Origin of the sequence: Nostoc sp. (assembly GCF_036919575.1) — a bacterium.
Taxonomy (GTDB): Bacteria; Cyanobacteriota; Cyanobacteriia; order Cyanobacteriales; family Nostocaceae; genus Nostoc.
On sequence record NZ_JBALBY010000011.1, the window covers coordinates 1 to 57671 of the forward strand.

A 57671-nucleotide genomic window follows, 5' to 3' on the forward strand; every position below is an offset into this window, starting at 1 on the left:
AGGCGTAAGCGTCATCGAGAGATTGACGCTTACACCCAACAAATATGGGCTTTATCGTCTTAAGTTGACACCAATGAGCATTGCTGTGCCCCTACCATGTATTGCATCCAAACGAGAACTGCTATAGTATCAGCTTGGCTTAATCAAATCAACGATCGCCTTCACTAAGACATCTGGATCTACTGGTTTGGAAATATGCATTTGAAATCCTGCTGCTAGTGCTTGCTGTTGATTCATTTCCCCTGCATAGGCTGTCAGAGCGATCGCAGGTACTAATCCTCCTTGTTGGGGCGATCGCGATCGCAGTTCACGCATCAGCATATAACCGTCTGTCTTTGGCATTCCAATATCGCTAATTAAAACATCTGGTATCGACTCAGACAGCGCTTGTAATGCTTCCTGTGCTGATGCTACGGTGGTCACTTCTACGCCGTAGTCTTGCAAAATAAAGCTAATTAAGTCGCGGATATCGGGTTCATCATCCACCACCAAAACTCGCATGTCCGAAAGCAGCGAGGATTCCGGCTGACAATCTAAAGACTCCTTCTCTTCATACCGCATATCTTCACTTCTGACCAAAAGCGGTAGTTCAACAGTGAAGGTTGCACCCAATCCTTCTCCAGGACTTTCGGCTTGAACATTTCCCCCATGCATCTCTACAAGCTTACGCGCGATCGCTAATCCTAAACCTAATCCACCAAATGTTCGCGTAGTTGTGCTATCAGCTTGGCGAAAGTAATCGAACAAATAAGGCAAAAACTCTGGCCCAATTCCCTTACCTGTATCTCTAACCTGAATTTGAGCCTGCTTATCAGCTTCCCCTAATCGAATTTCTACCCGTCCCCCTGTTGGTGTAAATTTTACTGCATTGGAAAGTAGATTCCACACAACTTGTTGAAGCCGATTTGGATCGCCCATCACTTGTCCCAAAGTGGGATCAAATATGGTCTGAATTTGAATTGACTTAGCTTGTGCTGCTAGTTGTACTGTCTCTAGTGCTGCTTCAACTACCATTACCAAGTTCACTGGACAGATATTCAAGTTTAATTTTCCTTGGAGGATGCGAGACACATCTAACAAATCTTCAATTAGCTGGGTTTGTAACTTGGCGTTGCGTTCAACGGTTTCCAAGGCATGGTTAGTGGTTTTTTCATCAAACTTGCGAGTCCGCAACATTTTTGACCACCCCAGGATGGAGTTGAGTGGGGTTCGCAGTTCATGGGAGAGAACCGCCAGAAATTCATCTTTGATTTTGTTGGCGATTTCTGCTTGTTGGCGTGCTGTCCGTTCTCGTTGGAGTAAATTAGCGCATTCTTTTTCAGCTGATTTGCGATCGGTAATATCCAATACAAAAGCAACACCTTTCTCTTGGGAGTCATTCAGCAAGGCTTTCCCCAAAACAATTGGTACTCGTTTTCCGTTGCGGTGGATGTATTCTTTCTCGTAAATTCTGGAAACTCCAGTGGTTTGCACCTCCAAAAGGGCGCGATCGTCTAAATGCTTATATTCAACAGGAGTAAGTTCTCTCCAATTAAATCTATCTAAAGTGGCAAATTCATCACGAGTGTAGCCAGCTAGTTGCAGAAAGGCATCATTAGCATCAATAATAAAGCCATCCACATTCCAAAAAGCGACCCCGATCAAGTTAGATTCAAATAAACGCCGAAATCGCGCTTCACTTTCACGTAATATCTTTTCTGCCCGTTTGTGTTCGGTAATATCGCGGGAAACAGTAATTACGCCTTCAATAGTTTGGTCAATATTCCGTAATGGTGTGAGGATGTATTCATAATAATGCAGCCCATCGGCGCTAATATATTTACATTCATCCTTGATTGGCTGCCCAGTTTTCATCACAGCTTGTCGTTGATTATCTACCTGTTCTACAAGCTCTGCGGGTAAATCTACTTCTTGCAAAGTTTTTCCGATAATATCCTGGGGTTTTAAGCCTAGTAAAGTAGCTCCATCACGGCTGACATACTGATAGCAACCTATGCGATTAAAGATATAAATGTGATCGACTGATGCGGTGAGGATGGCATTTAAAATATTTGCCTGTTCTTGGACTTGGGTTGTTAGTTCACGAGTACTTTCTACTGCCTGCTTGCACACAGTAGTTTCCATACAAACTCCGATCATTCGCACCGCTTGTCCCTGAGCGTCATAGATAAATTTTCCCTTGGCAGAAATCCAATGTACACTTTGGTCTGATCGAACTATCCGAAATTCATCGTTGTAGTCAGTCTTTTGTCCTAAAGCCTGGGTGATCCCTTGCATTACAGATAGCCTGTCTTCAGGATGAACGCACTTCTGAAACGCCTCATAGGGGCCGTCAAAACTACCTGGAAGCACACCAAAAAGCACTTCATAATTTTCAGACCAGATGACTTTATTGGTAAGAATATTCCAATCCCACAAGCCCATCTGGGAAACCTCTAGAGCTAGCCTGAGCCGTTCTTCACTCTCGCTCAGGGAGGCTTCTAGCTGCTGTCGCTGTGCAATTTCTTGTTGGAGTTGCTGTAAAGTGACTGCTGCCTCTGTTGGCAGATTGAAGGCTGTAGATGTCCCCTGTTCAAGATGCCATTGAATGTCATGCTCGACAACTTGAATGTGGGGATTTTGTGCTGCTATTGCCAGTTTGGTTTTTAGTTCTGTTAATTGTTCTTCAAGCGCTGCTTGCCTTTGTTGATAAGATTTTTCTGATTGCTCTAACTCAGCTACACGCTGCCGCATAACTGCTAATTCATCAGTGAGATCATAGTTAATTTTATCAACATTTTGCATCTTGCACACCGCTCATAACTCAACAATACCGATTTGAAGAATAGCCATCCCCTAGTATTACGAGTATGAATTTTTCAGAGCCAAAATGCAATCCATCAAAAGGCACATAAATAATTCGTAATTCGTAATTCGTAATTCGTAATTCAAATTCAAAATCCAGTTCTAAGAACTGTAGCGGTGGGTACAAATTGCTAAGTAGGTGAAGAGAATTTATCTCTTTAGACGCATGAAAGCTGCACCAATCAAAAATCCGGCAATCTGTCCCCAGAAGACAACACCCGATTGATTTACGCCAATGGGGGGAATATTTAAACTGCCGATACCATAAAATAACTGTTGCACAAACCACCAAAATATATAGAAAAAGGCTGGGAGTTCGATGGGGATATACAAGATTATTAGCGGTAAAATTGTGTCAATTTTAGCTTTAGGAAACTTGATCACATATGCTCCTAAAACAGCTGCGATCGCGCCATTGCCCCCAATCAATGGTACTGTCAAACTTGGTTCAGCCAGAATTTGGACTAAAGAAGCGATCGCGCCAGCAGCCAGATAAAATCCGAGATAGCGTCGATGTCCCAGAATATTTTCTACAGTCTTCCCAAAAACCCACAAGAATAGCAGATTTCCCAAGATTTGACTAAAACTGCCGTGTATAAATATTCCAAAGAGTAGTGAAAATGCCCGCCAAATTACAACTATCCAAGCAGCAGAGTTGTTGAAGAAGAGTGCATTTGTAATTGCCCCACTAATCTGGGCTGGAATCAGACCCCAACTATTGACAAAATAGCCCAATTCACCACTAAATTCTAGTTGAAGTTCCCATAAAAATACAGCAAGGTTAATGCCAATCAGCCAGTAATTAATAATTGGCTTATTCCGACAACGAATATTATCACTAATAGGAATCATTTGTCATTTGTCATTTGTCATTTGTCATTTGTCATTTGTCAAAGAATTCTTGTAACTCCTAACTCCTAACTCCCCACTCCCCACTCCCTACTCCCTACTCCCCACTCCCTCATTCTCCCTTAACCTGTGGCAAGATTGAAATCAGATCGCATCGCACTTAAGTAGGCAAACGAGATGCTGGGAAACACACTTGTAGGAAGATACCAAATTATTAGCAACTTGGGAGGTGGGGGTTTTGGTGAAACTTTTGTGGCAAGTGATACTCAATTACCCGGTTCACCTCCATGTGTCGTTAAGAAACTCAAACCCCAGGCAAGTGATCCTGTAACTTTGGAGACAGCTAGGCGTTTATTTGATACAGAAGCACAAGTTCTATATAAATTAGGAACTCACGATCGCATTCCCCAACTTTTAGCTTACTTTGAGGATAATGCTGAATTCTATCTCGTACAGGAATTGATTGAAGGTCACGACCTGAGTGAAGAATTAACACCAGGTAAAACCCTAAGTCAAGACCAAGTAATTTCACTTTTACAAGAACTTTTGACAATCTTAGAATTTGTCCATCAACAGAATGTAATTCACCGTGATGTTAATCCTCGAAATATTCTCAGACGCCAACCAGATGGCAAATTAATTTTAATTGATTTTGGTGCAGTTAAACAAATTGCTACTCAAGTAATTACTCCCCAAGGTCAAACGCAAGCTACTGTTGCTATCGGTACGCCTGGATATATTCCTAGTGAACAAGCTCATGGTACGCCAAAATTAAGTAGTGATATCTATGCTGTGGGAATAATTGCTATTCAAGCCCTCACTGGATTATCACCAGAAGAAATAGTAAAAGATGCTGATACTAATGAAATTATCTGGCATAATCAAGCCACCGTAACGCCAGAATTCGCTCAATTCTTAGATAAAATGGTGTGCTACGACTTTCGGCAACGCTATCCTTCGGCAACGGTGGCATTACAAGCACTGAAAGAGTTAACACTACCACCTGTTGCCACAATAGCCTTAACTCCGATTTCTCCACCAAAGAATCTCAACAAACCTCAACTGAAAAAAGAACCGAAAAAAGGTATATTGGGTAAAATTTTACTAGCGATATTTTTAATTGGGGTCAGTGGAATAGCATCAATATTTGTTTTGAATCACATTAATTCCAATAACGCCATAGAATTATCTAAACAAGGAAATACGCTTTTTGATTTACAACGCTATCAAGACGCGCTAGAAGTATATGAAAAAGCAGTTAATATTAGACCAGATTATTCTCAAGGATGGAATGGTCAAGGCAAAACGCTGGATAAATTAAAAAAATACAAAGAAGCATTAGCGGCATACGATAGAGCAATTCAAATTCAGCCAGATTATTTAGAAGCTTGGATTGGACGGGGTTTTGTGTTAGGAAATTTACAGCGATATCAAGAAGCGATCGCCTCTTTTGACAAAGCCTTACAATTAAATAATGACAACTCAGAAGTCTGGAACGCTAAGGGTGAAGCTTTCAGTAACTTAAATCAATATGACCAAGCAATTAAATCTTATGAAAAAGCGATTGAACTCAAACCAGATAATTACGAAGCTTGGTACAAAAAAGGATTAGCTTTGCAGAATTCTAAGCGATATGAAGAAGCGATCGCAGCCTACCAAAAAGTTGTTGATTTAAAGCCAGACTACGAGCAAGCTTGGTATAATTTTGGGAATTCTTTAGTGAATTTGCAACGCTACAAAGATGCATTTACGGCTTATGATAAAGCGGTACAATACCAGCCAAATTATTATCAAGCTTGGTTGTCAAGAGGTAATGTACTGCTGAATTTACAACGTTATCCAGAAGCAATTGAATCTTTTAATCAAGTAATTAAATTCAATTCTGGCAACTATCAAGCATGGTATAATTTGGGCTGGTCGTCGCATCAAACACAACGCTATGTAGAAGCAATAAAGTATTATGATAAAGCCGCAAGAATTAAGCAAAATGACTATAATTTATGGTATAATATGGGGAATTCACAATACATATTGCAGAAATATGAAGATGCGATCGCGTCTTATAATAAGGCAGTTCGTTATAAACCAGACCATTCTGAAAGCTGGTATAGCAGAGGTAATGCCCTATTAAATTTGAAACGGTATCAGAGTGCGATCGCATCTTACGATCAAGCAATAAAATACAAGCCTAATTATCAACAAGCAATAGATGCCCGCAATCAAGCCCAAATTCAACTGCAAGGCGAAAAATCAAAGCCTGTAATCGTCGTGCCAATCATCCCAGTTCCTAATCTTACTAATCCACCGCAGACAAGACCCTAGTATTCTGTCCTGACTTTTCACGGTATCTGAAAAACCTCACTTCTATTTCTCTCTCCTAAAAGGAGAGAGAAATAGAAGATTTTAACCCACGTTCGCGTAGCGTTCCGCAAGGAAAGGTGGGTTTTGTCTGTGTAGCCGCGACTTCTAGTCGCCCGGCGAGTAATAAATTAGACTTTACAAACATCCTCTAAACGCTCTAAAGTCCTGACTACGAACTTACAGAGGTTTTCAATTGAATAGACCACACGCATAGGGGCACAATATATTGTGCCCCTACAATGACTGTATTCCACGCATATAAAAATTACTATAACTACCGAATATTGACTTCTTGCAGATAATTTGCTCCCTGAAGATATTCAACCCTAGTGACTGAGTTTTTAGGAACAAATGAATTTGTTCTTTTTACAGAAGCTACCTTTTGATTGTCAGTCCGCACGCGCTGTTTTTGAGTATACTCATTCAATTTGACTTGAGCTTGAGCATAAACTAAAGTATCTTGGGGAATATTTCGGAGAAGTTTAACAGCCCGATCAAAATCACCAATAGATGCTTGTTTATAGGCTTTTTGTAAAAAGTAGGCTGCTCTGATCTGCCGCTTTCGATTGTACTCAGCCAACTTTTCTTGAACTAAAGTACCAGCATGACTTTCTTGAGGAATTTGACGCAGATATTGTAATGCAGTAGAAAAATCTTTTTCCCTGGCTCTTTCGTAAGCTTTGGCTAATAAATCTTGCGTCTGTGTTTCAATATTGACCGATGCTTGCTGAACTAGTTTACCTGTTTTAGATTGCCAATATAAAATATTTGGAACTTGAGAAGCAGCATGAAAAACATCTGACCATCTGCTCTGATGAAAAGCTGTTTCAGCTATTTGATATTGCCGTGCAGCGACTTGCCATTGCTGTTGCCATACTTCGATTGTCGCTTGCGCTTCTGGATAAACATTACTGTGGGAGGGAATTGATTTAGCGAGTGCGATCGCCTCTTGCAAATCTCCTGCTTGATATTCTTGGGTTGCTTTATATAAAGTATCTGTTTCTGAGTATGCAGGTGAACTATTAACTAAAGAATATACACCAAATCCCATTAATAAAGAATTAGCCGCTAGTCCTACTTTCATTCCTGTTAATAATGGCGATAAATTCCCAGATTTCGGATTCTGAGAATTATCATTTTCAATCGCCGCCTCTAGGAGAAATTGAGAATCTGCTTCTAATATTTCTGGTGGCTGAGTTTCCCATATTATTTGTTTGAGTACCCGCAGTACCTCACCCGCAGACTGAAAGCGGTTTTGGTAATCGTAGCGGATCATTTGGCTGAGAACAGCAGCTAGATAATCGTTAACTGGCGTGTTTTGAGAACGCCAAAAAATTTCATTATCCTTAGCATAAGGATCAGCTTTTAATTGTAATGGTTCTAACCCTGTTAAAGCTTGGATGGCAATCATACCCAAAGCATAAATATCACTGTTGGGCTGTGTTTGACCAATAAATTGCTCTGGCGGTATATATCCCAATGAAGTGACGGGAATTCTATAAATGGGCAATTCCGCACCTATGCCAAAATCGATAGACTGGATTGAGCCAAAGTCAATCAAAACTAACTTGCGATCGCTATTACGTCTGATCAAGTTTTCCGGTTTGATATCGCAATGGATAACGCCTTGAGAGTGAACAGATTCTAGAATACCTAAGACATCTATCAGAAATTCTACAACTTCGCTTTCACTCCACAAAGACCCCCACTGTTGATTGATGGGCAATTCCGCAGTCAGCGCGTGTCCTTCAATACACTCTTGCACTAAATAAAATTGCTCGTTTTCTTCAAAGCAGGCGATGAATTCAGGAATTTGCTGATGGCTTCCCAGAAGCTTCAGGGTTTGGGTTTCAGTTTGAAACAGTAACCTCAGCATCTCCAAGTAGCCGGGTTCGGAACTGCTAACTTTAATCTGCTTAACAACGCATTTGGGATTCTGTGGATAATCTACGTCCACGGCAATGTATGTTTCTCCAAACACCCCTGCACTAAGGGTTTGGACAATTTGGTAACGCCCTTGTAGTAATTTACCGATTATGTGGTAGGTCATGACCTGGTTACTCAGTAAGTCCTTTTGTTTAGATTTACTGGCATTTCCTCAAGTTTCCGGAAAGATTTAAAAATAATTGAAGAAGAATTTTGATACCTTGAATGTAAGTTTAATTTTTTAAGTATTTTTACGCAAAAAATATAATATTTTTTTAAGATTTATACCCTTGATTGAATTTGAGAGTTAATATAGGACTAGTATTTGATTTTTGAAATGCACGTAGACGTAGGTTGGGTGGAGCGGAGCGCAACCCAACATATATCAGGATGTTGGGTTACGCAAAGCCTCCACCCAACCTACATTTTTTTTTGCTTAATTACGAATTACGAATTACGAATTACGAATTATTTAACTCTGGGTTTCTTCATCGTGTTCAACCACTTCAGATTTATCTGTTAACGGCTTCACCACCCGCGCGATCGCTTCTTGAATAAAAGCCTTGATAAATTCATCTCTGCGATTAATTTGAAACTGTCGCTGTACAACTTCCGTCATCCCACCATCACCCCAATCTTGATCGTGACGAAAATATTCAATAAAACTTTTACCAGCAATTCGCGTTAAATAAGCTGCCGTTACACCTTGAATTGCTCTACCAATAATAAAGGTGGCAACATTCAGCTGCAAAGCTGTAGATAATAATTGAATTGCTCCCTTAACAATGCCCAAACTGGCGATCGTTTTCGCTAAAGAAAGGGCTAACTCTCGTCCCCGTTCCATATTCAATTCACAGCCGTACACTCTGCCAATTTCCACAACCATTTGAGCATTAACAGCAGCTGTCGCCAATAAATCTACAACTGGTATAGGCGTGACTGATACTACACCAGCACCAATCCACTGAAACCGTTCTACGATTTTGTCAGCTTGACGGCGACGCTGGCCATCGATGAGTTTTCGCGCCTCGTCTCCCAATCGCAGAGATTGCAAAAGAATGTTATCCGCCACCAAATCTTCGCCCTCAGCCCGTAAAACAGTAGCCGTGCGCCGCAGCAAAGGGATAATATCCGGTTCCGGCTGGAAAGTTTCGCCAGTTTCTAGTTGTGCAGATTGGGGATTAGCAGCGATCGCTACCACATCATTAGTAGCAATAAATCCCCGTACCCGTTGGCGCAATCTAGCGAGGATGGCTTCTTTATCTTCATCTGTATATAAATCGGTTTTGTTAAGCACCAAAAGCGATCGCTTACCAATTTCTGCTAATCCCCGTAGTGGCTCATATTCTGAGCGCCGTAAGTCATTATCCACCACAAACAACAGTAAATCTGCTTCTGTCGCCAGTTCTCGCGCCATTTGTTCCCGTTCCGTTCCCGCCACCCCTGCTTCTAAAATCCCTGGCGTATCTGTAATTAAAATTTTGCGTTCTAATCCCTTCAACCGTAAACAATAGGTTTCTCCAACTTGCGTTGTACCCATCGGTGCATCCACTTGACCAACCATGCGTCCCATAATCGCATTAACTAGGGAAGTTTTCCCAGCACTCCCGGTACCAAATACCACTACTTGAATCTCACGCCGTGCTAGATTCGCTTCAATCTCCCGCGATTTACTTAATAAAGCCTGACGTGCTACTTCATCTTGAATTTGCCCTACCTGTTGGCGCACAGCCTGGAGAGTTGTAGAAGCAGCGTCAGATTTGCCAGCAGGAATTTGTGCCGCAGTCACTCGCTTCGGGTTGCGGCGCGATCGCTTTTCCCCAGATTGAATCACCAATACATAATAGACGAAAGCGGCAACCAACGCTCCGATGAGGATAATCAGCAGCAACAGTAGTAAATTGCCCAGCAACGGCGAATAGGATAATTGCCAATAGAGGCGCGATAGGGAATCAATTAGCCATAGGGCTAGCCCCAAAATGACGATCAGACCAACAATCAGCGTTACTATGCGTGACAGAGGCATGGTTGGGAAAGATTAGTGGGTATTCAGTAGGTAGATGCTTCTAATCTTAATAGTTTCAGTATTTTTTACCAGAGTGCTAGGATAGAGGTTTTGAGCTTCTGAGGTTGAAACTTAAGCCTTTGAATCCATCATAATTGGAAAACTGATTCGGAGCGATCGCCTTTTAGAGAAAAATCAAAATCATCAATTGCGATCGCTCCGAGTGAGTGCTGATTATTTAATGTTGAAAAAAACATACTCTTATGCACTTTTAAAATGTCGAGGCTATTCTATTCGAGATTTTAAGCAATTATTGCCCTAATATAAAACACTGACCGAGTAGGAATGAATTACCGGGTCTACAGTTACAATTGTTAAATTATGTTGTAAAGCTTGACAAATCAACATCCTATCAAAAGGATCACGATGTAATAATGGTAAATTCAAGAGTTGAGCAACACTTTCTTCATCTAGGTTGAGACTACTGATTAGATGCTGCTGACGCTGTTTAGGAAGATAGATTTCAGGTGATTCTGGTAATGGTAATTTACCTAATTGATATTTAACAGTTGCTTCCCAAACTGAAACGCAACTTAAATATACATCGTTATTTAAATCACGAATGCTATTTTGTAAATGAATTGGTAATTTTTGATCACCACTAATAAACCATAAGAAAATATGGGTATCTAATAATAGTTTCATTTACCTTCAAAACTATTCAAAACCTCTTCAGGTAAGGGACTATCAAAATCATCTGGAACAATGAACTCCCCAGCACATAAGCCATAAGGTCTAATTTGTTGAGAGGTGGGTGAAACTGGTTTAATTTCTGCAATAGGTTTACCTGCTTGCATGATAATAATACTTTCTCCTGCTGCCACTTGTTGAAGATAGCTAGTTAGATTTCGCTGGATTTCATCAATTGTTACGGTTAACATGAGATGTGTATGTATGAATATTTCTAGTATATCAACTTGAGAGTTTTAAGTTATAGCAATTACTATTCCAGATTTAGCAGCAGTTTTTAAGCTTAATTAACTGCAAATTCAGTATACTGTCTGATATCGGCTGGTTGGAAGGCGAGAATAATTTTATTTTTAGGAATACCAGCGTTAACAAGTTCGTTGGCCATACCGTATTCTGTACCGTCTCTTTGAATCCAGATTTTGTCGTTGATAATATCAATATGAACTAAGCAACCATGCACCCGTTGATTATTTTCCCAGCAAGGGTGTTAGTAGTACGTAATGGTTGGCGATTTGGTCTATAATTAGTTGTCTTTCTAGTTCTCCGTAAGCGTAAGGGAGTTGGGCGTATTCGGTTAATACTTTTTGAATGATTTGGCGATAATTATCTAAGGTATCCATTGCAGTACCACCTCTCGTTTTGAATCGAAGACAAGTAAACAAAGGCGTTGATTTTCTAATAATATTTTACCAATTGGTTCTTGAAATAGTTCTGAGTAGGTTTATTGACGAATAGCCAGATACAAGCGGCGGTCAGGTTCTAAGCGATTGAGAATATTGTAATATAAGATATATTGCCCTAAAGCATTTTCTACAAAAATTATGACTAACCAAAGAAATGCTCCTCCTGCTGTTGATTATGCACCCCTGGAATTACAACGGGAATTAATTGCTATGCAAGAATTAACGATTGAGGATTTGTTAACTATTGGTCAAAGTCAAGTTCCCGAAATTCAACAAGAACTACATTTACAACTTTTAGAGAAAAATCAAACTAATCAATTAAGTGAATCAGATAGATTATTGTTGCGATCGCTGCGAGTGAGTGCTGATTACTTAATGTTGAAAAAAGCATACTCTTATGCAGTTTTAAAATGGAAAGGCTATTCTATTCCAGATTTTGAGCAATTAGTAAAGTAATAGCAGTGCCATCTATCCCTAAATCTATTCGTCAACAAGTCATTAATGAAGCTGGATATAGATGTGAATATTGCTGCACATCTAGCCGTTTAATAGGTATGCCATTAGTAATGGATCATATTTTACCCACTTCATTAGGGGGAAGTGATGAGCGAGAAAATTTATGTGCTTCTTGTTATCGCTGTAATGAATTTAAAGGAGCAAAAATAACTACTAATGATCCTGTAACTAATGAATCTGTATTTTTGTTTAATCCTCGTCAACAAAGATGGTTAGACCATTTTGAGTGGGCAAATGGTGGTACTCATATTATTGGGATAACTCCTAGTGGAAGGGCAACGGTTTTAGCTTTAAGGTTAAACAATGAAGATATTGTACAAGCTAGAGCAATTTGGATTAGTTTAAATTGGCATCCTCCTAACGATTAATGATGCGGATATTTTTGGCTTTCATATCATACAAAAAACTTGGCGATTATAAATAGCCTTCAACTTCAATCGAGATCAAATACAAAAAATTTAATTAAACAGATGCAAAACCAGTAAACTGCCGGACATAAGGTGATCTAAAACCTAAAACAATATCTGTTGTCGGCACACCTAATTCTACTAATTGATTAGCTATTCCTTCTTCAGTCAAATCGCGCTGAATCCAAATTTTTCCATCCTTAATACTAATATGAATTGGGCAGCCATACACTCTTTCTTCATCATTCCATCCCACATATAATAATAAATAGCGATCGCGTTCTTTATCAAAGACAATTTCAGTATTTTCTAAATCTTCCTGGGGTTGCTCATTTGCATATTTATAGATGATACTTTTCACTAATTCCTGATAATCTTATTTTTCCATAATACTATCTCCTGTTTCTGAACATGAAAAACCAATAATTTGATTTCATACCGTTCCAATACACTTTGAATAAAATAATCTATAAAAAACTCTTGGTAGATATCTTTAGCTATTGCCAAGTATAATACTCGATCAGAGTCCTTCTGCTCCAATGCTACTTTGTAGTTCAAAAATTGACCAACATCTGTATGAAATTCTGATATTGCTGACACCCCAATAAAACTTTTTACCTCTACTGCTATTTTTTGCTCATCTTTCTCAGCCGAAATTAACTTTTGCGCTCCCATGTCTATTTTAATTCTAATTTGTTCACTGAGTTTAAAAAACAAGGGATCATGCGTAATTTTCCAGCCATCTTTTTCTAAGGCTACTTTCACAGTATTATGAAAAATGTCTTTTGCTGACATGATATACAAAAAAAATCAAACAGATGCAAAACCAGTAAACTGTCTCACATGAGGCGATCTAAAACCTAAAACAATATCCGTTTTCGGTACTCCTAACTCTACTAATTCATTAGCAACTCCTTCCTCAGTCAAATCTCTTTGAATCCAAATTTTTCCATCATTAATATCAACATGAATCACCGAACCATAAGTCCGTTTTTCACCTTCCCAACCTAGATGAATTACTAAATAGTGATTTTTTTGATTATCAAATATTAATTGTATGTCCGTTCCCTTGGCTAAATGACTTTCTGTATGTCTTGCTAATACTGTCTGTACTAATTCAGGATAATTCATTCCTTCCATAAAATAATCTCCTCTTTGCTACTTTCAAATATCAATAATTTTAATTTATGTTCAGCAATTATTTCTTGAATCATAGGTATCAGAAAAAAAGCTGTATATATTTCATAACTAATTGCTAAATATAAAATACGATCAGGTTCTTCTTTTCTTAAAATAGAACGGTAATTAAGTGTTTGTCCTAAAGCTGTATGAAATTCACTAATCGCTGATTTACCGAAAAAAGATTTTATTTCAACTGCTATTTTTTCTCCTTCTTTTTCTGCTCCTAAAAGTCTTTCTGCTCCTAAATCAAGACGAAATTCTATAGTATCTACTATAAATATTAAAGGATCATCAGTAATTAACCAACCATCTTTCTCTAAAGATAAACGAACAGCGTTATGAAAGAAATCCTTCGCTGACATAGAAACAATAAATTAAAAATCTAAACCGATGCAAACCCAGTAAAATGTCTCACATAAGGGGATCTAAAACCCAAAACAATATCTGTTTTCGGCACACCCAACTCTACTAATTGATGAGGAATTCCTTCTTCTGTAAAATCCCTTTCAATCCAAATTTTGCTATCTTTAATACTAATATGAATGGGAAACCAATAAATTCTTTTTTCATCTTTCCATCCTGTAACCAATAATAAATAAACATCCCTCTCAGTATCAAAAACAATTTCGATATTTTCTGATTCTTCTACACATTCTTCTTGTGCATACTTTTGAATGAAATTTTTAACTATTTCTCGATAATCTAATTTATCCATAGCAATATTTCCTCCCTTTTTGCATCAAACACTAATAACTTAATTTCATAAGTTTGTAAAACAGTTTGAATAAAAGAATCTAGAAAAAATCCTTCATATATATCTTGAGATATCGCTAAATATAATATTCTTTGAGGATCTTTCTGCGTTAATACTACTTTATAATTTAAAAACTGGCCAATGGCTAAATGAAATTCGAAAATTGCTGAAAGTCCTATAAAACTTTTTACCTCTACCGCTATTTTTTTATTATCTTTCTCCGCAGTAATTAACTTTTCTGCACCTAAATCTATTCTCACCTTAACTTTTTCAGTAAGTTCAAAAGACAAAGGATCATGAGTAATTTGCCAATTCTCCTTTTATAAAGCTATTTTAACAGTATTATGAAAAACATCCTTCGCCGACATAAAAAGTTAACCTAATACTTTGTGTTAAATTATACTTGATTCTTTAACATCACTAAATAGCAAAAAAAGGGATAAGCTCAAAAGCCTATCCCCCAAAAAATCAATTAATCAATGTATCAAGTTCCAGTAGTCCAGGAATTGATGTACTCAATTTGATCTGGTGTTAGGGTATCAATCCTAATTCCAATAGCTTCCAACTTCAACCGAGCAATTTCTTGATCCACATCAATGGGAATTGAGTGCAAACCAGGTTCTAACTTACCTTTATTCTTCACTAGGTATTCAACAGCTAAAGCTTGGTTAGCAAAGCTCATATCCATAACCGCGCTGGGATGTCCTTCAGCCGCAGCCAGGTTAATCAAACGTCCTTGTCCGAGAACGACAACTGATTTACCAGTTGTCAACTTATACTCTTCAGTGAAAGGACGAACTTCCTTGATTTCTTTAGCTTGAGAAGCCAAGTATTTCAAGTCAAGTTCAATATCAAAGTGACCGGAGTTACAAACGATCGCACCGTCTTTCATCACATCAAAATGTTCAGCGCGAATTACGTGCTTGTTACCAGTAACTGTGATAAACAAATCACCAACTTTAGCAGCTTCTGCCATTGGCAAAACGCGGAAACCATCCATCACAGCTTCAATTGCCTTGATGGGGTCAATTTCGGTAACAATCACGTTACCACCCATACCACGGGCGCGGAGGGCTGTACCTTTACCACACCAGCCGTAACCAACTACGACAATGTTTTTACCAGCCAGCAGAATATTTGTGGCGCGGATAATCCCGTCTAGGGTCGATTGACCAGTACCATAGCGGTTATCAAAGAAGTGCTTGGTATCAGCATCGTTGACGTTGACGGCGGGGAAGGTGAGAACGCCATCTTTGAACATGGCGCGGAGGCGCACAATTCCGGTTGTGGTTTCTTCAGTGGTGCCAATCAAATCAGCAATTTGGTGTTGGCGCTCTTGGATTAATGTCGCAACCACATCGCTACCGTCATCAATGATGATGTTGGGGCGGTGATCTAGGGCGATTTGGACGTGGCGGCTATAAGTTGCGTTATCTTCGCCTTTTTGAGCAAAGACGGGAATTTCATGATCGACGACGAGGCTAGCGGCTACGTCATCTTGCGTTGATAAGGGATTGCTAGCAATTAAAAGCGCGTCTGCACCACCGGCTTTCAGAGCGATCGCCAAATGTGCTGTTTCTGTTGTAATGTGGGCGCAAGCGACAAGGCGTAAACCAGCGAAGGGCTTTTCTTGGGCAAAGCGATCGCGGATTTGCCGCAAAACTGGCATTTCGCGTCCAGCCCATTCAATGCGCTGTCTTCCCAAGGCAGCTAGGCCGAGGTCTTTAACCTCGTGCTTTAATCGGGGAGAAATTGCGGTCATCAAAAATTTCCTCAAAAAATTAAAAAAGGTACGTAAAATTTACGCCCTCTACTAGGTTATTCTACTACTGGCAATTTTTGCTTGAAAGAAAGCAAATTAGTAGTTAATATTCCTCAAAACTAGCATAATGTCAACTTCATCCCCAGGTTCTTCTTTTTTGTTTTATCTTTAGTAGGAGTGAAACTCTTCTCAGCCTTAATTACTGATTATAAATACATTGTCATCTGTCTAAAGATAGATAAAAAGCAAAAAACATCAAAATTTCATCATCTCCAGGGAAAACCTTAACTTTAGATAGGTACATCTACCCAAAGTAATTACGGAGGATAGTTATAGAAGTAGTCACTAGTAGATTTTACTCAAGGAGGTGTTTGAGTGCGATTTCAATTTTTGGCGATCGCTAGTTCAATGGCCATAACCGTTGTGTCTGTGCCAAAAGCCACAGCCCAAATTCCTTTTTTACCGCAGCTGCAAGCTCCCACCAGTGTGAGTAATGATTCAAATAATCGAGTTGTTTCAGGCTGGATTTATTTAGATGGTCGTCGGTTATTTCAGATAGCAGCATCAAAAGCCAACTTTCCTGAGCGTTCAGAAGATATTCAAAAGAAGTTGCACAAAATTGGCCAAAATTACTTTCAGTCACCAGCAAAAACAGCAGTCAAAGTAGAAGTTCGGAAAGTAAACGAACTACCAGTAATTTATGTCAACGGTCAATATCTGATGACCATCACTTCTGAAGATGCTGGACTGCGACAGGTAGATATATCGACATCGGCAAATCAAGTGGCCGAATCGTTACAAGAAGACTTGCAACAAGCAAAGCAAGAAAGACAAACTCAATTTTTAATCGACCAAGGTAAAATTGCTGCGGGCATCGGATTGGCAATGATTGTCATGAGTTGCGGGGTATATAGTTGGCAACAGCGCTCCAAAAAGAAATTATTAGACCCCCTTTCCTCGCAACCCCCCAGAGGAACTCTAAACTCCCCAATTTCACCAGCAGTAGCAGCAGCTCAACCAATTGCAACACAACTGAATCAACGCCAAAAGCAGCATCTCCAAGAAGTCAAAAGACGATTGTTTGAGCTAAGTCAAGCCGGAATTTGGGGAGGTGGAAGCTTCTTGATTTTGGGTCTATTTCCCTATACACGAGGGTTTCAGGTAGGAATTCTCACAGCCGCCCAATTTCCTTTGCGATTAGGTGTTGTGTTCCTAGTAACCTATGTAGCGATCCGTTTGACCTACGCCTTAATTGAGCGCTTCACCAGCAGTCTAATCAGCAGTGGTGCTTTATTGACTCCAGAAAGTTCTGAACGGCTGCAACTGCGAGTTTCCACATTTTCTGGCGTAACTAAAAGCATTGCTACTGGTATCTGCATCGGAGTAGGCTTCTTACTAGCACTGGTGTCCTTGGGGATAGATATTGTTCCCTTGCTAGCGGGTGCCAGCTTAATTGGTGTTGCAGTGTCTCTGGCCTCGCAAAACTTAATTAAAGATGCGATTAACGGTTTCCTGATCATTCTAGAAGATCAGTATGCTTTAGGCGATGTGATTAGTGTTGGAGACGTGGGAGGCTTAGTAGAAAATCTGAATCTGCGGATGACCCAAGTCCGGGATTCTGAAGGGCGCTTGATCACAATTCCCAATGGTGAAATTAAAGTTGTTGCCAATCTTTCTAATCGTTGGTCACGAGCCGATTTAACGGTTCCCATCGCTTACCAAGCCGATGCAGAACAGGCTTTGAAGTTGATCGAAACTGTTGCTGACAAGATGAGTCAAGAAATGCAATGGCAGCATCAAATTTTGGAACCACCGCAAGTTTTGGGAATAGATCAATTTGGCGATCGCGGTTTGATTATTCGGGTCTGGATTAAAACACAGCCTCTCAAACAATGGGATGTCGCACGGGAGTTTCGCCGCCGCCTAAAAATCGCATTAGATCAAGCCGGAATTTCTATTTCTGTGCCTCAACAAGCAATTTGGGTTAATGATGATCATTTGTTAAATTTTCAGGGGAATGGCAAAGCTGATTAGAAATGCGAATCAGGCTCATGTCCTCTTCAGCGCTGATTCTTGCTGGAACTAGATGATCAAATAGAACAGACTCAAGGGGAAACTTATATTATTCTGTCAGAGAAATAGTGGGGTCGTCCATGAAGAAACTGATCCGGCGGATTAAGACATTGTTCCGACGTATCTTCAAGAGGTTTTCAGCTAATTCTCAGCAGACATCGCCTCAATCTTCACCCTTGAATTCTCGCCCATTAGACACATCTATTCCCAGTGTTTCTCCCCGATGGGAGTCTGGTTTGCTGCTTGTGTGTTCACAATGTGCAAACGAACAATCCGGCTCAACGGCTTCCGAAGACTTAGAGAATTGGTTGAAATCTCGTCTAAAATTTGAGGGATTATGGGGTGAATTTCGGGTTGTTAGCACCAGTTGTTTAGGGGTTTGTCCACGGATGGGCGTTACTGTCGTTCTTGTAAGTAATAGAAGTGGCGGTAATAGTCCATGCTTAATTGTAAATCCCCAGAGCGATCGCGAACTTCTCTACTCATACATCAAACAGAATAAAGAGTGACTTCAAAGGTTTGCTAACACTAAGATTAGGATATTTTATTCACTAAATTATTGAATGCAAAACTGTGTTTTATATCGCACCAAATTTCGGTTACAGCTATTTTCAGGTAAATAGACCACGCGGGTAGGGGCACAGCATTGCTGTGCCCCTACGACAGATGTGGTTCAAATACATGATTTCTGCTGTAATTGAGAAAAAAAGGGGTGAATATTTGAATTCACCCCTCATGGCTATTTCGTTCTAGACAGAAACCGCCTAGAACTCAAGTTCAGGGCTAATAGCTAAAGTCCGTTGAAACGGACTTTAGCCTTTTTTTTAGTATTACCAAGGTAGACGTAGGTTGGGTGGAGCGGAGCGCAACCCAACTAATTATCAGGATGTTGGGTTACGCTTTGCCTCCACCCAACAAAGCAATTTTTTTGCAACATTAAAGCCATGACAGTCCACTACAAGACTACCGATATTTTTTCAGAAATCAAATATGATTCCTATAGTACCATTCATGTCTGAACGATTACTATTTTAAGCGAGGTATATTTGGTATTACCAAGGTAGTTGAGGAATTAGCGCTTCGGGCATTAGTGCTTGAGGAAGCAGTCGTTGGGGAACTGAGGTTCAAGAAATCGATGAGTTTAAGGGTACGATTACGAATTTTCCAGCGTCCATTTTTGTTTACAACTTGATCTTCATAAGTGCCATTAGCAACATCAATGCTGGTTTCCGAACGTTTGTGAGTTGCATGGAGATAAGAGGTCATCGATGCTTTATTATTTTCAACTGAAATGTTTATCGTACCCATCAAGTGTTGGGTAGCTGTATAACCATTTCCTTGGAATACTGAATAGACAAAATCTGCCCAAGAATCTGTCCCATAGTTTGTTTGAGTTGCCCCATCAGGAAAAATGGCAGTGAGGACTGCATCTTGAGTAAAACAATCCCGATAAATATTCTTTCCTTGTTGGAGATTTCCTCTACCAATAGCATCAGTTCCCAGCGCGTAACAGGATGTTAATTTTTGAATTTCAAATTCCGCATTAGGTTGAGCTGCACTTGCTAGTTCAAACTTACCTCCAATAAACAGCACAAAAGTGACTGCAAGCACAATTAAAGTTATGCGATTTAACAGAAAGGAAATAGCCTTTGAAACTATTCCCCCATTTTCTCTTCTTTTTTCCACAGGATAAGCACCTTAATTTTGACGATTTTCGCATCTTGTAACTGGCTGCAAACTCACATTTTTGCTGAATATTTTAGCTTATTAAAACAGGCTAAAATTAGTGCAGGTTAAGCTAGAGCTTACCTGCACTTTCAGCGAAAAATTTATTTCTTATTAAAGGATGAAGCTAGCACAATAATTGATGTATACAATCAGTTATAACAGGTAATTGTTAAGTTTGTAAGTGCTAATTGTAACTATATTTATGTTGATTTGATTAAGTAAGAGCGTACATCTGTAATACCATTTCACACAAACCCTGATACATATAGATTTCTCGTAGGGGCACAGCATTGCTGTGCCCCTACCAACGTATTTGTATGATTATTAAAGTAAAACGGTATAAGCCCCTACAGCCAATTCATGTGTTACAAAAATTGTTGAAAATGGTATAAGATAATTTATCTCTTGAGCAACGCAATATAGACACAAATTTTCGCGTCTATATTGAATCATATTGTGCTATAAGAGATTATTCTCCCAAAATGGGAATAGAAATTATAAATTGTGTTCCTTGTCCCAAGACTGATTCACAAATCAAACTTCCACCATGATTTTCTACTATAATTTGCCGACTAATAGATAATCCTAATCCCGTACCTTTTCCTACGCATTTAGTAGTAAATAAATTCTCAAAAATAGAGGTTTTAATTTCTTCTGTCATTCCTTTGGCATTATCTTGAATCTTAATCACCACATTTTCAGTCTCTAGTTGTAGATAAGTTTCAATGGTAATAATATTAGGATATGTTTCTTGAATTTCTAAAAAACCACGACCGATATTTGCTTCTTCTAAAGCATCAATTGCATTTGCTAGAATATTCATAAACACCTGATTCAATTGTCCCAAATAGCATTTGACTGATGGAATATCTGCATAATCTTTAATTATTTTAATGGCGGGACGATTATGATCAGCTTTTAGACGATGCTGTAAAATAAACAAAGTACTATCAATACCTTCGTGGATATTAGCTAATACTTTATAGGTAGTATCAGCACGGGAGAAAGTACGGAGAGAAGTACTAATATTACGAATGCGCTGTGTCCCCACTGTCATACCATCAATCATTTTTGGTAAATCTTTTAGCAGGAAATCTATATCTATTTCTTCGGCTTTTTCTTCAATTTCTACACCAGGATTAGGGAATTTTTCTCGGTACAGTTGAAGATAGTCTATTAAATCTTTAACAATATCTTTGGCTTGGGCGATACTACCTGTAATAAAACCAATGGGGTTGTTGATTTCGTGTGCTACACCTGCAACTAAATTTCCCAGAGAAGACATTTTTTCACTTTGGATAAGTTGTAGTTGCGCCTCTTGTAAATCTTTTATCGATTGTTCTAATTCCCTAGATTTTTCTTGCGCCCTTGTGTACAAACTGGCATTTTCTATGGCAATCGCCATTTGAGAAACTAAAACTTTTAATACCTCTACTCTTTCTGGAACAAAAGCTCCTGATGATAACTGATTTTCTAAATAAATAATACCCGTAAGCTGTGATTGGTACATAATCGGCAAACAAAAGATTGATTTTGTTTGAGATTTCTGAATATAGATATCAAAGTTAAAAGGTTCTGCAACTGTGGCATCATTTAATACAAGATATTGCTGAGTTCGGAAAACGTAATTAATCACAGAGAGCGGTAAATCCTGATAGTTTTCAACAGGAATAGAGCGTAAAACTGTCACCACATCGTCAGCAGCATTTCCAGAAGCTTCGATATATAGGTGATTATCTTTAAGTAGGAGTAGTACTGCTTTCTGTGCGGCAGCGTTTTCTAGTAAAATTTTGATCAGCTTGCCCAATAAATTCTCTAAAACAATTTCATTAGTAATCGCTTGTGAAAACTTGATGAATGCATTAAAATCTAGAAAATCGCTCAAGGTGCTATTGGTAGTAGTGCTAGTGGTAAGATGAATTGTATCTATTTTTGAAGTAGTATTTTCTATAGTAGTAGTTTGTCCTACTAGAAAAATATACTTTGATTCTAAGTGTTTAACTTTAGCGATCGCACCCCAACGAATATAGGCATAATATGCTTTAGTTATATAAGCTTGATGGATTAACTCTTTACCTAGAGATTGATAAAATTTTCCAGCTAACTCATAGGCTAAAGCTTCTTCTTGGAGAAAACCATTTTCTTGAGATTTGGCAATAGAGTTATCATAATAGTCCATTGCCTCAAGCTTTTGACCTAAAACCTGATATCGTTCTGCCTCCACGAGATAAAATCTATGTAAGTGATTCACGGGAGCATGAGTAGCCCAGAGTTCCATCTTTTGCTGATTAGCTTCGACTTTTTCCAGAATAGCTTGCCGATCAGACTCTTTAGCAGTATGATAGATTGCTAAGTGGGCTAAAGAATCGTAGAAGTAGAACAGTGGAACAACAAACAACCCTGTAACGCCACCTAAAGATTTTTCTGCGATCGCAGCATTTTCTACAGCTTTAAAATACTCCCCAAATAAGTAAGAGAGCATTAATTTATTAACAAATAGATGGTTAATTGTATAAAGGTCATTTACTTGCTGATGAATTGGCAGCATACTTTGCTCGTCGTAGGCTTCCCCAATTAAACAGTCAACATTTTGCGAATTTCCTTTCAAGTTCAAAACTGTTTGCAAATATACTAAGTTCCAAGTTAAAGCTACTTGTTGCTTGATTTTTTTCAGCGAATCACAATAAGCCATCAGTTCTTTTTCGAGAACCCAAAGTTCCTTACCCATCCAAAATGAATGATAGGGATAAATGTAACCACAATAGCCAGCATATTCTAAATCTCCGGTTTCCAGACCACTAGAATACCCTGCCATTGATGATGTTAATGTCTCTCTAATATGCTCTTTCCAATGCATAACATGGGCGCTAACAACCGTTAGAATCTTAGCCTTAAGTTCTTCAGCATTAAATTGTGACACCAAACTAGAAGCTAATTTCCCAAATTCATAGCCAGAATCAATTTCTCCTTGAACTCCACAAAGAAGTAATCCATAAAGACTATAACCATAGGCAGATACAGCCGTATTCCCATACTTTAAGGACAAATTGACCATTTTAGAGACAATAATTGGCATCATTGCAGGAGCAGTTTGAAAAGCTGCGGGGAGAACTCCCATTAAAATTCTCATAGCTGCAATCTTGTTAAGATCAGTCATTAATGGTAAGTTAATTAAATCTGCAATGACTTTCCCTTTCAAAGAAGCAGAAATTTCATCCATCCCCTGCTGAATATCAGTTGATGTCGGTTCATCTTGAAAACTTATTCCTAACAATTGCAGAATTGATACTGCTATCTGAATGGCTTTCAGTTGCTTGCTTTGAATTATAGAAGCGATAATCTGTACTTCATAGACTTTCACTTTATCTAAAAGGGTTTTGGCTTGTTGCTGCACTACCTCAGCCCATTGCTGCATCTGCTCAAAATCACCGCCCAGATAGGCTACCTCTGCGGCTCCTTCATATAAACCTATAGTTAAGCTATATTCAGTTTGCCAAGGGTCTATATTTAAAAGTTCTATCCCATTTGTGAAGTATTTAAGAGCAGCTTCGTAAGCTGTAGAAGCTTTAGCTTTTCGCCCTGCAATTAAATTTAATCGTGCCAATTCAGTTTTTTCAGATTGCTCTATCAGGTTAACAATACCGACATTCAACTGATTGACGATATCAAAAATATTAGCTTCTATTTCCTCCTTCGGTATATTTTTAAGAAGTAATTGGCCTATTTTTAAATGAGTCGATTTCTTCAGTTCTTCTGGAATTAACGAATATGCTGCTTGTTGTACTCTGTCATGCAAGAACTTGTAACCCACCCGTGAAGTATCGAAATTTAAATTAACCGCTTCTTCTTGATTAAAAACTAAAGGAATACGGTAAGCTTCACTTAAAGGCAGAATTAATCCCGCTTGCAAAGCCGAGTGTAATTCATTTGCTGTCAAAGAAGGTGATTTTTCATTAACTATCGATAAAATATCCAGACTAAATCTGTCACCCACACAAGCTGCTAATTTTAAAACATCTTGGGTAAACTTTGGTAGTTTTTCAACTCGGCTGGCAACTAACTCAACTACATTTTTATCAGTAATTCCAATTGCTTGTATATCCTCTATACTCCATTGCCACTTAGCATTTGCAAAGTCAAATATTAACAGCTTTTCTTGATGAAGTGCCTGAATTAGTTGTGTTATGAAAAATGGGTTTCCACCCGTTTTGTTACAAAGTAATTCAGCTAGTTGAATAATTTTATTCTTAAAAATTCTGCTTTCTGCATCATGAGTAAACTCTGCTTGTTGTAGAGTTTCAGCAACTAGATTAGTCACATTATCTAAATTTAAAGGTTGCAAAACAAGATTATTAACAACCGTGCCACTATTCTTAATTTCTTCTATTTTTTGGATTAAAGGATGTGCCGGACTAACTTCATTATCTCTATATGCCCCAATAAATAATAAATATTTGCTGTCGGTATCAGTTATGAGCAGTTGGATTAAATTTAAGGTGGCTGAATCTGCCCATTGCAAATCATCTAAAAAAATGACTAAGGGGTGTTCTTTTTGAGTAAAAACTTGGATAAATTCTTTAAAAACATGATTGAAGCGGTTTTGTGATTCTGTTGCCCCAATTTTGGCAACTTCCGGCTGTGTACCGATGATTAATTCTACTTCTGGAATTACGTCAGTAATAACTTTTCCATTTGTTCCTAAAGCGGATAATATTTTATTACGCCATACTTCTATTTTTTCATTATCCTCTGTCAGCAAATACTGGATTAGATAAGCAAAAGCTTGAATTAAAGAAGCATAAGGTATATTTCGTTTTAATTGGTCAAACTTCCCAGAAATAAAGTACCCTTGTCTGCGAGTAATGGGTTTATTAACTTCGTTGACTAAAACTGATTTGCCAATACCAGAATAACCAGAAACTAGCATCATTTCACTAGTTCCAGATGTAATGCGTTCAAATGCAGCTAAGAGTTGATTAACTTGTTCTTCACGTCCATATAATTTTTGAGGGATTAATAACTGGCTCAAGATATCTAAACGACCTGGAACAAAATCATTAATTTTACCCTTGGTTTCTAACTGGTTGAGACATGATTCTAAATCTGCTAATAATCCTGTAGCACTTTGATATCTGTCTTCCGCATTTTTTGCCATCAGCTTCATCACAATTTCAGAGACGGCGGTAGGAATTTGTAAATTTAATGATTGCGGGTTTATCGGCTGAACAGCAATATGACTATAAACTATTTCTAGGGGATCTTGGCTAAAAAATGGTGTTTGGTCAGTGAGCATTTCATATAAAGTCACACCAAGAGAATAAAAGTCAGTGCGATAATCGAGAATACGATTCATTCTCCCAGTTTGCTCAGGAGACATATAGGCAAGTGTGCCTTCAACGCAGTTAGGGTTATTAAATTGGGGATTTTCCTTATTCAGGCGGGAGGCTATACCAAAGTCGGTGAGTTTAACAATACCTGTCTGAGAGTTAATGATGATGTTACTAGGTTTGATATCTTTATGAATAATCTGCTTCTTATGCAAATAATCTAAAGCTTTAGTCAGTTGAATAGCAATGTTTAAATGCTTAATTAAGTCAAGTTTTTCTGTTTCTAGCAGTTTATCTAAAGACTGGCCACCAAAGTCTTCTAACAACAGTCCCAAACGATTTTCAAAGGTTTCTAGACTAATAGCTTTAACTATATTCGGATGGTCTAAACCTTGCTGAATTTGATACTCATTTTTCAGGCGAGTAAAGGCTTCGAGGGTAGGATATTGATTTTTAAGCAGCTTGAGGATAACTCGCTGTTGCGTCTTTGGTGTTTGTGTTTGATAAATAATTGTTTGAATTCCTTCGTGGAGAGTCGAGTTGATTTGGTATCCAGTACGATTTGGCATTGATTTTTGACTATAAAGTTACAAAATTAGCATCACCCCCCGTTCCATCGTGAAAGGGGTTCTAGTTTAATTATTCCCAGTGTTAGAAAATTATTAACATTGGATTCCGTATCCAAGGGTTGTAAATTAAAAAGCGATTATTCCCTTGTAACGGAAACCTCACATCTTGCACCTAGCCGTGGCGATTAGAAATCGCGGCTATACAAACGAAGTCCACCTCCGTGGACTAAGAGAAAATCAAAGGTTTTTAACAACCCACGGAGGTGGGTTTCGCCTGTGTAGCCGCGACTTCCAGTCGCCTGGTGCAAGATATAAGGAAACCCGACTGTAACTTTACGCCAACCGCAGATAAGGACACTTTTGTAAAAACCCAGATGCCTTATTCTCGGCATCTAGGTTATGAGTATGTGCTGGCGTAGGTCGAATAATGCCACCATATAGGTCATCTAACCCGTAGGGAGTAAAAAATTGCCATTGGTTTTGGGCATCTAGTCGAACTCCCACAGCAGTAGCAGTGTGCAGCCAATCTGCGATCGCATCCTCTGTACTAGTATAAGGTCTGCTGCCAAGCCGCCAACGAGCAAAACTGGCTTGATTTTTGACATCAAACTCGTCATGAGGAAACAGTTTTGTGAGAGTCACCTTTGCTGCTAGTTCTTGGGAACGATTCCCCTCTATATCAAAGAACGCAATATCAAAATCTTTAATACCTAACCCACAATTATCGCCAAAAATTGAATGCCAAACGGTGTTTCGGACTGCACCTCCGGCTAACCACCAGTTAGGTAGATTTAGTTGTGCGATCGCTCTTAATACTATATCAATACGTGTATCAGCTAAAATCATCTGTAGACGAGTGTTACTATTCATATCAAATTCCTGGGATTGTCAACTAGAAGGTGAAAATATTATCATTCACATCTCACTAAGCTTACGGTGTTGATAGTCCTGCGGTGACACTTGGCGGGTCAATGTTTTTAGGGTAACTGCTGAAGTCATAGTATAAAACAGGAGTCGGAATACAGAATTCACCAATTTTGAATACTCTACTTATAAAGGGATAGAGTTTTAAGGCGAGAATATTTTGATTTTTTTCGCTTGACTTCGGGCGAGGTTTTAACCAATATTCATCATCCACTCGTACAGAATTCAATTCTGAATTCTGACTCCTGAGTTCTGAATTCTTCTTATAAAGAGAACAGGGTTTTACGGAAGGTTAAATTGTGAATTTAGAATTTAGAATTTTTATTTATGGAAGATTTATTTGCGCGGCTAGAACGCACACTCAATCCTGAACTGCCTTCCTTAACAGAGTCACAACAACAACTTCTACAAGAACTCAGCATTGATGAAAATCAACCCGGTACGATTCTGCATGACTTTCAAACTCTGATAGATTTCTTACAACCAAATGGAGTGGAAGTTAGTAGTGTTAATAACCTTCTACCGCTAAAAATACTATCAGAACTTAATTCTCAGTTAAGTCACCCAATTGAAACTAAACTCAAACGCCCCGTACAGAAATCATACCCCTACATTAATGGACTATATCTGTTATTACGCAGTTCTGGGTTAGCCCAAATTAGATCGCAAGGTAAGAAGCAAATTTTAGTATTAGACGCAGCCACCTTAGAATCATGGTCAAATCTCAACCCAACAGAACGCTATTTCAACTTATTAGAAGCTTGGTTAATTTGGGGAAATAATGAAATTTTGGGTGAGCATCAAGACTCATTCGGTAATTTATTTAGATGCATTCAACTTTGGCCTCGCGTTCCAGATAAAGGTTTAGAATTTCCTAAATATGAAAACCAACACGATATTAGTTATTACCCCGGACTGCATAACGTTGCTTTGTTAGAGTTATTTGGATTGTTATCTATCAAACATGGAAAACCACAAGAAGGCAAGGGGTGGCGCATTACTAGTTTACAACGCTTACCCTTTGGTGATGCTCTGTTGCAATTACTCTTTCCATTGGGTATACGAGGAGAATTACAGGATGAGGTAAATGTGACTTTTGGAAAATTACAGTCACATTTTCAACCATTTTTTCCAGAATGGGAGCATAATTTACTTGTTCCCAAGCAAGGCTTTACCGATGGTATATATATTTTTAAAGTGTTCATTTCTAAGGCTTGGAGACGCATTGCCATACCAGCGAAAAAACCATTAAGCTGGCTAGCAGAGACAATTCTCGATGCTTTTGACTTTGATTACGATCACCTGTACGAGTTTAGTTATAAAGACCATTTTGGTCGCATAATCAAAATCGGTCATCCCTATATGGAAACACCCCCATTTGCAGACCAAGTGCAGATTGGTGATTTGCCTTTAGAACCCGGTGCTAAAATGACCTATCTTTATGATTTTGGTGACAACTGGAAATTTGATGTGCAGTTAGAAGCAATTAATCCACCTGATAACAAAATCAAAAAAGCAAAAATTTTAGAAGTTCACGGAAATGCACCTCAACAGTATTGGAGTGAGGATGATGAATTGGATGAAGATGATGGATAAGGAAGATTTAGGGAGGCGTGGAGAATTAAAATTTTCTTATCGTAAATTAAAGGGTTTAAGACCCCTACATCTACATATAGCACCCATTTCGGTCGGGGTTTAAATCCCCCGAAGTTGCCACAACGGGGGGAACCCCCGCAAGGCACTTCTCTTCGTCTGAAATGTCTTGAATTTTGAATTTTGAATTTTGAATTTTGAATTTTGAATTGTTAAGTCCCCGTGTTTTTTGTTTGTGTCTGCTACAACCAGCTTTAAGATTGAGATAGCTTTAGTTACAATAAAGCAACACAAATTATCAGGAGATAAAACCTGTGAGTCTTCCATATACTGGAGGTTGTCAATGTGGACAGATTCGTTATGAAATTCATGCCCAACCGTTAACCCTTTACCTATGCCACTGCAAAGAGTGTCAAAAACAATCGTCTAGTGCCTTTGGAATGTCTCTCACAGTACTACGAGATGCTGTTGTAATTGTTCAGGGAAAACCGAAAGCTTGGACTCGGAAAAATGATAGTGGACGTGAAGTAAATAACCTGTTTTGTGGCGACTGCGGAACGCGATTGTTCCATGAACGGACTTACAACTCAAATACTATCAATGTCAAAGCCGGAACCTTAGATGATACAAGTTGGTTACGCCCAGTGGGTAACATTTGGACACGCAGTGCCCAGTCATGGGTGATAATTTCAGACCAATTGCTCAACTATGACGGGCAACCAGAGGATAGGCAGCCTTTATGGGAAAAATGGAAACAACAACATCCATAAATGCACAACTCCCGATATCAGACATCATACCTCTGGCACTTAAACCAACGCTCTCGGTTGGTAGTCTAATTCATGACTATAGCAAAGGAGATAATAATAAATTTTTACTGGTAAACTACTTTAATGAACATATTAAATTATTTAAAACAGTAATAGTAAACCCAAATTATAAGTTCAGCTTGTGTATCATATATATTTCTACTTGTCTGCAAATCATTAATAAAGCTAACACACTATTAATATTTCACATGAAAACTTACTGGACATTTCCAATCAAGTAATTTAAGTGAAATTAGATAAGTAAGACGATTTTGGTTCATTCTCAACACTTTTAACAGTTATTTCTAGACAAGCTTGATGAAAAACGATACACCGCACGAATTGAACCCAGACCAAGAAATTGGGCGCTTGATTGATGAGGTAATGTCTTCATCTCTGACTGATGAACAGTACCGCAAAAAGATGCAGCGACGCAAAGAAGTCCAAGATAAGCGCATCGCAGAAGCTGTACCAGAAAAAGGGTTAATTATTGTAAATACTGGTAACGGTAAGGGTAAAACTACTGCGGCTTTAGGGATGGTGTTACGATCGCTAGGTCACGGGTATAAAGTAGCGATCGTCCAATTCATCAAAGGTAGCTGGGAACCTTCCGAAAAAAGGGTTTTCAGCTATTGGGAAGACCAGATAGAATTTCACGCAATGGGCGAAGGCTTTACCTGGGAAACTCAAGACCGCGATCGCGATCTCGACAAAGCTAGCGCCGCCTGGGAGAAATCATTAGAATATATCCGCAACCCAGACTTTCAGCTGGTCTTGTTAGACGAAATCAATATCGCCCTGAAAATGTCTTACTTACCAGTAGAAGACGTTTTAGCAGGTTTGGCGCAAAAACCAGCTAACAAACACGTTATTCTCACAGGTAGAGGCGCACCGGCTGCTTTAATTGAGCGTGCTGACCTCGTAACCGAAATGACCTTAGTTAAGCACCCTTTCCGCGATCAAGGTGTGAAGGCGCAACCAGGAATTGAGTATTAACTTGGAGATTATTTGCACATTTGCAATGTGCGGCGATCGCTAGCAGTGATAGAATTTAATCGGTAAAAGTCTTGCAGAGCCACCGAGTAAGCATAACTGCTTGATTCGTCTTCACCGACTTTAGGCAATCTACTGCTTGTAGCTACCTGATTCGACTGATTAGAGCTAGCTTCATTTGCTGAACCATTAACCGTCATCGCCAACTCTCCTGATGGGTTGAGTGTACCCTGAAAACAATTAAACTCTGATTGCGGCATATACAATGCACCCGTTACCTTCTCCTGCTGCTTTTGAAATATGATGTAAGCTTGACCAAGCTGGTTTGGTTTTGGGGATTGACCATAGAGATAAACCCCATCTTTTTCAGGAAAATTCGCTTGTGGTAAAACTCCCGCGCCTTTTGTCGCTCCCTGAGAACCTGGAACCAGCGCGGTGGTTGTAGTTTGTGTTTTTCCGATCTTATGGCCAAAAAGCTCTCTATCTCCAGAAGCGGCATTAAGTTGACTTCTCTGGTCTCGAACTCTTCTTAGCTGCGACAGAAGAGAGGGTTCGGAGCTTTTCTCAATTTGAGGCGATGATAATCGAGAATTTGTAAATGATACTACTTGAGTTTGCTTGGCTATAAAGCCCAAACCGAGAAGTAAGCCTAAGCCCGCGAGGGAAATTCCCCACTGACGGGGAGATAATAATTGATGAAGGTTGTTAAGCACCCTACTTCTCCTGTTAAAAAACTAACTAAGTTCTCTATAACTTACTTAAACTATAACCAAGTCTTAATTGTCAAAGACTCTGTTAACGACTTAATATTACTATTGTCCAAAAAAGAAAACTGTCAAAAAATAAAGTTTTCATTTAACTTATCAATCTTAGATTACCATCAGTTAGACTATTTATTCTTTATCCAATAGATTCATCCCATTGGGTGATGTTAATCACAAATTAAACCTTAGCTGAGTACTGAGTTTTGATGATAACTTTTTTTACTCAATTACGAGCAATAGTCCTACTGTCAAAACAATTGTGGTACTTGCAGCTAGTCCCGTAGATCGAGGAAGGCTGCGCCTAGACGTGAAAGTGCGTGAGATTGAGAAAGGGTTGCGACGGTGTAAATCTCGTGACCAAATTAACTTGCAATCTTGATGGGTTGTGGGGGTTTAGATAAAATCATCCCTCTGCCCAGGAACGATCAATTTGGATTTCCATCTGTGGGAAAATGGGTGATAATTAACTGTGGTGCAGGTTAATAATATTTACCCTATTCTATTCTATGACTGAAGATTTACTCAAGTCGTTTCAAGAAGCTTATCGCAATTTGGAACTGTTACCCTTAATTGAAGAGAATGATTTACGACGGTTTCGGGTAGAGTATGGCGAAGATACTATTGATGAATTGATACAGCTAATTGAAGATAGTCCCAATTCAGATGGGAAGGTTGTTTTCACGGGACATCGGGGATGTGGTAAGTCTACTTTGTTGGCGGAATTTAGCCGGAGAATAGAAGATAAATATTTTGTTGTTTTATTTTCTATTGCTGACACTATAGAAATGTCTGACGTAAATCATATTAATGTCCTTTTTTCTATTGCTGTTAATTTAATGTTGGAAGCGGAAGCGCGTCAAATTGATATTCCTGCTTCTACTAAAAATGCGATTGATAAATGGTTTGCTACCCGCGTTCGCACGGAAGAAACCAATATTGAAAGGGAAGCTTCTAAAGATTTTAATATATTGAAATTATTTAGTGTAAAATTAAAAGTTGACTCGAAAATTCGTTATGAACTAAAACAAGAATTTGAGCGCAAAATTTCTGAGTTAGTCGCTCAATTAAATATTATTGCCGCAGCAATTCAAGCGGTTACAAAAAAACAAATATTAGTAATTCTTGATGATTTAGATAAACTTGATTTAGCAGTAGTTAATCATCTATTTAAAGATAATATCAAAGCTCTTTGTTTGCCTGGATTTAGGATTATTTATACTATCCCCATTGCAGCTTTGCGGGAAACAGCACTCAAACCAACTATTGAAAATGAAACTAATGACCAAGTTGTAGTAATGCCTGTTTTAAAGTTATTTAAAAAAGGGGAGAGTCATTTAGCAAATGCTACACCATTTCCAGAAAACTTGAAGATTCTTTGTGAAATATTGACTAAACGAATCTCAAATAATTTACTCGAATCATCAACAGCAGAAAAAATAGTTTTAAATAGTGGTGGTGTATTGCGGGAATTAATTCGCATTTCTAATGAATGTTGTCGGATTTGTCTGCGGTTAATTCGCCGTAAACCAGAAGATAAAGTAATAATTAATGATGAAATTCTAGACCAAGCAATTAATAATATCCGCAATGATTTTGCTATGCCTTTAGGTAGTGTAGATTATCGAATCTTGCAAACAACTTATCAAAATTTTAAGCCAGAAGACCCGAAACAGCAAGAATTTCTCGACTTATTACATGGGCTTTATGTGCTTGAATATCGCAACCGTCAAAATTGGTATGATGTTCATCCTATTGTTGTCGAATTATTGCGTGAGGAGGGGTTAATTGATGACAGCCAATAATCAGAATAAAAATATTAACCCCGATCAAAAAAATCAAGATGCTTTTGATGATTTAATTGTCTCTATTGAAGCGGGAGAAGGTAAATTTAATTTACTTATTGGTGTTTGTGATAATGCTGATTTTCGGAATCAAATAATTGACCGCTATGAAACAGAATTAAAACCTCATTTTTGTACTTATAGTGTTACATTAGACGAAAAAGAACCTAATTTAAAAGCCGCTATTCAACAACTATTAGAAAAGGAAGAATGTCTACAACAGTATCAACCAGCAGTGATAACTGTCACGGGTGCAGAAAAGTTGCTTTTTCTCAGGCTAGGGGAAGAACAATCAGCACAAGAAAAGTTCTTTGGTTATTTGCAGTGGACAAGGGAAGCTTTGGGGAAATTTCCCTTTGCGATTGTCCTGTGGGTGACGCATCAATTGATGATTAATTTAATGAAAAAAGCGCCGGATTTCTGGAGTTGGCGTAATGGAGTATTTCGGTTTGTTTCCCATGCTAAAAATGTGATTTCTGCGAGAGAAGTTGAGGCGATACGTTTTGCGTTAAGAAGTACGGAATTAGAAAACTTTAATAGTGAGAATGAATATTTTTTACCCATTGAAGATTTACAAAGATTAATTCAGCAACTAGAACAGCAAAGCGAAATTAAAGACGCAAAATTAGCAAGTTTGTATATTACATTGGCGAACATTTACACACAGAGATTAGATAGAGGTGAAGCCCAGGACTATCAACAAGAATTAGATTTAGCAATTAAGTATATTTATAAAGCGCTGGAATTGCAAAAAGAATTAGGGTTAAAAGAACATCCATCTGTCGCCTCTAGCCTCAACAACCTAGCGTTACTCTACAAATCTCAAGGCAGATACAGCGAAGCCGAACCCCTTTTCATCCAAGCTTTAGCACTCACGCGCAAGCTGCTGGGAGAAGAACATCCATCTGTCGCCACTAGCCTCAACAACCTAGCAGAACTCTACTGTTCCCAAGGCAGATACAGCGAAGCCGAACCCCTTTACATCCAAGCTTTAGCACTCTACCGCAAGCTGCTGGGTGAAGAACATCCAGATGTTGCCACTAGCCTCAACAACCTAGCAGAACTCTACTGTTCCCAAGGCAGATACAGCGAAGCCGAACCCCTTTACATCCAAGCTTTAGCATTCAGGCATAAGTTGCTGGGAGAAGAACATCCATCTGTCGCCGCTAGCCTCAACAACCTAGCGGGACTCTACGATTCCCAAGGCAGATACAGCGAAGCCGAACCCCTTTACATCCAAGCTTTAGCACTCAAGCGCAAGTTGCTGGGAGAAGAACATCCATCTTTCGCCGCTAGCCTCAACAACCTAGCGGGACTCTACGAATCCCAAGGCAGATACAGCAAAGCCGAACCCCTTTACATCCAAGCTTTAGCACTCAGGCGCAAGCTGCTGGGAGAATCACATCCAGATGTCGCCAATAGCCTCAACAACCTAGCGTTACTCTACCAATCCCAAGGCAGATACAGCGAAGCCGAACCCCTTTACATCCAAGCTTTAGATATTGTTGAGCAACAGTTAGGGATAAATCACCCCCATACTATTACTGTCCGTGAAAATTTAGCAGGTCTTCGCGATCGCCTAGACTAAAATTCATATTAAATTAAGTAAATGCGTGATTGCTTACTCAAAAGCAGCTTTTACTTCTTCAAAAGCTGCTTTCAATTTGGCATTTCAGTGTTTTCCACAAACAAAAGCAGCTTTTACTTCTTCAAAAGCAACTTTTAATTTGGCATTTCAGTGTTTTCCACAAACAAAAGCAGCTTTTACTTCTTCAAAAGCAGCTTTTAATTTGGCATTTTAGTGTTTTCCACAAACAAAAGCAGCTTTTACTTTCTCAATTGCCTGAATATTTTCTCATTTGAGTAATTCACGCATTCATTTTGGTATATCATTGAGCCGAATGCTTGCGTAGGCGTAGCTCGCACTTCTCTACGAGACGCTGCGCGAACGACAAAGCTCTGTTACCATCGGAGACATCCCACGATAGAAAATCAGATAATCATCTACAGCAAAGCTACGTAATAAAGGTAAAAGTTCATTACGCTTGCGTCCCATATTGGGAAAATTTGCTAAACTACTGCACTTTTCGTTAATTATCTTGAGCAAACGCTCCGCAGCATCAAAACTACTAATGATGGGCTTGCATCCGGTGACAATGCGATCGCATCCGACCTACAACCATTAAATCAGTAGGAGTAACCCAAGTGTATTAGGTTATCAGCATAAAAAAATCGCCCCCTGAATTCAGGAGGCGCGTCACCTTATGGAGACGTAGCAATGCTACGTCTCTACATTTAGCTAGCAACGTATTCTTGGACATTGGCACGACGGCGACGCAGATGAGCCAAAGCTTGATGCTCTAACTGACGGACGCGTTCACGGCTGAGACTCAATCTCTCACCCACTTTCGCCAATGACATTTCGTTACCATCCTCTAAACCAAAGCGTAAGGCTACAACTTCTCGCTGTTGCGGGGTTAGTTCCGCTAGCAGGTTGTTCAAGTCTTGGCGTAAGAATTCCTGGTTGGTGTAATACTCTGGTGATGGTCCATCATCTTCGAGCATTTCTTGCAACTCAGTATCCTGGTTCTCGCCAACTCGCACATCCAAAGAGACTGGTTGACGCGCCATATTCAGATACTCGCGGATCTGAGCAGGTTCTAGTTCCAGTTCTTTGCCAATTTCGGCTGGAGTCGGCGATCGCCCCAAGCTTTGAGCCAACTCGCGCTGCACTTTTTTGATTTTGTTCAGTTTTTCGGTAATGTGGATCGGTAAGCGAATGGTGCGACCTTGCTGGGCGATCGCGCGGGTAATTGCTTGGCGAATCCACCAGTAAGCGTAAGTCGAGAACTTATAACCCCTGGTTGGGTCAAATTTCTCTACACCCCGCTCTAATCCTAGTGTTCCTTCCTGGATTAAATCCAGAAACTCCATATTCCGCTTTTGGTACTTTTTGGCAATAGCAACCACCAAGCGCAAATTCGCTTCGATCATTTTTTGCTTTGCCCGCTTACCTTGCGCCACCGTTTGTTGTACCTCGGTTTCCGATTGTTCAACTTGGTCAGCCCACTCTGACATATTCGGTTCGCGTTGCAGCTTCTTCGCCAAAGCTTCCTTGGCGTCGATGAGCGTCATCATTTGTTGCACCTGCTTCCCAAAGACAATTTCTTGTTCACGGGTTAGCAGTGGTACACGTCCAATTTCCCGCAGATAGGTTCGCACCATATCAACCGTGGATTTGGTATTGAGGTTTTCCGTTTGGGTGTTGACAGTAGGCATTGGTGCGTTTTCCTCTACTCCGTAAACACAATGTATATTTTCTTACTAAGATCGATGGATAAAGCTAGTACATCTATCACCAAATATCGGGAGCTACCAAAAGTAATTATCAATTGATACAGCCGTTTTTAAGACGGTAAGCCCCGAATGATAGGTTCCCCTACCTTCCCTAAATTTTCAATCTCTTATAAGCACGCTGGTTATTTTTGAGAATTTTTCTTTTGAGCAGTTACTGACATTATCTCGATAATCCGAAGTCGGTATGAGTTCTACTTAGCTTTATACTACGATAAATCAGGCAAATAGTAAAGTATCTTCAGATAAAGCATATAATTATAATTCAAAATTGCTCATTTGCAAAATAAAATTAAACCTCCTTGAAATTACTGACTATATCTATAGTGACGCGAAAAACCGCTCTTCTGTTGCTAAAACTAGCGGGATAACCGAACTTAATTTGCTGTGACGATGGAGAGATGTCACGAATTGGGCATTAGTCATTGGTCATTGGTCATTTGTCATTTGTCATTGGTCATTGGTCATTGGTCACTTGTACTGAGCAGGGCTATTTCGTTCTAGACAGAAACCGCCCAGAACTGAAGTTCAGAGCTAATAGCTAAAGTCCGTTAAAACGGACTATAACTTTTTCTTAGTCGTCTTTAGACGACTTTCGCTATTAGACTCAGAATTCATTCTGAGGCGGACTAAATGAGAATGAAATAGCCCTGTGTACTGAGCCTTGCCGTTGACGCAGCCTCTCGTAGAGAAGTATTGGTCATTTGCAAAGGACAAAGGACAACTGACAAATGACTATCTAAAAACCAAGGTCAGCTTTGGCTAGTTCAGCAGCAGCGAATACTTCTGCGTCAGGTTTTTCTTCCCAGGCTGGCTCACCAATTTCTTCGTAAAAAGTTGCGTCATAAGGACGGGTACGTACTACTACTGGCATTGGAACGGCGTGACCCAATATTAAGGCTTGTTGCTTCGAGTCTAACTTTGCCAGCACCGATCGCAGTCCACTACCACCAGATACACCCGTGAAAATCGCGTCAATGTCTTTTTCATCATTCAGCAAAGCGGTAATGCGAGTCCCAATCTGGGACATAACTTCATTATCTATGCCTGATGGACGTTGATCAACTACCAAAAGTGTGACAAAATATTTCCGCAGTTCACGGGCAATAGTCCCGAAGATGGTACTTTGTACCACTCCTGGATCAAGGAAACGGTGCGCCTCTTCAATGGTAATCATCAATGGCGTGGGGCGATCGCTAGGATTTTTGCTTTGCAGGAATTTATCGGCTTTTTTGACGTAATGCTCGTGAATACGGCGGGTGATCATATTCGTCACCAACATATAAGAGAGCATATTAGACTGGGAACCAAATTCTATCACAACATTCTTCCCAGATTCCAGACATTGCACAATTTTACTAATATAATTCTGGGGACAAACCGCTCGCATATACTTCAAACTATCCATCCGCAATAGTTTGCGCTGCAATGCCATAATCGAGCCTTTGTGTCCGCGCTTCTCGTCGCAGAACATCTCAATTTCTTCGTTAGTCATATTTAGCAACTGGACAATCCAGGACTTGCCAAACTCACTATATAGAATATTGGCGTTATCCAAGGCTGCATCAGAGAGTCCTAAATCTCGGCTACATAACTTAATATCTTCAACTTCAATTTGCTCGTAACTCAAATAAAGTTCTTGAGCATCACGCACACCCCGGCGCTTTGTCGATTCCGGGTCGAGGGTGTAGACTTCAACTTTACTCGGAAAAAGTTGCTTTAGACCCTTAACAGTACTGACGTTTTTACCTTCTGCGACTGCTTCCCAGCCATACTCAGAGTGCATATCAAAAATCAAGTTTACTGCCGCATTTTTACGGATAACGCCAGCTAAAATTAGCCTCGTTAGAAAGGATTTACCAGTACCAGATTTCCCGAAAATCCCATTACTCCGTTCCACGAAGCGGTTTAAATCGATACAAACGGGCACATCCATATCCAAAGGTTTGCCGATGGAAAAATTGCGCCTTTGGGGGTCATCTTCCCAACCAAATACCCGGCGAAAATCGTCAACACTTGCATCGTAAACTTGACTAAAGTGGCTAGGAATAGTTTTAACAGGCAACAATTCCATCGTCGTACTAGTTTGTGGCACAAATGAAGCTAAACCCGTCATTGATGGGACGAAGGGATTTGCCGATTTGCCATTTGTGGGAGAAAAAGATTCTTCCGATTCGGGAGTGAACATCAACATCGGCGCGAGGTTGATAGTACCAAAAGTACCACTTCCGGCTAAAACATCTCGTAAAAAAGTGTCTTCCCAATTGGGGGGATTAGCAGTAATTCGTGCATTAGCAGCTCCCAATGCTACATCTGTCAGCATACAAAAAAAACGCGATCGCATCCCTTGCACAACGAGAAACTTACCCACGCGCATATCTTCCACAGATATATCAGGATGCAATCGAACTTCTAAACCTTCAGTCAGAGAACCTTGAATGACCGAACCTAATGGCTGTCCCGAATTCATCTGATTAGTCATTGGTCATTTGTCATTTGTCATTTGTCATTTGTCTTGAGTTATTCTCTCCCAATGCCCCATGCCCCATGCCCAATGCCCAATGCCCCATGCCCCATTACCTAGTCAATCTCAATAGAAGTTGGCGCACTTGGGGTTGTTCGAGTGGTAATAATTAATGGTTTGCGGAATTGGGCGTAAAGGCGATCGCGCCAGGTGAAGAATGGTGCATAATCTATATTCTCTGTAAAGATTGGCAATCCTTTACCTCTAATAGAAGCTGGTAAATCCAGATAGGGTCCATCGGGGAACTTCAGCAATATCGACAAACCAGCCACAGCTAAGTCAGCTAAAGTCGGCTCATCTCCTGTTAAATAAGGACTGTCTGCCAGTAATAATGTTAACGCTTCCAAGTCTTGTTTTAAGGATGCGATCGCAGACTGGATGACATCTGGGCTATAACCTACCCCAAAACCCAACAGTGTCAGGAAATCACTAGGTACTCCTCCAACCAGACTTTTAAATATATCTGGTGTTGAGGTGGGTAATAAAGACTTGCGGAAATTTTGATCTTGACTTATCGCAGCAAATAGTGCTTTGCGACCTTTGATGCCTATGGACTCATCCGCCCATTCTTCTATTAATAAAGTTAAACCCCGTTTTTTGCGATCTTGCGGTATTATTGGGCGTTCGGGATACTCTAAGTCTAAATACTTAGCTATTTCCGTAGAATCCGCAATATATCTATTACGATCCTTTAATACTGGGACTTGTTTTTGACCAGTCAGCCGGAACAGTTCTACTTGTCCAATCCCAGGCGTAACCTCTATTTTGCGGTAATCTAGTCCTTTAAAATCTAGAATTAGGCGCACTTTCTCTGAGTATTGAGATAGTTCCCATTGGTATAATTCCAGCATAGTGTATACCCTTGTAACTGGTCAACTTCTTAACTTTACAATTGTATCTTTAGTTAAACTAATTTTTCTTAAGATTAGTTGCTTGTTGTCTATTTAATTGACATTAGGGTTGAACTTATACCCGATTTTTGGCAAAATCGATTTAGAAAAATATGATTTTCTGATTTATTAAACAGAATTCAGGAGTCAGGAGCCAGAATTCAGTTGGGTATTCTGAACGAAAAAGCGGATGAATAATCGGCGTTTTTGCACCCCCATCAAATTTTCTTGTTTTGTGGTGCAACAATTCAGTCGGGGATTTAGACCCGCCACTGATTGATTCTGACCGGAGCTTGTCGTTTGTCTCCGGCTCCGCTCCTGAATTCTGACTCCTGAATTCTTCTTCAATAAAATCAGGACTTACGCAAACAATAGCCGAAAAGAGTGATTTTCTTCTTAGGGATTTCCAAGAAATAAATTATCCAATCTTATGGGGTGGGCAACATGAGCGCCTTTCGTTGCTGGGCTTTCGTGTCGCCCATCCCACAATAAATAATTGGATATTTTTTTATTTGGAAGTCCCTTAGGGCAATTCATGAATTGCCCCTACATCGTGTGGTTTTGCGTAAGTCCTAAAAATATCAAATAACTAAATTAATTTAATCTAATTCGGCATATATAGGATTAGTATTTGATTTTTGAAATGCACGTAGTGGACGCTCATGGCTTTAATAGTGCATTAGACGTAGACGTAGGTTGGGTGGAGCGGAGCGCAACCCAACATATATCAGGATGTTGGGTTACGCAAAGCCTCCACCCAACCTACAATTTTTTTGCAACATTTTAGCCTAGACAATCCAGTACAAGACTACCGAGATTTTTTCAGAAATCAAATATGATTCCTATATAAAGAAACCTAACGGCTCAGTCTTCAGCTGTTACTTTAATTTATGCCACCCTCTCGCTCGTATTCGTAATCTTCTTTTTCAACTTTCCCTCGGTTTTCTTCGGTTTTGGGTGTTGCTGGTATCGGTTCATGAACATCAGAGATGAGAACGCACAATTTTTCGTCAAAACAAACCAATGGTCGCTCTGGGTCTACTCTTTGAGCATATAAATCAAGTACGTCTTCCATCCGGGCTACAAATTCAGAACTTATTTGTGGGATGCACCATTGTTCTTTTAGCCAAGGTTTTAACTCGTTTTTTTAATGTACGACCAATTGTATTTGTACTAACGCTATCTATTACTTCCAGGCTAACAAGTTTATCTGCCAACATTTTTAATGTCCAACGAGCGCTACCATCGGGAACATCTGAACAAGTTGTTGCAATTAAATATGTTTCTGCCTTAGAAGTTATTTTTGGTGGCTTTCCACTGCGAGGACGCTCATTCATTGTGGCTGATAAGGAATCGGTGCAAAACTGTTTGCGAGTTCGTTCAACTGTTGGTATTGATATGTGTAAGCTTTTTGCTATCGCCTCATCTGTACTACCAGAGTTTGCCATTAGTAGCGTATGTGCGCGACGAATCTCCCTAGCACCTGCTTTCCCTTTCTTGACTAAATCAACCAGTTGTAGCCGTTGCTCATCACTAAGAAAAATGCTATGTTTTTTATTCATATACCTAATTAATATACTTTTAAATTGTTAGCGATCGCACGGAGACTCGTGTCCCGATATGCGGACACACCGTTATTATATAATGCTCCGGCGCTACCCATCAAAACTAATGACACGGACTACTAGGTTAATATATCTAGGTACTTAATTTCTGTAGATTTTGCTGAGTAATCAATGGTTAATTCAGAGATATAGCCTTTTCGCGTATGGGATTCAGGATTTTTGAATCAACTATTAATTTAGGTACAAGTTTGTATATAAATTGGCTTTTAAGTAGAATCTTTATGACAGCTTATTGTAACTCATAACTTGTAGATGTGAGATTTTCATACTTTCTTAAAGTTGGCGCTACACTAAGTGAGGCTTTTTAAATTTTTTTGATGTGATGAAGAAAATTTGCTGAATTTACATAAAATATGTGCTAGATATATTTCATACTTATTTATCACCTTCGTCTGAGGTTGGATATCTTTTCTCACCAGCACAAATTATTCTGGGAAAAATCTTACTTCCCTTTTCCGTCAGATTTTGTGCATAGCAAAGTGTTATAAATCTTTATGTAGTGTGTGGACAAAAAAACAAACATTTATGAAGACAAATTACAGCAAATTACTGACCACGTTGACAGGCATAGCAGGATTTACTAGTTTCAGCCTCCTCATTACTTTACCATCTGATGCGAAAGAGGCACTAAATCCTAACCCCGGTATTTTCAACGAAGTCCCCTATAACCAGGGACAACGCCTTCAAGCAAATACCCAATACACACCTGCTGAAGCTGCTTCCGAAATAGAAAAGGGCAATACCAAACCCCAACAATTAGCACAGAATAGTGGCGGTGGAACGCTAAATCCCAAACCAAGTATTTTCAACGAGCCTCCCTATAACCGTGGTGGTAGCGCTACACCTATTGAACCTGCACCCCCCACCCGCACCCCACGTCCTATTCCGGGAAATCAACCTACTACACCTCCACCAGGACCAGGAGCAAGCGATAATCAAGGCAAAAACTTGTTAGCGTTGGCAGAGTCAAACGCTTCTTTTACCACCTTAACCAAGGCTTTGAAAGCAGCAGGATTGACCGGAGCTTTGCAAGGCAAGGATAACTTAACTATTTTTGCACCCACTGATGCAGCTTTTGCTAAGTTGCCAGCAGATGCTTTGCAAGAATTGTTAAAACCAGCCAACAAAGAAGTATTGATCAAAATCTTAACTTACCATGTAGTCCCTGGTAAGGTATTGTCCACTGATTTGAAGTCTGGCGAAGTTAAAAGCCTTGAAGGTGGCACAATCAACATTAAAGTTGATCCTGCTACCGGTGTAACTGTCAATGATGCGAAAGTGACGCAGGCAGATATCACAGGTACTAACGGTGTAATCCACGCAATTGATCAGGTTATTTTACCTCCTGACTTATAGTTTATCGGTATCAGTACAATCGGAAACAGAACTAGGTTAGCATCAAGTATTAATACATAAAAATCCCGTTCAGATGTTAATTTTGGACGGTTTTTTGTCAGAACGGTGAGTTAAATTGGTAATCTCGCCTACCTGACTTTTCACCGGATATGGAAAACCTCACTTCCATTCCTCTTCCCTTTTAAGGTTTACAGTATCACCAAGTCCTAAAAACCTAGTTTCATCAGGGTTTCATCGTTCATTTAGGTTCTTAGCCTGTTAAAACCTTAAAAGAGCAAGTGACTACAATTGGCTGAGTCCCTAATCTAAATCACTGAGGTATAGGCAGACTACCTTGTAGTATCATCTGACTTGCCCTAGCTTGACAGCTGGCGCAGGCACAGCCAAACATCTGCATGGCAAGTTGTTTAACTCTTTCGTTAGCGCGTATTGATGGGTATTGGGGATATTCTTGTGAAACAGGTGCAGCAACTGTCTGTGTGTCAGTGGGTGTTAAGGTAGGGTTGGCTAAATCTTGGGGAGAAAGCTTGTTAGCAAAAGCTGGATTGACACTTAGGAGTGTCAAGGCAAAAAAGCTAGAGCAGCAAAGCAAAGCCATTACAATTTTATTCATGATTTTCCTGAGTGGTAGACCTTATTCTTAGTTGAGTCTAGCTAAAAAAACCTACAAATCGCCAGAACAATTCAACTTGTTTTTAGTTGCCGAGTGGCGATTGATAGAGACGCTGATTTCCATCGAATTGAAGAAGAATTCAGAATTCAGGAGTCAGAATTCAGGAGTCAGAATTTAGGAGTCAGAATTCAGGAGTCAGAATTTAGGAGTCAGAATCAAGACGCTCGCGGACTCGCTCTAAGCGAAGGCGGGAGCATGTCGCAGACAAGCCTCTCGTTAGCGAGTGCGTCTCCCCTTGGGAGAAGAGAAGGCTTTATGCTGCGCTATCCGCCAGTCGAATTCATTCTGAATTCTGACTCCTGACTCCTGAATTCTGTTTTGATAACAATTATTTTTTCTTTGCAATCAGCTTTTGATCTTTATCTTGCATTTCTAAAAGTTCAGGGATAGTAACAAAGCTATAGCCCTGTTTCCGAAAGTTGGCAATAATTTCTGGTAAAGCTTGCACAGTTTTAGAGCGATTACCACCACCATCATGCATCAGCACAATCCCACCTGGTTTGGCCTTCCTGAACACATTATTAATTAATTTTGGGACAGCAGGACGCGAGTAGTCTACAGAGTCAGATGACCAGAGAATGATGGCATATTTGCTATTTCTAGCGTAATCAGCCACCCCATTGTGCATGATTCCCCCTGGTGGTCGAAATAAATTTGTTTTAATCCCTGTTACTTGATAAATCAGGTCTGCTGTGTGGTCAATTTCATAGGCAGCCGCTTGTGGATTCAAGAATTGATACCAATGATGCCAAGTATGGTTGCCAATTACGTGACCTTCAGCAATCTCCCGCTTTACTAAGCTTGGATAATTCTTCACGTTTTGCCCAATGAGAAAAAATGTCCCTTTGATCTGATTTTGTTTAAGAATATCCAGTACTTGCGCGGTACTCTCAGGCCATGGACCATCATCAAAGGTGAGAGCAATTACTTTCTGTTCGGGAGTAAGTTTTGCCGACTCAACTACTGCCCCTTGAAAGCGTTGTGGCACAGCATAGGAAAGACCCTTTGTTTGTGCTTGTTGCTGCCAACTTTTAAGCATCGTCGCTTTTAGTTCTTCAATCTGCTGCTGAGTTCCAACCTTGGCTGGTAGATTGTTTACATTTATATTCTCTGTACTTTCAGCGTCAGAGAAGCTTGACTTAATAAGCATCACCGTGCTTACACTCAAACTGCCACTCAAGACAAGCAACGTAATTAATATTTTTTGCAGACCAAAAAATGACTTATTGTTCTGCACTTGATAGCTCCTTCAAGGGTCGAACCATTTTTTTCACAATACTAATACTTCAGGCAGTTTTTTACACTTTTATCAGCCTTTCCCTGCAAGCTAAGTAAGTTGGTGGGAATAAACCAAATTATGTTACGGAACGTAAATAGGCTTAAAACCCTTACCAATGACAAAGGACAAAGGACAAATGACAGCCCACGTCAGTTAACTTTAATTGCGCCCACCTACTTACAGCATGATTGGTATATTTTTTCAAGTTAGCTTCAACCCTGACTCTGAAAAAATGCCTTACCTACGGATAATCTCATCATGACTTACGCAAACAATAGCCGAAAAGAGTGATTTTCTTCTTAGGGCAATTCATTAATTGCCCCAGAGGGCGTGTGGTTTTGCGTAAGTCCTACTAATATCTATAAGCAAAACCCTCACCATGAAGGTGAGAGCCTTCTTGCGCGTTAATTTTTGTAGACTATGGCGTGGTATGAGGTGAATTTCAATAACTGTAAAAGGTAATTTATCCTGCGTGATTAACATGAATATACTTAATGTAGGTTAAATATTGCATATCCTATTGACAAAACCATTGCAAAATTATGACGAAGATGTGACCGGGAGCATCTCAATAAGTGTAAAAAGCCTTGTAAAACCTCACCCCAACCCTCTCCGTGGGTTCGGAGAGGGAGCAAGAATTTTGTTTCTCATCTGGTATATTTGCTTTCACTGAGATGCTTCCGATGTTACCGAAGCAAGAAAGGATACAGAGCAACTAAATTGATTTATGGACAACATAGAAACAATTGTGCCGCGATGCGTAAGCACAAGGCACTCTCAGTCCAAGTTTTCAGAGCAAATAAATTTATTTATGGGGATTTGAATTTTGAATGCGTGAATTTTGAATTCCCCGTTCGCGTAGCGTCTCCAAGAGTTGGGGTTGACCTTCTTTGAGTGATGAGGGCACAAGGCAGACCCGTATTATTATTAGAGTAATCTCAACAGGAAATGGAGAAAGTTATGACAACTGTAACCCAAATGAAATGCGCCTGTTCAACTTGCCTGTGTATCGTTTCAGTTGAGGATGGTATTAAAGAGGACGGCAAATACTATTGCTCTCAAGGCTGTGCTGAAGGTCACAAAACTATCAAAGGCTGTAGTCATACTGGCTGTGGCTGTTGAGTAGTGCTGAGTTACCGAAATTCAGATTGCAATGTAGCCCTCACTGCCTAACTATTCTTCCAGAAGGATTAGACAGTGAGAGAGAATATCAATGACCGAAGTTCCGACGATCGCAAGGTGACACTCCGACTTCTGGCGATCGCGCACAAGGAATAATATAATTCCCAGTGAGCAACGCTGTAGGTGTTGTCTTTAGTGAGTACTCAGGACTCTTTTGGTCAGAGACTAGAGATTACATCCCGTGCTACTGCTAAAGTCTGCTCAATATCCTCTTCGGTGTGAGCAAAAGACGTAAATCCAGCTTCAAACTGAGAAGGTGCTAAGTAAACACCATGCTCTAACATCCCACGATGGAAGCGTCCGAATTTAGCTGTATCAGACTTTTTCGCATCTTCGTAGTTATGAACTGGGCCAGAGGTAAAGAATAAGCCGAACATCGCGCTGATTTGACCGCCGCAAACCGCATGACCATTTTCTTTGGCAATTTGCAGCAAACCATCTGCTAACTTTTTAGTAATCCGCTCAAGATACTCATAAGTACCTGGCTTTTGCAGCAATTCTAAAGTCTTAATCCCAGCAGTCATCGCCAAGGGATTACCAGAAAGAGTCCCAGCTTGATATACGGGGCCGGCGGGCGCAACCATTGACATAATATCTCGGCGACCACCATAAGCTCCTACTGGCAAACCACCACCAATAACTTTGCCCAAGGTTGTTAAATCGGGAGTGACGCCAAATTTTTCCTGAGCGCCACCGTAAGCAATACGAAAGCCTGTCATCACTTCATCAAATACCAATAAAGCTCCATACTCGTGAGTCAGTTCCCGTAATCCTTCTAAGAAGCCAGCATCAGGCGCAATAAATCCAGCATTGCCCACAACTGGCTCAAGAATGACACCAGCAATCTCGTCGCGGTTTTCTTCAAACAAGGCTTTAACGGCTTCTAAGTCATTGAAAGGCGCGGTTAGAGTGGTGCTAGTTGCCGATTTAGGTACTCCCGGCGAGTCTGGCAAACCAAGTGTAGCAACTCCAGAACCTGCCTTTACTAAAAACGCATCGGCGTGTCCGTGGTAGCAGCCTTCAAACTTGATGATTTTGTCTCGGTTGGTGAAAGCCCGCATCAGGCGCAAAACTCCGATACAGGCTTCAGTTCCAGAGTTGACAAATCTCACCATTTCGATGCTAGGAACGGCATCGATGACCATTTCTGCCAAAACATTTTCTAGGACTGAGGGAGCGCCGAAACTGGTACCTTTTTCTAAAGCTTCATGCAAGGCGGCAATTACTTCTGGATGAGCATGACCACAAATAGCTGGCCCCCAGGTGCCTACGTAGTCTATATATTGATTGCCATCTACATCCCAAATATATGCGCCTTTAACACGATCAAAAACTATGGGTTGTCCGCCCACAGATTTAAAGGCACGAACTGGAGAACTGACTCCTCCTGGCATGAGGTTTTGAGCTGCGGCGAAGATTTCTTGTGATTTTGTTGTTTTAATTGTGGTATTTACCAAAGTTCTCTCCTAACAGTGGGCAATAAAAAGCTCTATCTTAGGATAGGGTCAAAAGTTACTTAGAATTTCTATCCTATAGAAATAGGTGAACCAAAAAAATAACAATATGTTATATAAGTCGAATAATGACTTGCCTCTAGATATTCAAACTCGATTATCTGAAGCATACCAGGATCTTTACCGAGCAGCTTTTAACTCGGCAATTCATTGGTATGGTGAAGCCTCAAAAGCTCACCAAGTCGCGTTGAGCGCTGTGAAGATGCAGTCTGCTATGGAACGAAATGCTCTTGTTGAGAGCTAGATAAGATAGTTCAATTTAAAAAAACATCCCAGTTGCTCTATTCAGAATGGTATCGTGAATCCATGAATTATTCTTATTAGAGCAAACTAGCTGGTATGTCTTCTAACGATTCGCGCTCACTGCATTACACCATCCCTGTTGAGAAAATTCGCTACGATGAACGGGGTCTAGTACCTGCAATTGTCCAAGATTATTTGGATGGTACTGTCCTGATGATGGCGTGGATGAATCAGGAGTCGTTACAAAAGACTTTGGAAACAGAAGAAACTTGGTTTTGGAGCCGTTCCCGGCAAGAATTGTGGCACAAGGGGGCGACTTCTGGACATATTCAAAAAGTGCAAAGTATCCGTTATGACTGTGATAGTGATGCGTTGCTCATCGGGGTAGAGCAATTAGGAGATGTTGCCTGCCATACTGGAGAGCGCAGTTGCTTTCACCAAATAGAAGGGAAAATTGTCCCACCACCAGGGGATACATTGTCACAATTGTTTGAAGTAATATGCGATCGCCGCGATCATCCTACTGAAGGTTCTTATACCTGTAAACTATTTGCAGGTGGCGATAACAAAATTTTGAAAAAGATCGGTGAGGAAACTGCTGAGGTGGTAATGGCCTTTAAGGATGATCAAGCAGATGCGATCGCGGGTGAAGTCGCTGATTTGCTATATCATACTTTGGTTGCCTTGGCTCACCATCAAGTTGATTTGAAATCGGTGTATCGGAAGTTGCAAGAACGTCGTCAATAGAGCAAAAAAACAATTCATCCTACCTTGCGGAGTATGTTACTCAGCCAAAATTCGATTGAGGTATTGTAAAATTACCACAGCGATCGCCACACTCAAAGAAAAGCCTAGCCACAAACTATCAGTAATAACTCGCGGTTGATCTAATGCCCATCCACCCAAGGGATGACCAATAAAAGAGCCAACAGCCCAGCACACAGCGTTGATGGAGAAATAAACGCCGCGTTGATTTTCCGGGGCTAACTCAGTGACTAAAGACGCCGCAGATGGGGTATAGGAGACAATCGCTACAGCAAATACTCCCAATGCCAATATTACCCAAATCAGATGATGAGATGGGGTAGTCCCGCTTACCCAAATCAGGCCAAAACCAATTGCCCAGAAAATGGCAGAAACAGTGAGTGCGAGTGTGTGAGAGCAGCGTTTTAAGATGCTGGTGACAGGCAACTGACAAATGATCGCGAACACCAGATGCCAAGCAAATAGCCCGCTAATGGTAGTTTTGGCAAATCCTTCGCTGGTACTTTCTACAAAGACAAAGTTTTTGAAGTAAAGCGGCAGGGTGCTGTGGATTTGAGAAATATAGATTGTAAAGAATATATTAACTGCTATGTAGACTAAGAAACGGCGATCGCTTAATACTGCCATCCAAGAAGCAAAATGTTCTGTCTTTTCAGATTCCCCTATCTGCTGTTGTTCGGTTTCAATAATTCCCACATAGATAACCCCAAAAAATACCAGAAAAGAGATGGCATCAATGACAAATAGCCATCGATAACTCCCAATTGTGGCAATTAAAAACCCAGCAAGGACAATTCCGATCGCTAACCCCAGATTATCTGCTAATCGAGCGATCGCAAAAGTTTCGCGGCGATTATCAATCTCACTGGCATCAGCAACAACAGCTTCAGCCGCCGGCCAATAGAAACCTATCCCTAAACCACTAATCAAGCTACCAATTACCAAAATAGTAAAATTATTCGTTGCAGCTAAAACTAAAGAACCACTTGCTGAAATCGCCGTGGCTAGCAACAAAGTGCGGCGCCGTCCCCATTCTCCAGAATCAGCCAAAGAACCACCTACAATCCGCCCGACAATGCCGGAAATCGAGGCGCTACCCAAGGCTACCCCGACACTGGTTGCAGATAAACCAACTTGATTCACAAAAAAGATGGGAGCGTAAAACAGGGTAAAGCCAGTGCCAACTTCCGAGAAGAATCTACCAATTGCGAAAATCCAGACCTGGGGATGTATCGAGGGCAGCCACGATGATAATTGTGATTGAGAAGCTAATTTCATCAGGTTAAATGTCATAGTTTCGTGACATTTTTGTAATTCTTATCATTGGCTACAATTTTCCTCACTGATTCCACAGGGTTTCCACAGGGATTTTAGCAGTTTTCCACAGGTGGTCAACGAGCCAGTCGGCTTCTTAGAGTCTGACTGGGGATTGTTAATTGACAGCGACAAGGAACTTTAAAGACTGAGTTTTTATAAAGTAAAGTAACGAAAACTCGGCTTGAAAGCTGATTATTTCGTTCGTATTTATTTTTTATACAATCGTTTTTAACATTTCGCAGCATTGACAAACCCACCCCCTCTTGGCGCACAATGATTCGGCTTGCTTTTATAGTCCGTTCAACCGTTTGTATCAAATGTGTAAAATATATTACCACCAGATGTAGGCGTAGATTGTCGGGCTAGCGAAAGAGCGTGTGAGGTAGCTTAATTGCCGTTTCACCGCAAGCAACTTGTCCTCTTGATTATCCTCATAGGAGGAAAATCTCATGAAAGCAACGGTTAGCATCTTTACAGAAATTCCTGAAACACTCCACGAATCCTTAAAAAACTACTTAGAAAAGCATCCCGATTGGGATGAAAACAGAGTGTTGACGGCGGCGTTATCATTATTTTTACTCCAAAATGGAGATAGCGATCGCCGTGCTGCCCGAGTCTATCTGGAAACTTTGTTCCACCACTCCTCAGTAGAAATGCCCAGCATCGATTCACCCGCAACAGCTAATCTACTAGACACCCCATAGGTACTGGTATAAAGGGCATTATTCTGGCTCATGCCCTAGTATGGGCACGGTAAACCGTGCCCATTAATCGGATTTTGAGCCGAAGCGATCGGCCATCTGGGGGCAATATTAAAATAATTCGTAATTCGTAATTCGTAATTCGTAATTACGTTTTGTGACGGGGATTTAGCGAGAAACGCGGTCTTGGGCTTTGCCCAAGAGGAGCGATTTCTCAAGACAGCGCAAAGTGCGGTCTTGGGGTCTCCCCAAGAGGAGCAACTTTGTAAGACAGACCCCGACCCAAAACGTGCTGCCATTCAAAGGCTAGGAATTAAACTGAATATACTCTGTTAAAACAAAAAAGATCAGTAGATTCTGATCCTTAAAAGGGTTCCAATAGTTTCTCCTGTTGTTAAAGCTAAAGAAATTCGCTGATTACTCCCCCAAGAGTTAACAGTCAAGAGTTTAGGACTTACGCATTGACAGACATAACCAAATGTGAATTACCTCTCGTTACAAGGCAGAGCCTTGTAATGCTCTTGTGGGAGGGCTGCTGCCTCCTGTCAAACTGGGAGGCAGCAGCCCTCCGAGCGATCGCATTCCCAGGCAGCAGCCCAGGAACGAGGCAGGGCAAGACTTTTATCTGAATTAAGCTTGATATGCACATAATACTCAATTTGTAAAGTGCGTAAGTCCTAGAGTTAAAAAACTCTTGACTGTTAACTCAGGACTTAGCTTCTAACTGCTGGGGGTAGCTAGGAGATTCAAACTTATACCCTACGCCACGTACAGTTTGAATTAATGCTGGCTGACTAGAATCAATTTCAATCTTCTTGCGAATTTGGCCGATATGTACATCTACAACTCGCTGGTCGCCGACATATTCATAGTCCCAGACCTCTTGGATTAGTTCTGCACGCCGCCAAACTCGACCTGGATGACTGGCTAAAAAATGCAATAAGTCAAATTCCAGAGCAGTTAAGAGTACTGGTTGGTTATTAAGTGCCACCTCCCGTCGCACCGGATCAATCATAAGTTTTTCAAATACCAAGCGTTTCTGCTCGGCGCTAGTTATCACTCGCTGACGCCTCAAAATAGCTCCGACTCTGACTTCTAGCTCTCCCAACCCAAAAGGCTTGGTAAGATAATCATCAGCACCTTTAGAAAAACCGCGAATTTTGTCAGCTTCATCGGCACGGCTAGTCAACATCAGAACAAAAACACCATTACGACTTTGCATCTCTTGGCAGAGGTTAAACCCTGTTACATCTGGTAAATTCACATCTAGAATTACCAAATCAGGGTTAAATTGCTCAAATAGAGCTAAGGCTGTCTTTCCATCTTCGGCAGCCTCCACCTGATAGTTCTGCTTAATCAAAAAGCGTTGGATTAAATTCCGAACCGCAGGGTCGTCGTCAACTACAAGAATCTTGGCAGGAGCCATGACCATTACTTTGCACAAAAATTCGTAAGATTAACAAGAGGGTTGCGTAAAAACGCAGTTGCCACTTTGGGACTAACTAAGAATCTACATGGCTACAGTATAAGAATCCTGATCGTTCAAAGATAAATACTCTAATCAGGATTGTGGGCGATGAGAACCCTAAACTTCTGTTAGCCACAGTATATAGGCGCTCTGGCTTTAGCCGCAACAGTTCTTGAGGCCAAAACACCTTCTTGATCCCAGTTAGGTGGTAACTTAAAACGTTTTAATTCTAAATCGAGATGTGGATATATACCACAAGCGATTATTCAGTATAATTAAAAAAACTCTGTTACGGTACAGTAAGTCGCCAAATCTGAAACAGTAAAGTTGATTTTTTCATCAAAACTATGTGTTTTAGGTATTCTCCGTTCAAATTCTAGATTAGAGCCAGAACTGGACAACGACATGAGGGTATACACGGAGTTATGGCGATATGTTAAAGTGACTACAGTTGAAATGATCGAAAACTTGGGTCTAAAACCCCGTCGTTCTACGACGGCTTTTGGTAAAATCGCAGTAGTGGAAGGGTAATCAACCACTTAAAAAACCCAATTGCTGCCTAATACGCAGACAAGGCAGGGCGGTCTTGGGGTCTCCCCAAGTGGAGCAACTGCCGTGCTGTACCTTGACAATTGAATCTATAGGGTTCTACTTGTTGTTCTAGTAGTGCTTTTGCACAGCCTGAAAGTAGATAAAAGATTCACAGGAACTAGACAATCGGCATTAAACTCAAACAAACTTTGCAGCAATGCAACTACGGTAGGGCATACCGGAAGTTAAAGCTTGGGAGCCAGTGCGTTGGGCGGCTCTGCCGACTTGAAGCACCTGGCGTGGAGAGAACCACCTCTATCTTTAGGTAACGCAAGGAACCTAATTTAAGTGGACTCGTTGAATCAAGAATCCTCAGCCGTCATGCTGAGGAGTGTCAAAAAGTCGATCAAACTAACCCGTGCTACTATCCTGGTAGGGCATAAGATAGATCGAGATTTTATTTTCGATCAAAACAAAACCTAAAGATGTTTTTTCTTCAACAAAAGACTGCCGCTGACTGAGGCTGAAGTAACAAACTCCCATGAGCGATCAAAATCCCTACGAAAAACTTGGGGTATCAGAAGAGGCTAGCTTCGATGAAATTCAGGATGCTCGTAATCGCCTATTCGAGCAACATAGTGGCGATGTCAAGCATTTAGAAGTAATTGAAGCGGCTTACGATGCGATTTTAATGGATCGCTTACGGATGCGCCAGGAAGGTAAAATTAAAGTCCCTGAGCGTATTCGGTTTCCAGAGTTGCGAGTGCAATCGCCTCTTAAAGAAAGTCCAACCCCTAGCGAGCAGTCACCTGCATGGCTGCAACGGATGCTGGATCAGCCAACGCCTGCGGATATTCTCTTACCAGGAGCTTGGTTTCTTGGTTTGAGTTCTATTAGCCTGTTTTATCCTGACGGAGGCGATCAGGTTTTGCAGTTAGCATTGGTGGTTGGGGTAGGTACTAGTATTTATTTTCTCAATCGCAAAGAAAGCAAATTTGGCCGAGCAGTTTTGTTCACCCTGGTCAGTTTAATAATTGGCTTAATCGCTGGTGGACTAGTTGCTAGCTGGCTGTTACCACAAATATCATTCCTCAATCTGGGAACGAATCAGTTCTCTACGGTAGTGACGTTTATATTGTTGTGGTTGGTTAGTAGCTTTCTACGCTAAATCGCTACCCGTAAGGAAGTTTCTCTAAAGAAGACGTGGATAAGAGAGTCAGGAGTCAGAATAGGTATGCTGACTCCCAATACGGTTCGGATAAGAGTTGATCCCCCCAACCCCCCTTAAAAAGGGGGGCTAATAATGGCTCTATTTCCCCCTTTTTAAGGGGGACTAAGGGGGATCTTTAAGGACTATGCACCTTAACCGAACCGTATTGGGCTGGCTCCTATTTTAATTGCAACCTGAATGTTGATTAATTCAATCTGTTGCAGCTACAGAGCCTTTCTAGACAAGGTGTTTAGGTTTTAGAACTAAATCTACAGCAGCGCTGAAATCCTTAACGATTAAGTCGGGGTGATAAAGTTCCAATTGGGTGCGATCGCGGATGCCAGATTCCACAGCCATCACCTTAATACCATAATTTTTAGCGGCAGTTATATCGGCTTCCGTATCTCCCACCATCCAGGTATCAGCAGCCGGGGGTAGTTCTTTTAATGCCCTAGCCATCAACAAGGGTTTATCTTCAATATCACGAGTTTTAACGTAGTCGTTACTCAGGCAATAACAACGATTTTCCGGGAAAAATCTCCCTAAATCGTATTTTTTAAAGGCATAATCTAGTTCTCGAACTCGGCGCATGGTCATAACTGCTAAATCAATTCCAGCTTGTTGAATTTTTAACAGTGCATCCACAGCACCAGGCGCGAGAGTGTCATAGTTGAAATAATGTTCTGTATGCACAGTTTGCCGCCGCAACTGGGCAAATTCTTGGGCTTGGGCTTCGTCTAACCCAGAATTTAAGGCAATTTGTTTTTCAGGAATGCGCGATCGCTTTAACTGCCAAAATTCCGCTTTCGGAAGTTCTTGCACTACTTGGTTTGGGCGACGGGTTTTCTCCAAACAGAATTGATAAACACGGTAGTACCGTTCGGAAACATCAATAATGGGGCCGTCGAAGTCAGTAATCAGTCTTAGCATCGGCGGAAAATGTTAATTTTTATTAAAATTATCTCAGATATATGGCTATTTTTCGAGACTATCAAGTAGAGCTAAGGGTTTTTTTGTAAACTCTTTTTAAATGGGTGCAGCGATCGAAAACTACTCCTTTATTATAGATACTGGCAAAATAATACCTATCACCAACGAACTGATCGCCGAAATCATTGCTATGAATACTCGATATACTCTTGAAAATATATGACATTTTAACCATAATAAATTAGTGGAATGGCAAGTTGAGTTTCATGATGATTTTGAATCTGAGTTCGATACTCTACCTCAAGAAGTAAAAAATGAGTTGCTTGCTACGGCTGAGATATTAGAAAACTTTGGCCCACAAGCAAAACGTCCTCATGTTGATACACTCAAAGGGTCAAAGTACAGCAACATGAAAGAATTACGATTCTCAGCTTTTGATGGTGTTTGGCGTGTGGCGTTTGCTTTTGACCCATTGAGACAAGCCATTTTATTGGTAGCAGGTGACAAATCCGGTGTTAGCCAAAAACTTTTTTATAAACACTTAATTCAAAAGGCTGATACACGGTACAAGAGTCATCTTCAAAAACTAAAAGAATCTGGGTAAGAAAAATGGGTAAAAGCCTAAGAGAAAAAATTAAAGAACAGTCAATAGAAAGCCAAATTAAAATTGAAAGCCGCGCTCAGGAATTAATAGCTCAGGAATTAACTAGACAAAAACTCTTACTAGAGAAACAGCAACTTAAATTGAGAGCGAGAAAAAGAAAAGGTTTGAAACAAAGAGAGCAGTCTTAAGTTGACAGTTTTATAGACAAGCCTGTAAAGCTTACGCTACGCTCATATCTATACCTGTAAACTCCAGTTATGTACGCAAAAACCCATGATTTTTTGTTCAGGATTGTCTTCTAAAGATTCTTCTGCACCATAGAAGGCAATACCTTTAACATGAGACGATTCAGAAGGATAATGCATTTCATCTCCGCTATCATATTCAAGCTCAACATACTCGCTTAAATCCGAAACCTTAGAGCCGATTTCAAATTTATCAAAAAACTTTCCTTGGTAGCCCTCAAAAACAAAAACCTTGAAGAGAATATCATCTGAATTGAATTCAATAAGTACAATCCTCTCTTTATAATAGAAAACTTTATGTCCATCTAACTTCTCAGAATCTGAGCAGATTTTCTGACAGATCCAGCCATCCGACTTAGATAAAGCTTCGTTGATATTAATTGATTTCAATCCTTTTTCTCTCTTCTCTCTTTCTTCTTGGAGATTGACAACCAGAATAGGTTCTCTAAGATCAGGTATTGATGAAAGATGTTGTCCAATACTAAATCCTGCTGCGGAAACTCCAGGGATAATTTCAGCCCACAAATCAAGTCTGGCCATTAATTTGTCTCCTCTCCAATAACTTTAAATTCTTTACCATTACAGACCATTTATAAAGTAAATCTTTAGATTTTCGAGAGTATTATCTCAATATCTTTCACTCTGCAAGTTACTTACAAATCAAGGCTATCATCATTAAGTCCATAGAAACTGCATAAGAGCGCAAACCGCATTTAGAGCCTACATCTGTATGGCTATTTTTCGAGAGTATCAAATCTATCTAAGGTTTTTTTTGTAAACTCTTTTTAATTGATTTTAGATTGACCCTAGCAATTCAGTCAGAGTCAATCCTGCTGCTGCCGTTCCTCCATCTCTTGAGTAGAAATCATACTATTGACTCCCTCTACATCTGCCATCATCAAAACTGCTCCCTGCATTTCAATGCCAATCAGGGGAGTGATTGCCAGATAACATTTTATTTGTCTACCTCGACGATTGGTAGCATCGAGGATCATTTCTTGAAACTGCTTTTTCCCGGATAGGGATTCGCGGATGGGCGATCGCAACTGCTCGACGGGTAGCCCAATGTCTAGGCTGAAGATAGATTGTCCTACCACTTCATGAGTCCGTAAGCCCCATAAATCTTCTACCAGGTAATTCCAAATTAAAATTTTAAAGCTGCTGTCAATTACCACTATTCCTGTTTGGAGACTTCTGAGAATAGAGGTGAGGAAAATATTTGTGCGATTAAGTTCTGTGGTGCGATCGCTTAGTTCTTGATTAATTGTTTGTAATTCTTCATTAGTAGATTGTAACTCTTCATTCATCGTCTCCAATTCTTCATTGGTAGATTGTAATTCTTCGTTGGTGGTTTCTAATTCTTCATTAGTAGATTGTAGTTCTTCGTTGGTGGTTTCTAATTCTTCATTAGTAGATTGTAGTTCTTCATTGGTGGTTTCTAATTCCTGTTGGGAGCGTTGCAGCGCTTCTTGGAGTTTAATGTAACGGGTGACATCATGAAAGGCGATGCTGACTCCTAAAAAACTGGTGTCTGTTTCTTGCAAAGGCGTAATTTGCACATCCAGATATTGTATTTCTGTGTTTGACAAATAGCGCTCTACATTTGTCAGAGTCACAGGGCGGCGTTCAGTATAAGCCCGTTCAATTAGCGATCGCAACTCAACTGGTCGATAGGAAAGTTCTAAATCCTGGAAGGGACGAGCTATATCCTTGGGGGAAAGGGCGAACAAAGTCCGCGCCTGCTCGTTCATCATTATCAGAGTGCCATTGAGATCAATTACTATTTGGGCGATTGGTGCTGTGTCAAAACCCATATCTCGCAGCCGGAAGTTTCGAGATAAACGGCTGCTAGATTCTTCATCTCCTGAATTTGCCATAACTAAGAGGCGATCGCGGATATTCACCGACGAAACTTTCGTAAATATCCGGTTTTTTAAGTCCAGTGGTGTAAACAGATTAGAATGCATCAATAGCATCTCTGCTTTTCCCAAAAACAGATAGCCATTATCATTTAGTGCAAAATGAAACCGGGCCAGAATTCGCCCTTGAGTCTCAGAATTAAAATACATTAATGTATTGCGGCTGACCAGCAAATCTAAGCGCGAAATGGGCGCATCTTGAAGCAGATCGTGGCGACCAAAAATCACTGATCGGCGCAAGTCTTGGCGGAAGACATAACGGTTCCCGACAGTCTCAAAGTATTTCTGCCGCAGTTCATCTGGCACCGTCTGGACATCTTTTGCTGAATACACAGCCAGACGTGCCTGATTGAGAGCATCTTCATCTACATCTGTGGCGTAGATTTTCACTCGTTGGCGGAATTCCTCTGCTCCCAATATTTCAGCCATCAACATTGCCAGGGTATAAGCTTCTTCCCCAGAAGCACAGCCAGCGCTCCAGATGCGGATTTGGTCAGAAGTTTTTTTATTCCGAATCAGATTAGGCAGTATTTGCTCTGCTATATATTCCCAAGCTGATGAATCTCGAAAAAAAGCGGTGACGTTAATTAGGATAGTGTTGAAAAGATAATTGAATTCTTCTGGATGAACTTCTAGGTAGTCTAGATACTCTTCAAAGTTCTCTATGCTAAATGACTGCAT

The 57671-nt window shown here is 40.2% G+C and carries 50 protein-coding genes and 3 pseudogenes (1 of these 53 running past the window's edge); 19 read left to right on the top strand and 34 right to left on the bottom strand.

The window, feature by feature from the left end; genetic code table 11:
* Window positions 1-129: 129 nt before the first annotated feature.
* Together V7K27_RS04405 and V7K27_RS04410 are read right to left on the bottom strand one after the other, a co-directional pair.
* Window positions 130-2784, bottom strand: a complete 2655-nt coding sequence (locus V7K27_RS04405; protein WP_334944692.1) for a PAS domain S-box protein — start codon at window positions 2782-2784, stop codon at window positions 130-132.
* Between the two features lie 210 nt (window positions 2785-2994).
* Window positions 2995-3696: a rhomboid family intramembrane serine protease gene (locus V7K27_RS04410; RefSeq protein WP_334944694.1), complete on the bottom strand. Its 702-nt coding sequence runs from the start codon at window positions 3694-3696 to the stop codon at window positions 2995-2997.
* Between the two features lie 174 nt (window positions 3697-3870).
* On the opposite strand from V7K27_RS04410, the gene V7K27_RS04415 reads away from it, so the two are divergent.
* On the top strand, window positions 3871-6015 hold the full coding sequence (locus tag V7K27_RS04415) for a tetratricopeptide repeat protein (protein WP_334944696.1): 2145 nt from the start codon (window positions 3871-3873) through the stop codon (window positions 6013-6015).
* 313 nt (window positions 6016-6328) lie between these two features.
* On the opposite strand, the gene V7K27_RS04420 is transcribed toward V7K27_RS04415, so the two are convergent.
* The 6 genes and pseudogenes from V7K27_RS04420 to V7K27_RS36390 form a co-directional block, all read right to left on the bottom strand.
* Entirely contained in the window at window positions 6329-8104 is a 1776-nt protein-coding gene (locus V7K27_RS04420; RefSeq protein ID WP_334944698.1) for a serine/threonine-protein kinase, read from the bottom strand.
* Between the two features lie 348 nt (window positions 8105-8452).
* A complete protein-coding gene (locus V7K27_RS04425) occupies window positions 8453-10006 on the bottom strand; it encodes a YcjF family protein (RefSeq protein ID WP_334944700.1) in 1554 nt (517 codons plus the stop codon).
* 297 nt (window positions 10007-10303) lie between these two features.
* A complete protein-coding gene (locus V7K27_RS04430; protein WP_334944702.1) occupies window positions 10304-10690 on the bottom strand; it encodes a type II toxin-antitoxin system VapC family toxin in 387 nt (128 codons plus the stop codon).
* Complete coding sequence (locus tag V7K27_RS04435) at window positions 10687-10926, bottom strand: type II toxin-antitoxin system Phd/YefM family antitoxin (RefSeq protein ID WP_334944703.1); 240 nt, start codon at window positions 10924-10926, stop codon at window positions 10687-10689. The genes V7K27_RS04430 and V7K27_RS04435 overlap by 4 nt, the downstream gene beginning before the upstream one ends.
* Window positions 10927-11018: 92 nt before the next feature.
* Window positions 11019-11355 (bottom strand): annotated as a pseudogene (locus tag V7K27_RS36385) (XisI protein).
* A 101-nt stretch (window positions 11356-11456) separates the two neighbouring features.
* Window positions 11457-11558 (bottom strand): element excision factor XisH family protein, encoded by a 102-nt coding sequence (locus V7K27_RS36390; RefSeq protein WP_442947590.1) that lies wholly within the window; start codon window positions 11556-11558, stop codon window positions 11457-11459.
* On the opposite strand from V7K27_RS36390, the gene V7K27_RS04450 reads away from it, so the two are divergent.
* Window positions 11557-11874: a hypothetical protein gene (locus V7K27_RS04450; protein WP_334944708.1), complete on the top strand. Its 318-nt coding sequence runs from the start codon at window positions 11557-11559 to the stop codon at window positions 11872-11874. The two genes, V7K27_RS36390 and V7K27_RS04450, sit on opposite strands and share 2 nt — an antisense overlap.
* A gap of 5 nt (window positions 11875-11879) precedes the next feature.
* Window positions 11880-12302, top strand: coding sequence for an HNH endonuclease (locus V7K27_RS04455; protein WP_334944710.1), 423 nt, complete (start codon window positions 11880-11882; stop codon window positions 12300-12302).
* 94 nt (window positions 12303-12396) lie between these two features.
* On the opposite strand, the gene V7K27_RS04460 is transcribed toward V7K27_RS04455, so the two are convergent.
* The 7 genes and pseudogenes from V7K27_RS04460 to ahcY all read right to left on the bottom strand — a co-directional run bounded on the left by V7K27_RS04460 (window position 12397) and on the right by ahcY (window position 16039).
* The gene (locus tag V7K27_RS04460; protein WP_334944712.1) at window positions 12397-12702 is read right to left on the bottom strand and encodes a XisI protein; all 306 of its coding nucleotides are present in this window, start codon (window positions 12700-12702) and stop codon (window positions 12397-12399) included.
* Entirely contained in the window at window positions 12702-13136 is a 435-nt protein-coding gene (locus V7K27_RS04465) for a XisH family protein (protein WP_334944714.1), read from the bottom strand. Before V7K27_RS04465 ends, V7K27_RS04460 begins: the two co-directional genes overlap by 1 nt.
* Window positions 13137-13151: 15 nt before the next feature.
* The gene (locus V7K27_RS04470) at window positions 13152-13481 is read right to left on the bottom strand and encodes a XisI protein (protein ID WP_334944716.1); all 330 of its coding nucleotides are present in this window, start codon (window positions 13479-13481) and stop codon (window positions 13152-13154) included.
* A complete protein-coding gene (locus tag V7K27_RS04475; protein WP_334944718.1) occupies window positions 13469-13885 on the bottom strand; it encodes a XisH family protein in 417 nt (138 codons plus the stop codon). The genes V7K27_RS04470 and V7K27_RS04475 overlap by 13 nt, the downstream gene beginning before the upstream one ends.
* A gap of 20 nt (window positions 13886-13905) precedes the next feature.
* Window positions 13906-14238 (bottom strand): XisI protein, encoded by a 333-nt coding sequence (locus V7K27_RS04480; protein ID WP_334944719.1) that lies wholly within the window; start codon window positions 14236-14238, stop codon window positions 13906-13908.
* A pseudogene (locus V7K27_RS04485) lies at window positions 14226-14645 on the bottom strand (XisH family protein). The gene V7K27_RS04480 and the pseudogene V7K27_RS04485 overlap by 13 nt, the downstream one beginning before the upstream one ends.
* Before the next feature lie 116 nt (window positions 14646-14761).
* On the bottom strand, window positions 14762-16039 hold the full coding sequence (gene ahcY, locus V7K27_RS04490; RefSeq protein ID WP_334944721.1) for an adenosylhomocysteinase: 1278 nt from the start codon (window positions 16037-16039) through the stop codon (window positions 14762-14764).
* A 375-nt stretch (window positions 16040-16414) separates the two neighbouring features.
* Between ahcY and V7K27_RS04495 the strand changes: the two genes are divergently transcribed.
* Complete coding sequence (locus V7K27_RS04495) at window positions 16415-18073, top strand: mechanosensitive ion channel family protein (protein WP_334944723.1); 1659 nt, start codon at window positions 16415-16417, stop codon at window positions 18071-18073.
* A gap of 119 nt (window positions 18074-18192) precedes the next feature.
* Complete coding sequence (locus V7K27_RS04500; protein ID WP_334944725.1) at window positions 18193-18621, top strand: (2Fe-2S) ferredoxin domain-containing protein; 429 nt, start codon at window positions 18193-18195, stop codon at window positions 18619-18621.
* A gap of 517 nt (window positions 18622-19138) precedes the next feature.
* Here V7K27_RS04500 and V7K27_RS04505 read toward each other — a convergent pair.
* The 4 genes from V7K27_RS04505 to V7K27_RS04520 all read right to left on the bottom strand — a co-directional run bounded on the left by V7K27_RS04505 (window position 19139) and on the right by V7K27_RS04520 (window position 26889).
* Window positions 19139-19723 (bottom strand): nuclear transport factor 2 family protein, encoded by a 585-nt coding sequence (locus V7K27_RS04505; RefSeq protein ID WP_334944727.1) that lies wholly within the window; start codon window positions 19721-19723, stop codon window positions 19139-19141.
* A 586-nt stretch (window positions 19724-20309) separates the two neighbouring features.
* The gene (locus V7K27_RS04510; protein WP_334944729.1) at window positions 20310-25736 is read right to left on the bottom strand and encodes a trifunctional serine/threonine-protein kinase/ATP-binding protein/sensor histidine kinase; all 5427 of its coding nucleotides are present in this window, start codon (window positions 25734-25736) and stop codon (window positions 20310-20312) included.
* 333 nt (window positions 25737-26069) lie between these two features.
* Window positions 26070-26606 carry a nucleotidyltransferase family protein gene (locus V7K27_RS04515; RefSeq protein ID WP_334944730.1) on the bottom strand — a complete coding sequence of 179 codons (537 nt, stop codon included), beginning with the start codon at window positions 26604-26606 and terminating at the stop codon, window positions 26070-26072.
* Window positions 26607-26667: 61 nt separating this feature from the next.
* A complete protein-coding gene (locus tag V7K27_RS04520; RefSeq protein WP_334944732.1) occupies window positions 26668-26889 on the bottom strand; it encodes a hypothetical protein in 222 nt (73 codons plus the stop codon).
* A 98-nt stretch (window positions 26890-26987) separates the two neighbouring features.
* Here V7K27_RS04520 and V7K27_RS04525 point away from each other — a divergent pair, with 98 nt between their 5' ends.
* The 3 genes from V7K27_RS04525 to cobO all read left to right on the top strand — a co-directional run bounded on the left by V7K27_RS04525 (window position 26988) and on the right by cobO (window position 30058).
* Window positions 26988-28256, top strand: a complete 1269-nt coding sequence (locus V7K27_RS04525; RefSeq protein ID WP_334944734.1) for a plasmid pRiA4b ORF-3 family protein — start codon at window positions 26988-26990, stop codon at window positions 28254-28256.
* Window positions 28257-28567: 311 nt separating this feature from the next.
* Window positions 28568-29023, top strand: coding sequence for a GFA family protein (locus tag V7K27_RS04530; protein WP_292801786.1), 456 nt, complete (start codon window positions 28568-28570; stop codon window positions 29021-29023).
* 357 nt (window positions 29024-29380) lie between these two features.
* Window positions 29381-30058, top strand: a complete 678-nt coding sequence (gene cobO / locus V7K27_RS04535; RefSeq protein ID WP_334944736.1) for a cob(I)yrinic acid a,c-diamide adenosyltransferase — start codon at window positions 29381-29383, stop codon at window positions 30056-30058.
* An 8-nt stretch (window positions 30059-30066) separates the two neighbouring features.
* Here cobO and V7K27_RS04540 read toward each other — a convergent pair whose 3' ends face one another.
* Entirely contained in the window at window positions 30067-30768 is a 702-nt protein-coding gene (locus V7K27_RS04540; protein ID WP_334944738.1) for a hypothetical protein, read from the bottom strand.
* A gap of 557 nt (window positions 30769-31325) precedes the next feature.
* Here V7K27_RS04540 and V7K27_RS04545 point away from each other — a divergent pair.
* Window positions 31326-32621: an ATP-binding protein gene (locus tag V7K27_RS04545; RefSeq protein WP_334944740.1), complete on the top strand. Its 1296-nt coding sequence runs from the start codon at window positions 31326-31328 to the stop codon at window positions 32619-32621.
* The gene (locus V7K27_RS04550; protein WP_334944742.1) at window positions 32608-34248 is read left to right on the top strand and encodes a tetratricopeptide repeat protein; all 1641 of its coding nucleotides are present in this window, start codon (window positions 32608-32610) and stop codon (window positions 34246-34248) included. Before V7K27_RS04545 ends, V7K27_RS04550 begins: the two co-directional genes overlap by 14 nt.
* A 342-nt stretch (window positions 34249-34590) precedes the next feature.
* Here the strand turns inward: V7K27_RS04550 and V7K27_RS04555 are convergent, their stop codons facing one another.
* From V7K27_RS04555 to V7K27_RS04580, 6 genes are all read right to left on the bottom strand, one after another.
* Window positions 34591-34767, bottom strand: a complete 177-nt coding sequence (locus tag V7K27_RS04555) for a type II toxin-antitoxin system RelE/ParE family toxin (protein WP_334944744.1) — start codon at window positions 34765-34767, stop codon at window positions 34591-34593.
* Between the two features lie 188 nt (window positions 34768-34955).
* Entirely contained in the window at window positions 34956-35939 is a 984-nt protein-coding gene (locus V7K27_RS04560) for an RNA polymerase sigma factor, RpoD/SigA family (RefSeq protein ID WP_334944746.1), read from the bottom strand.
* A gap of 814 nt (window positions 35940-36753) precedes the next feature.
* Entirely contained in the window at window positions 36754-38484 is a 1731-nt protein-coding gene (locus V7K27_RS04565; protein ID WP_334944792.1) for an ATP-binding protein, read from the bottom strand.
* Between the two features lie 110 nt (window positions 38485-38594).
* Complete coding sequence (locus V7K27_RS04570) at window positions 38595-39389, bottom strand: glutathione S-transferase family protein (protein ID WP_334944748.1); 795 nt, start codon at window positions 39387-39389, stop codon at window positions 38595-38597.
* Between the two features lie 922 nt (window positions 39390-40311).
* Entirely contained in the window at window positions 40312-40503 is a 192-nt protein-coding gene (locus V7K27_RS04575) for a hypothetical protein (RefSeq protein ID WP_334944750.1), read from the bottom strand.
* Between the two features lie 13 nt (window positions 40504-40516).
* Window positions 40517-40990, bottom strand: a complete 474-nt coding sequence (locus V7K27_RS04580; RefSeq protein ID WP_334944751.1) for a helix-turn-helix domain-containing protein — start codon at window positions 40988-40990, stop codon at window positions 40517-40519.
* A gap of 588 nt (window positions 40991-41578) precedes the next feature.
* Between V7K27_RS04580 and V7K27_RS04585 the strand changes: the two genes are divergently transcribed.
* A complete protein-coding gene (locus V7K27_RS04585) occupies window positions 41579-42409 on the top strand; it encodes a fasciclin domain-containing protein (protein WP_334944753.1) in 831 nt (276 codons plus the stop codon).
* A gap of 310 nt (window positions 42410-42719) precedes the next feature.
* Here the strand turns inward: V7K27_RS04585 and V7K27_RS04590 are convergent, their stop codons facing one another.
* Entirely contained in the window at window positions 42720-43022 is a 303-nt protein-coding gene (locus tag V7K27_RS04590) for a hypothetical protein (protein WP_334944755.1), read from the bottom strand.
* Window positions 43023-43410: 388 nt separating this feature from the next.
* Entirely contained in the window at window positions 43411-44319 is a 909-nt protein-coding gene (locus tag V7K27_RS04595) for a polysaccharide deacetylase family protein (protein WP_334944757.1), read from the bottom strand.
* 1002 nt (window positions 44320-45321) lie between these two features.
* Between V7K27_RS04595 and V7K27_RS04600 the strand changes: the two genes are divergently transcribed.
* On the top strand, window positions 45322-45483 hold the full coding sequence (locus V7K27_RS04600) for a metallothionein (RefSeq protein WP_334944759.1): 162 nt from the start codon (window positions 45322-45324) through the stop codon (window positions 45481-45483).
* A gap of 218 nt (window positions 45484-45701) precedes the next feature.
* Here the strand turns inward: V7K27_RS04600 and hemL are convergent, their stop codons facing one another.
* Window positions 45702-47000 (bottom strand): glutamate-1-semialdehyde 2,1-aminomutase, encoded by a 1299-nt coding sequence (hemL, locus tag V7K27_RS04605; RefSeq protein WP_334944761.1) that lies wholly within the window; start codon window positions 46998-47000, stop codon window positions 45702-45704.
* Between the two features lie 106 nt (window positions 47001-47106).
* On the opposite strand from hemL, the gene V7K27_RS04610 reads away from it, so the two are divergent.
* Both V7K27_RS04610 and hisIE read left to right on the top strand, forming a co-directional pair.
* The gene (locus V7K27_RS04610; protein ID WP_292761054.1) at window positions 47107-47301 is read left to right on the top strand and encodes a ChaB family protein; all 195 of its coding nucleotides are present in this window, start codon (window positions 47107-47109) and stop codon (window positions 47299-47301) included.
* A gap of 95 nt (window positions 47302-47396) precedes the next feature.
* Window positions 47397-48047, top strand: a complete 651-nt coding sequence (hisIE, locus tag V7K27_RS04615) for a bifunctional phosphoribosyl-AMP cyclohydrolase/phosphoribosyl-ATP diphosphatase HisIE (protein ID WP_334944763.1) — start codon at window positions 47397-47399, stop codon at window positions 48045-48047.
* Between the two features lie 36 nt (window positions 48048-48083).
* Here the strand turns inward: hisIE and V7K27_RS04620 are convergent, their stop codons facing one another.
* Window positions 48084-49358 carry an MFS transporter gene (locus V7K27_RS04620; protein ID WP_334944765.1) on the bottom strand — a complete coding sequence of 425 codons (1275 nt, stop codon included), beginning with the start codon at window positions 49356-49358 and terminating at the stop codon, window positions 48084-48086.
* Window positions 49359-49831: 473 nt separating this feature from the next.
* On the opposite strand from V7K27_RS04620, the pseudogene V7K27_RS04625 reads away from it, so the two are divergent.
* A pseudogene (locus V7K27_RS04625) lies at window positions 49832-50023 on the top strand (DUF2811 domain-containing protein); the annotation flags it as partial.
* 766 nt (window positions 50024-50789) lie between these two features.
* Here V7K27_RS04625 and V7K27_RS04630 read toward each other — a convergent pair.
* A complete protein-coding gene (locus tag V7K27_RS04630; protein ID WP_334944767.1) occupies window positions 50790-51509 on the bottom strand; it encodes a response regulator transcription factor in 720 nt (239 codons plus the stop codon).
* Between the two features lie 369 nt (window positions 51510-51878).
* On the opposite strand from V7K27_RS04630, the gene V7K27_RS04635 reads away from it, so the two are divergent.
* Entirely contained in the window at window positions 51879-52082 is a 204-nt protein-coding gene (locus V7K27_RS04635; RefSeq protein ID WP_334944769.1) for a hypothetical protein, read from the top strand.
* A gap of 541 nt (window positions 52083-52623) precedes the next feature.
* Window positions 52624-53250: a CPP1-like family protein gene (locus V7K27_RS04640; protein ID WP_334944770.1), complete on the top strand. Its 627-nt coding sequence runs from the start codon at window positions 52624-52626 to the stop codon at window positions 53248-53250.
* A gap of 279 nt (window positions 53251-53529) precedes the next feature.
* Here V7K27_RS04640 and V7K27_RS04645 read toward each other — a convergent pair whose 3' ends face one another.
* Entirely contained in the window at window positions 53530-54222 is a 693-nt protein-coding gene (locus V7K27_RS04645) for an HAD family hydrolase (RefSeq protein ID WP_334944772.1), read from the bottom strand.
* Between the two features lie 244 nt (window positions 54223-54466).
* On the opposite strand from V7K27_RS04645, the gene V7K27_RS04650 reads away from it, so the two are divergent.
* Window positions 54467-54826, top strand: coding sequence for a type II toxin-antitoxin system RelE/ParE family toxin (locus V7K27_RS04650; protein ID WP_334944774.1), 360 nt, complete (start codon window positions 54467-54469; stop codon window positions 54824-54826).
* A gap of 5 nt (window positions 54827-54831) precedes the next feature.
* Window positions 54832-55014, top strand: coding sequence for a hypothetical protein (locus V7K27_RS04655; protein ID WP_334944776.1), 183 nt, complete (start codon window positions 54832-54834; stop codon window positions 55012-55014).
* A gap of 48 nt (window positions 55015-55062) precedes the next feature.
* Here the strand turns inward: V7K27_RS04655 and V7K27_RS04660 are convergent, their stop codons facing one another.
* The gene (locus V7K27_RS04660) at window positions 55063-55611 is read right to left on the bottom strand and encodes a hypothetical protein (RefSeq protein WP_334944778.1); all 549 of its coding nucleotides are present in this window, start codon (window positions 55609-55611) and stop codon (window positions 55063-55065) included.
* A 284-nt stretch (window positions 55612-55895) separates the two neighbouring features.
* Window positions 55896-57671, bottom strand: partial view of a CheR family methyltransferase gene (locus V7K27_RS04665; RefSeq protein WP_334944780.1) — the 3' portion only. The gene runs 120 nt beyond the window's last position; the window shows 1776 of its 1896 coding nt (coding positions 121-1896); its start codon lies off the right edge, out of view — the gene reads right to left on this strand; its stop codon occupies window positions 55896-55898.

Excerpts from the sequence above, each read along its gene's own strand:
- V7K27_RS04405 (WP_334944692.1), bottom strand. The coding sequence starts at position 2,784 with ATGCAAAATGTTGATAAAATTAACTATGATCTCACTGATGAATTAGCA.
- V7K27_RS04410 (WP_334944694.1), bottom strand. The coding sequence starts at position 3,696 with ATGATTCCTATTAGTGATAATATTCGTTGTCGGAATAAGCCAATTATT.
- V7K27_RS04415 (WP_334944696.1), top strand. The coding sequence starts at position 3,871 with ATGCTGGGAAACACACTTGTAGGAAGATACCAAATTATTAGCAACTTG.
- V7K27_RS04420 (WP_334944698.1), bottom strand. The coding sequence starts at position 8,104 with ATGACCTACCACATAATCGGTAAATTACTACAAGGGCGTTACCAAATT.
- V7K27_RS04425 (WP_334944700.1), bottom strand. The coding sequence starts at position 10,006 with ATGCCTCTGTCACGCATAGTAACGCTGATTGTTGGTCTGATCGTCATT.
- V7K27_RS04430 (WP_334944702.1), bottom strand. The coding sequence starts at position 10,690 with ATGAAACTATTATTAGATACCCATATTTTCTTATGGTTTATTAGTGGT.
- V7K27_RS04435 (WP_334944703.1), bottom strand. The coding sequence starts at position 10,926 with ATGTTAACCGTAACAATTGATGAAATCCAGCGAAATCTAACTAGCTAT.
- V7K27_RS04450 (WP_334944708.1), top strand. The coding sequence starts at position 11,557 with ATGACTAACCAAAGAAATGCTCCTCCTGCTGTTGATTATGCACCCCTG.
- V7K27_RS04465 (WP_334944714.1), bottom strand. The coding sequence starts at position 13,136 with ATGTCAGCAAAAGACATTTTTCATAATACTGTGAAAGTAGCCTTAGAA.
- V7K27_RS04470 (WP_334944716.1), bottom strand. The coding sequence starts at position 13,481 with ATGGAAGGAATGAATTATCCTGAATTAGTACAGACAGTATTAGCAAGA.
- V7K27_RS04475 (WP_334944718.1), bottom strand. The coding sequence starts at position 13,885 with ATGTCAGCGAAGGATTTCTTTCATAACGCTGTTCGTTTATCTTTAGAG.
- V7K27_RS04480 (WP_334944719.1), bottom strand. The coding sequence starts at position 14,238 with ATGGATAAATTAGATTATCGAGAAATAGTTAAAAATTTCATTCAAAAG.
- ahcY (WP_334944721.1), bottom strand. The coding sequence starts at position 16,039 with ATGACCGCAATTTCTCCCCGATTAAAGCACGAGGTTAAAGACCTCGGC.
- V7K27_RS04500 (WP_334944725.1), top strand. The coding sequence starts at position 18,193 with ATGAAGAAACTGATCCGGCGGATTAAGACATTGTTCCGACGTATCTTC.
- V7K27_RS04510 (WP_334944729.1), bottom strand. The coding sequence starts at position 25,736 with ATGCCAAATCGTACTGGATACCAAATCAACTCGACTCTCCACGAAGGA.
- V7K27_RS04515 (WP_334944730.1), bottom strand. The coding sequence starts at position 26,606 with ATGAATAGTAACACTCGTCTACAGATGATTTTAGCTGATACACGTATT.
- V7K27_RS04525 (WP_334944734.1), top strand. The coding sequence starts at position 26,988 with ATGGAAGATTTATTTGCGCGGCTAGAACGCACACTCAATCCTGAACTG.
- cobO (WP_334944736.1), top strand. The coding sequence starts at position 29,381 with ATGAAAAACGATACACCGCACGAATTGAACCCAGACCAAGAAATTGGG.
- V7K27_RS04545 (WP_334944740.1), top strand. The coding sequence starts at position 31,326 with ATGACTGAAGATTTACTCAAGTCGTTTCAAGAAGCTTATCGCAATTTG.
- V7K27_RS04550 (WP_334944742.1), top strand. The coding sequence starts at position 32,608 with ATGACAGCCAATAATCAGAATAAAAATATTAACCCCGATCAAAAAAAT.
- V7K27_RS04560 (WP_334944746.1), bottom strand. The coding sequence starts at position 35,939 with ATGCCTACTGTCAACACCCAAACGGAAAACCTCAATACCAAATCCACG.
- V7K27_RS04565 (WP_334944792.1), bottom strand. The coding sequence starts at position 38,484 with ATGAATTCGGGACAGCCATTAGGTTCGGTCATTCAAGGTTCTCTGACT.
- V7K27_RS04570 (WP_334944748.1), bottom strand. The coding sequence starts at position 39,389 with ATGCTGGAATTATACCAATGGGAACTATCTCAATACTCAGAGAAAGTG.
- V7K27_RS04575 (WP_334944750.1), bottom strand. The coding sequence starts at position 40,503 with ATGGAAGACGTACTTGATTTATATGCTCAAAGAGTAGACCCAGAGCGA.
- V7K27_RS04580 (WP_334944751.1), bottom strand. The coding sequence starts at position 40,990 with ATGAATAAAAAACATAGCATTTTTCTTAGTGATGAGCAACGGCTACAA.
- V7K27_RS04585 (WP_334944753.1), top strand. The coding sequence starts at position 41,579 with ATGAAGACAAATTACAGCAAATTACTGACCACGTTGACAGGCATAGCA.
- V7K27_RS04590 (WP_334944755.1), bottom strand. The coding sequence starts at position 43,022 with ATGAATAAAATTGTAATGGCTTTGCTTTGCTGCTCTAGCTTTTTTGCC.
- V7K27_RS04600 (WP_334944759.1), top strand. The coding sequence starts at position 45,322 with ATGACAACTGTAACCCAAATGAAATGCGCCTGTTCAACTTGCCTGTGT.
- V7K27_RS04610 (WP_292761054.1), top strand. The coding sequence starts at position 47,107 with ATGTTATATAAGTCGAATAATGACTTGCCTCTAGATATTCAAACTCGA.
- hisIE (WP_334944763.1), top strand. The coding sequence starts at position 47,397 with ATGTCTTCTAACGATTCGCGCTCACTGCATTACACCATCCCTGTTGAG.
- V7K27_RS04620 (WP_334944765.1), bottom strand. The coding sequence starts at position 49,358 with ATGACATTTAACCTGATGAAATTAGCTTCTCAATCACAATTATCATCG.
- V7K27_RS04630 (WP_334944767.1), bottom strand. The coding sequence starts at position 51,509 with ATGGCTCCTGCCAAGATTCTTGTAGTTGACGACGACCCTGCGGTTCGG.
- V7K27_RS04640 (WP_334944770.1), top strand. The coding sequence starts at position 52,624 with ATGAGCGATCAAAATCCCTACGAAAAACTTGGGGTATCAGAAGAGGCT.
- V7K27_RS04645 (WP_334944772.1), bottom strand. The coding sequence starts at position 54,222 with ATGCTAAGACTGATTACTGACTTCGACGGCCCCATTATTGATGTTTCC.
- V7K27_RS04655 (WP_334944776.1), top strand. The coding sequence starts at position 54,832 with ATGGGTAAAAGCCTAAGAGAAAAAATTAAAGAACAGTCAATAGAAAGC.
- V7K27_RS04660 (WP_334944778.1), bottom strand. The coding sequence starts at position 55,611 with ATGGCCAGACTTGATTTGTGGGCTGAAATTATCCCTGGAGTTTCCGCA.